This is a genomic window from Kaistella jeonii, assembly GCF_000812865.1.
GTDB classification, from domain to species: domain Bacteria; phylum Bacteroidota; class Bacteroidia; order Flavobacteriales; family Weeksellaceae; genus Kaistella; species Kaistella jeonii.
The window spans coordinates 1-57,671 of record NZ_JSYL01000008.1; the positions used below are offsets into that span (position 1 = coordinate 1).

The following is a 57,671-nucleotide window of genomic DNA, read 5'->3' on the forward strand; positions in this document are numbered from 1 at the left end:
CGATCAATTTAAAATCAGAAATAATTATGCAAAATCTTTTAATGGTTTTAAAACCAGAATATTAAGTAAAATAACAGCATTAACATTTATCCAACTTGTAAACGTATTTGTCTTTAAAAGAAATATGAACAATATTAAAATCTCAATAATTTAATAATGCACTACGGGTTTGAAATATAAAGTTTTACTTTTCCACAATTGGGCTCGAAACATTTTTTTTAAACTAAATTTGTAATTCTCTAAATTTTTTCATGGCGGTTATCACTTTTACATCAGATTACGGGTTAGTAGATCACAGAGTTGCTTCTGTGAAAGGGAAAATTTTGAGCTTAAATGACGAAGTCAAAATCATCGATATTTCTCATCAAATTCAAGCTTATAATTTGCTTCAGACTGCATATATCGTAAGAAATTCGTATTCATTTTTTCCAAAAGGAACGGTTCATATTATTTCAGTAGACAGTTTTTTCACCAAAGACCGAAAGTGTATTCTTTACCAAAATGACGGACATTATTTTATTGCTGCAGACAATGGCCTGCTCAGTTTGATTTTTTATGATATTAAACCCGAAGCAGTTTATGAAATCACTTTAAACAATCGGTTTGATGATGAAGTAAGCTTTACTTCCACCGATATTTTTGCGCCTGTTGCTGTTCATCTTCACAATGGTGGTTTACCAGAAGTGATTGGCAGAAAATTTAAAACACCGAGGCAACTTTCGTTCCCAAGACCAGTTTATAACGAAAGTGAAAAGATGATCATTGGGGAAATTATGTACATTGATAATTTTGGAAACGTGGTTTCAAATATCAGCAAAAAATTTTTTGAAAAGAATAACATTGCCTTGGAAAATTTCATCATTAAATTTAGAAATTTAGCCCTTTCAAAAATTCACAATCAATACACCGATTTTGTAAACGACTGGACAAATGAACATGAATATCACGGCAAATCAGCGGCGATTTTCAATGATGCTGGTTTACTCGAACTCACGATCTACAAAGGCAACGAACACAATGGTGCCAAAAGTTTATTTGGTCTCCAGGTCGGCGAAAATATCTATATCGAATTTCAGTAATTTTAAAAAAGATTTTCTGAATTAAAAAAAATAGCCGACTCCAATAAGAGCCGGCTATTTACTATATATTAAGATTTGATTACCTGATAATCTTCTTAGTGATCGTTCCTGTTGACGTATTAACACTCACAACGTAAGTTCCAACTGGATAATTCGACATATCTAATTTTTCCTCTGAACTGTTTAGTTTGCCTATATTCTTAACCAATTTTCCTGAAGCATCAAATACTTTATAAGAAAGAATTTTATCTTTTGAAGTAATTGCAAAAATACCTTTCGTCGAAGTGGTAGAAATATTCAAGTCGTTCGCAAGTGCAGTTTCGCTTGTTGCTAAAGTTAAACATTCAATACTACCTTTCCAACCACCTTTTGTACCACCTGTATTAGAAATAAATCTAACAGTGATCGCGCCTGTTGCTGTTGTAGCCTGAAATGGTCCGGGAATGGCATTTCCTGTTAACTGAGATCCATTTGGAAATCTTTGGGATCCAATTCCTGGCCCATCATAAACAGTCATAAAATCACCCGTATCAACATCAAACTGAGTAAATGTTAGTTTCACCTTATCATTAGCATTGACAGGATAAATAGTTTTAAAATAAGATTGACTGTCGCCATAATTTCCACTAATACCTCCTGAATCTGTAAACAATACTCCACCACACCAATCGGCATCGGTAAAGATCAATTGTTCATAAGCAAAAGCTGCAGAACAATCAGCTCCAACTGCGATGGTGTAATAGCTACCCTGCATTAAATTTGTAAAATTCATAACTTTATTGGTCGTTGTACCAGAAGATATTATGGTACCATCCATTTTGGCAAGTTTGTATTTCCAAGTAGTTCCTGTAGCATCATTGATTGTTGCAGTAACAGAGGTTTTCGTAAGATTGGTAAGTGACAATCCAGCAATTGTTGCTACACAAGATGTAATACAGTCTGTTCCCAAACAACTTTTTGAGTTGATGGTATTTCTAATTAATGCGCCTGGTTGTGGTCCGAAACCTTTTGTAAAATTAATACCAACACTTGATACAAGGTGACAGTAACTCATGATCGTTCCACCACCAGTTGGTAATGGTCCTGCTGGACAAGTTCCATTTCCTGCATTTCCGGAAGCTGGTCCGCAACCGTCTATTCTTGTATTATCGCCATTCCAGAAACAGTCGTGTGTATGTGGAGAACCTAAATTATGCCCAATTTCGTGAGTCATCGCCTCAATATTCCAGGAATAGGTGGGTACATTACTATAAGCGAAATTTACGCCCGAGTATGAATATTTAGAAGTAGTACACAATGAATTAACATAGGCAATACTTGTTGTTGCAGGATTTCGTAAAAGCTGAGCTACATCTCCATTAAATGATGTTCGCGTCGTTCTGAACTGATTTAAGATATCAGAAGGAGTTCCTGAAAAAGGATCATTGGTTGTCCAGACAAAAACTTCGCTCAACGCAACGGTAATTCCGTCATTAGCATAAAGGGTAGAAATATTATTATGCATTGCAGATACCCAATTGGTTGTCGTAGTTACATTAGAACCATTTTGAGTGTAAGGTCCGTAACCGGCTTCGTAATAAATTCTTACGCAATTATCGGTTTTCTTCGCAGTCATGGTTTTCGGATTGTAGGAAGGTATTGCAGTATTTTGATTTTCAAGCAATTCATCGCTACCGCACGAAAAAGGATTTACCCCTTTCAGATTTACGTCGTTATAAGAAACGAAATCCTGAGAATTTTTCGCTTTACCAATAACAATATTACCAACATCTTTAATTGAAGTTACACCAACAACGTCATCTTTGAAAAAGCTGATTGCTACGATCGATTCGTCATCACCTTTTACAATTCCCTGGTAATAAACTCCTGGAGTATAATTAACGTATCCTTTATCGGTGTTCACCTTGAAATCTTGGGTAAAAAAATTATTTTTAATCAGTTCCAGCGTAATTGTTTTTCCTTCAAAAGGAAAATTCATTTCTAAAGCTTCCGGTCTTTCAGTCGTAATTCTCTGAATTTCACTCGTATTTAATTTCATTACGGTAATTCCTTCAGCAGCGGCATCGTAAATGCGTTGTTTCTGTGTAGAAGGATCTACAGTGAAGAAATTATACTTTGCAAACGTTTTATTTGCAGTATGAGACTTGCTCACTTTTTCAGCAACCAGCCTTAAACTCTGCGAAAATCCGAGAGCAAAAAATGCCAATGTGAAACATAATTGGAAAATTCTTTTCATAATCATTAAACTAAATTTTATTATTTTACAAAATAAGTAAAAATAAACTGAAAACGCCAACAAAAGACGAGATTCGGAAAAATTAGAGAACAGAAGCTAAAACAATCTCCCTTTGTAAAGGTTAAATTTTTATCTTTGTCGTTAAATTTTTCAGATGCTTTACACCATTCTCAAAGCCGTTCATATTATTTTTATGGTCAGTTATTTTGCAGGGATTTTTTACCTTGTTCGGCTGTTCGTCTATTATAAGGACACCGATGAATTTGAGGAAACAAAACGAAAAATTCTTCGCGAACAATATGTTTTTATGGCAAGAAGATTATGGAATATCATTACCGTTCCTGCCGGAATCATCATGCTGTTAACAGGTTTAACTATGATCTTCCTGAATTTTGGTTTAATGAGAACTCCTTGGTTTCATCTGAAACTCACTTTCCTGATCGGACTTACAGCTTATCATTACTGGTGCTGGAAAAAAGTTTTACAGATCAAAAATCTGGAGGGAAATATTCTGCCCATTGAAAACATCAAACTTCGTCAGGCAAATGAAATTGCGACTTTTATATTATTTTTAGTTGTCTTCACGGTGATTTTAAAATCGATGGTGATTGAATACTGGTGGCAATTAATCGTAGGGTTTATCGTTTTGGTAGGACTTATTATGGCAACTGTGAAACTTGTAAATAAAAATAAGAAAAAGTAATTGTCTATCAGAAATTAGTAATGGTAATATTTGATGACTATAAACCGCACAACCTGAACCCGTAACTTGAACCCAGTATATATATGATCGCAATATTTAAAAAAGAACTTTGGAGCTATTTCGGAAATTGGAGCGCATGGCTAATTATCGCTGCATTTAGTTTAATTGGGTCTTTATTTCTATTTTTCTTTGAAAATGATTCTAATATTTTCGATATTGGAACTTCAAGTTTGCAAAGCTATTTCGTTTTAGCACCTTGGTTTTTAATGTTTATCATTCCGGCAGTTTCTATGAAATCTTTAGCGGAAGAAGAGCAATCTGGAACTTTGAACTGGCTTTTTTCTCAACCTGTGAAAATTTCTGAAATTATTGGCGGTAAATTTCTCTCCGTTTGGCTCGTGGGAATTTTGTGCATCATTCCTTCCCTCGTTTATCTTTATACGATTTATATTTTAGGCGTTCCAGAAGGAAATATAGATTTGGGCGCAACTTTCGGAAGTTATTTTGGTTTAATCCTTTTAATCGCAGCTTTTTCTTCAGTCGGAATTTTAGCCTCTGCGCTTTCTCAGAATCAGATCATGGCTTATTTGCTTGGCGTTTTCCTGTGTTTCATTTTCTATTTCGGAATTGAACAATTAGCGAGTTACAAATTATTGGGTGGCGCAGATTATATTCTTGGCAATCTCGGATTTTACCAACATTTCATCGCATTTACAAGAGGATTGATCGATACCAAAGATGTCTTCTACTTTCTTCTGGTTATTGGTATTTGCCTTTTTCTGGCTAAAATTTTCGTAGAAAAGAAAAAATAACAGCTTATTAGATTTCATCAAATGAACAAAAAACAGATTATTTATATTATTGTTGGAATTCTCTTCCTACTTGGTGTTTTCGGAATTTTTTCGAAGCGCTTCGATCTTACGCAGGAAAAAAGATATACGCTTTCACCATCCACTTTAAAAATTTTAGAATCCGTTGATAAACATTTAACAGTCGATGTTTATCTGGAAGGTGATTTCCCCGCAAGTTTTCGCCAGTTGCAAAACGAAACGCGATTTATGTTGGAGGAATTTCGCAAGGTAAATCCGAAAATCGATTTCAAATTTATCGATCCGATTAAAAGCAAAATATCCAAAGAAACTTTGGCTGCGATGGGATTGCAACCCTCGATTCTTCCCGATATGAAAGACGGAAAAATTTCTGAGATCGTGATGTTTCCTTATGCGATATTGAAATATAGTTCTAACAGTTTTCCCATTCCTTTAATCATCAATCAAAGCGGAATCGACGCTTCTGAACAACTTAATCGTTCCATTGAAAATCTGGAATATAATTTTGCTTCCAACATTAAATTACTGACTGAAGATCGCAAAAAAAATGTGGGAATTCTCATTAATCAGGATGAATTAGGACCGACGCAATTTAAAGGTTTTATGGATATGGCGCTGGAAAATTACAACGCAGGTCCCATTATTCCAGCAAATCAAAAAGAACTTTCTCTAGCTGATGTTCCGAAACTGAAAAATATGGACGCAATCGTTATTGCAAAACCTAGAAAAGCTTTTACCGAAAACGAAAAGTTGATCTTAGATCAATACATCATGAACGGCGGAAAAACTTTGTGGATGATCGATGCAGTAAATGCTGAAATGGACACGCTTTTTCAGTCCAAAAAAATCATGGCTTATCCGATGGATATCAACTTGACCGATTTCTTCTTCAATTATGGAATTAGAATTAATCCAGGTTTGGTGAAAGACATGAAAAAATCTGCGCTGATTAGAATTGTTTCGGGGGAAGTCGCTGGAAACCCCCAATTCAGCAGCTTTCTATGGCCTTACTTTCCTTTGGGAATCGCAGGAAATAAAAATCCAATTACCAAAAATATTAATCCCGTTAAATTTGAATTTCCAACATCTATCGATACTTTAGGAAGGAAAAACATTAAAACTAATGTTCTTTTTGAATCCAGCGAACGAACGAGTATCAAACAAGTTCCGAATTACGTTTCTTTGGCAGAAATTGTGCGAACAGATTCCTTAAGTGAATTCGATAAACCTACAGCGGCGAAAATTTTCGCAGTCAGTTTAGAGGGAAAATTTAGTTCTGCTTACGCAACCAGAAGTGAGCGAAATTCTTACCCTGATTTTAAAGCTCAGAGTAAAAACAATAAAATGATAATTATTGCAGATGGTGATGTCGGCAGAAATCAAATTTATAAAGGAAAAGCGCTTCCTCTCGGCGAAGATCTACTGACGAAACAAACCTACGGCAACGAACAGTTTTTGAGAAATTCCCTCGATTTTCTTTTGGATGATTCCAATTTAATGGAATTAAGAAACCGAAATATTGAAGCCAGATTACTCGACAGACAAAGAATCGACGAAGAAAAAACGTACTGGCAATGGATCAATTTATTATTTCCTTTGGCAATTATCGCAATTTTAGGAGGATTTTTCTATTGGTGGCGAAAAAGAAAATTTCATTAAATAAGAGAACTTCAAGTATAAATCTTAAAGGTTTTTTTTTGGTTAAAATTCAGAAAGAGAAATGACTTTAAACATCTTTGATAAAATCCTCATATTCATAGAAAACTCTTTCAAATCCTTCCATTTTTTCTATAAAAAATTCAAATATTTCTTGCCAAGTATTTTTATTATAGATCGAAACATTTTCTTTAGTGATCCAAAAACGTGAAATTACTTTTCCGTTTTCTAAAGTGTAAAATTCATCTTTTTGAACAGCACCAACTTCTTCTTCTAAAATAGATTCCAAGGACCACATTTTTTCAAAGTAGGCATTCCTAAAGAGTTCATCACTCATTTCTATATCCAAAGATACCTCTGCTTTCTTCGGATCTGCATTAAATTTAAAGGAGAAATCTTTAATTTTAGTATTATAAAGAATCCACTTTCGAGGAAAACTTTTCCCGAAAGCGATCCAAAATTCTTGTCTATAATGTTGTGCTTCTTGTTTGCTAAACATTCAAATAAAATTAACCAACCGCTAAATTAATCAAATTATCGTGCTTTTTCCAGCTTCTAAAAACTTTTACTTAATTTTGCTTTATGCTATCGAAAAAATCCCAATATGCTTTTAGAGCCCTTTCCTATCTTGTAGGGAAAAAAAATGAAGGTCCGATTTTGATTTCAGATATTGCCACAGAGAAAAAAATACCTATAAAATTTTTAGAAAATATTCTTCTTGAACTTAAGAAAGCCGAAATTCTTGACAGTAAAAAAGGAAAAGGTGGTGGCTATTTTTTCAATGCAGACCCGTCTAAAGTTTCGCTTGCTACCATAATTCGTTTGGTGAATGGTCCCATTGCGATGATTCCGTGTGTAAGTATTAATTTTCATGAGCAATGTCTCAATTGCAACCAGGAACACTGCGGTTTACACGATATCCTCATCGAAGTTCGAGATGCGACTTTAGCGATTTTAGAGAAGAAAACTTTGCTGGATATCGCACATTAATTCATTATCTTTTTATTTGACTTATTAGTCCACTAATTTGGTAGAATAGTAAATTTATCGCAAATTTGTTGACATTAAATTAATAAATAATGTTCTCAACAGAAGAAATTCAACAGATAGAAAAACTTTCTCTTGAGCAAAGTCTTTTTAAATTGTGCGAGATGATTCCAGATGGAATTGTCTTTTCAACTTCTTTAGGTCAAGAAGACCAAATTATCACCGATGTTATTTTTAAAAATAAATTACCCATTAAAGTTTTTACGCTTGATACAGGGAGATTATTTTACGAACATTACGACCTTCTTGCCAACAATAATTCAAAATACAAAATCAAAACAGAAGTTTATTTTCCTGATGCTGATGATGTGGAAAAATTTGTAAACGAAAAAGGAATTAATGGTTTTTTTCATTCCATAGAAAACAGAAAAGAATGTTGCAATATCCGAAAAGTAAAACCACTCAATCGCGCTTTGGCAGGTGCAAAAATCTGGATTACCGGACTCAGAAGTGAGCAATCAGAAAATCGACATTCCTTAAAAATGTTAGACTGGGACGAAATCAGACAACTCTACAAATTCAATCCATTAATACACTGGAGTTACGACGATGTTTTAAAATATATTAAGGAACATCAAATTATGGATTTACCTCTTCATAAAAAAGGGTTCATCAGCGTTGGTTGCAAACCGTGCACAAGAGCAATTGAACCCGGTGAAAATCCTCGCGCCGGAAGATGGTGGTGGGAAGAATCTCAGAAAGAATGCGGTCTGCATTCAGAAAAATAAAAATTCTAAAACTCAATTATGTCAAAATATCATCTAAATGATCTGGAGCAATTAGAAGCAGAAAGCATTTATATTATGCGGGAAGTTGCAGCGCAATTTGAAAAACCTGCACTTTTATTTAGCGGTGGAAAAGATTCAATTACGCTGGTTCATTTAGCGATGAAAGCATTTGCTCCGATGAAAATCCCTTTCCCTTTAGTTCATATCGACACGGGTCATAATTTCCCGGAAGCCTTGGCTTACCGGGATTTTTTAGCCAAAGAAATCGGTGCAGAATTAATTGTCAGAAAAGTCGAAGACACGATTCACAAACAAAAACTGACAGAACCAAAAGGAAAATTCGCTTCCAGAAATTGGCTACAAACTCATACTCTATTAGAAACGATTGAAGAATTTCAATTTGATGCGTGTATTGGTGGAGCGCGCCGTGACGAAGAAAAAGCCAGAGCAAAAGAACGATTTTTCTCCGTACGAGACGATTTCGGACAATGGGATCCAAAACTTCAAAGACCTGAATTATGGAAAATCTACAACGGAAGAATTCACAAAGGTGAAAATGTTCGCGTTTTCCCAATTTCAAACTGGACTGAACTTGATGTCTGGAATTATATTAAAAAAGAAGATATTCAATTGCCATCTATTTATTTTTCACATGAAAGAGAAGTTTTAGAATATGAAGGCCAATTAATTGCAGTTTCAAATTTCATTCAAATTGATAAAGAAGATGTAATTTCTACGAAGACTGTTCGTTACAGAACCGTTGGTGATATGACTTGCACGGCAGCAGTGGAAAGCAATGCAGCAACTTTAGATGAAGTAGTTCAGGAAATTACGGCTTCCAGAATTTCGGAAAGAGGTGAAACCAGAATCGATGATAAAGTTACCGAAGCCGCGATGGAAGACCGAAAAAAGGGAGGATACTTTTAATGAGCAATAAGAAATAGGTAATGAGTAATTGTTAACAAGAAATGCAATTATTACTCATTACCAATTACTCATTACTAAAAATAAAAAGAAAAAGAAAAAGAAAAAGAAATATGGATATATTAAGATTAATGACCGCTGGAAGTGTTGATGATGGCAAAAGTACCTTAATTGGTCGGCTTTTATACGACAGCAAAAGTATTCTGGTGGATCAACTGGAAGCCTTGGAAAAACAATCTAAAAATAAAAATTCCGACGGAATAGATCTAGCTATTCTTACCGATGGTTTGCGAGCTGAACGGGAACAGGGAATTACCATCGATGTGGCGTACCGATATTTCTCAACACCGAATCGGAAATTCATTATTGCGGATGCTCCAGGACACGTTCAGTACACAAGAAACATGATCACGGGTGCGTCTAATTCTGACTTGATGATCATCCTCATCGATGCGCGACAAGGCGTGATTGAGCAAACCAGAAGGCACAGTATTATCGCTTCTCTTTTGAAAATTAAGCACGTGGTAATCACTGTGAATAAAATGGATTTAGTCAATTATTCTGAAGAAATTTTTGAAAATATTAAAACCGATTATCTGGAAATTGCTAAAAAATTAGACCTCAACAATATTCAGTTCTTCCCAATTTCTGCTTTAGATGGAGATAATATTGTGGATCGATCTACCAAAATGCTTTGGTTTAAAGAAAGTTCATTATTAGAATATTTGGAGCAAGTTGAAATTAATAAAGAAATTAACTTGGATGAAACTCGGTTTCAAGTGCAGTTTGTAATCCGTCCTCAAACCGAAGAATTCCATGATTACAGAGGTTACGCTGGAGAAATCGTGAGCGGAATTTATAAAAAAGGAGATCGAATAAAAGTACTGCCACAAAATATTGAAACCACAATTTCTAAAGTTGAAACTGGTGGAAAAGAAGTCGATGAAGTTTTTGCGCCACAACCCGCCGTAATTCATATTGAAGATGATATTGATATTTCGCGTGGGGATTATTTTGTTCATGCAGATCAAATTCCGACCGTGGCAAATGAATTTCAAGCGTTGGTTTGCTGGATGGATCATAAGGAATTAGTTCCGGGAAATAAATATTTCCTTCAACACAGAAGCAAATTGATTAAAGCCATCGTAAAAGAAATTGATTATAAAATTGATGTTAATTCGCTAAAAGAAACCTCGACAGATTCTGTAAAACTCAATGAAATTGTACGAGTCACTATAAAAACTGCGAGTCCGTTAGTTTTCGATTCGTTTGAAAAAAACAAAGGAACAGGAAGTGCAATTTTGATCGATGAAACCAGCAATTCAACTGTTGGTGGCGTAATGATTTTATAAGAGATGAGCGAAGTTCAACCCAATAATATGCATCCGGTATTCCTCAATCTGGAACGGATTTCTGTAATGTTAGTTGGACATGATGATTTGATTTTCAGAGCAGTAAAACAAATAGGTCGCAATTCTATCAACTGTAAAATTAAAATCTTTGATGAAAACATTTCTGATGAATTAATCGAATTGTCATCAGCCAAATCCAACATCACTCTTTTTGCTCGAAAAATGGAAGAAGATGATCTACAGGATTTTGCATTATTAATTATTTCTATCGAAGATCACGAATATGAAGAACATCTTCTTCAAATTTCCCAAAATAAAAATATTCTCATCAACGTTATTGGTAAGCCACAAATCAGTGACTTTTCTTTGGTTTCGGTCATTAAAAAAGAAAATATAAAACTGGGAATTTCTTCTAATGATTATTCGCCAGAAGTTCAGAAAAGAATCAACCGAATCATCGAACACAGTATTCCTTCTGACCTTGAGGAGTTTATCGACAAATTAAAGCTTACGTATAAAAATCCTTTAATGAACCGGGATGATGAACTAAAAACGCTCGATAATATTACCGCAGAATATCTTGACCAGAAACAAAAACATCTACTCGCAGATTCTGAATTCGAAAATTTAGAGAAAATAACTAAAGCAGTTCGTCGTCATTCTAATATTTATCTAGGTATTATCGGTGTTTTGGTTTTAATTGCCGTTCTCTCTTATATTCTTTTTGAATTTCAATTATTTCCAAATATCAATGAATTTCTAAATGCTGACAACCATATTTTCTATAAAATGTTGGCGGTCGGTTTCGTTGCAGAATTGGTTGTGGGAAGTACCGGAATGGGTTACGGAATCATTTGCACTACGATTCTTTTGATGCTGAATATTGCTCCACCGATTATTAGTGCAAGTATTCACTCTGCGGAAACATTTACGTCTGCAGCGGGAAGTATCAGTCATTTTCGATTAAAGAATGTGAATATTAAATTGGTAAAAGCATTGTCATTTCCCGCAATTATCGGTGCGATTGTCGGTGCATTATCACTGACTTATTTTGGGGAACATTACGCTCATATTTTGAAACCATTGATTTCCTGCTATACTTTATATCTAGGAATTAATATTTTACGAAACGCATTCAAAAAAAATAAAAAAAAGAATTCTACCCAGAAATCTGGACGAAACATCAGAGTTTTAGGATTATTCGGTGGTTTTATCGATTCTTTTACCGGCGGTGGATGGGGTCCGATTGTTACAGGAACTTTATTAAAAGATGGACGAACTCCAAGATATGTCATCGGAAGTTCTACCTTCGCGAAATTTATTTTGACAATTACGAGTGCAATCACTTTTGTAATGACCATCGGAATTCAGCACTGGAACATTGTTCTCGGAATTTTGATCGGTGGAATTATTACCGCGCCTTTTGCAGCAATGCTTACGAGCAGATTACCTATTAAGAAAATGTTTGTTGTGATTGGAGTTCTAATTATTACTTTAAGTTTAATTTCAATTGTAAAATCATTGACTTAAAAAATCTGAAACAGAATTTTTATCAATAAAAAAACCTTCTATTACAGAAGGTTTCAAATATATTTTACGAGAAATTTTTAAATAACTCCCAAATCCTTTCCTACTTTTTCGAAAGCTGCAATCGCTTTGTCTAACTGATCTTTGGTATGTGCCGCAGAAAGCTGAACTCTGATTCTTGCCTTTCCTTTCGCCACAACCGGAAAGAAAAATCCGATGACGTAAATTCCTTCATCCATTAAATGTTCTGCCATTTTTTGAGCTAAAGGTGCATCGTACAACATTACTGGGACAATCGCAGCATCACCATCTGGAATATCAAAACCTTTGGCTTTCATTTCTTTTCTAAAATATTCTGCATTTTCCATGACCTGATCTCTCAAAGTAGTATCATCGGAAATCATATCCAACACTTTAATTGCAGCACCAACAATTCCTGGAGCGAGAGAATTTGAGAATAGATAAGGTCTTGAACGCTGTCTTAACATATCGATGATCTCTTTTTTACCGGAAGTAAATCCACCGAGTGCTCCACCTAAAGCTTTTCCTAAAGTAGAAGTGATAATATCTACTCTTCCCATTACCTCATTAGCTTCATGCGTTCCACGACCAGTTTTACCGATAAATCCTGTTGCGTGAGAATCATCGACCATCACTAAACAATCATATTTATCTGCTAAATCGCAAACTCCTTTTAAATCGGCAACAATTCCATCCATGGAGAAAACTCCGTCGGTTACGATGATTTTGAAACGGTGGTCTTTTTTTGAAGCCTCAATTAACTGCTCTTCCAAATCTGCCATATTATTATTCTTGTAACGGTATCTCGCTGCTTTACACAAACGAACGCCGTCAATAATGGAAGCGTGGTTTAATTCATCAGAAATAATCGCATCCTGATCTGTAAACAAAGGTTCGAAAACGCCGCCATTTGCATCGAAACATGCCGCATATAAAATCGTGTCTTCTAAACCTAGAAATTTAGAAATTTTCGCTTCCAGTTCTTTATGAATATCCTGAGTTCCGCAAATAAAACGCACCGAAGACATTCCGTAGCCGTGACTTTCGATCATCTCTTGGGATGCTTTCATCACTTCTTTATTATTCGATAATCCCAAATAGTTATTTGCACAGAAATTCAAAAGCGTTTTTCCGTTGGCTTCAATTACCGCAGATTGCTGTGAGGTAATTATTCGTTCGGTTTTGAACAAGCCGTCATTCTTAATATTTTGAAGTTCGCTCTGAAGAGTTTCCAGATAATTTTTAGAAATCATAATTAATTATTTTGAAATGCTAATTTAAGAAAAAAGCCCTCATTACTGAGAGCTTTTAGTTTTATTCTTTTATAAACTTAAGATTTTGATCATCTATTTTTAAGAGATAAACTCCTTTTGGAAGGATATTTACATCGATTGTTTTATCAGAAGAATATTTACCAGCTTTTATCAGTTTACCTTCCATGCTGTAGATTTCAAAAGATTGCGCTTTTGAAATTCCTGTAATGGTAATTTGATTTCGTACGGGATTAGGGTAGATTTTAACCGCTTCTTTTTCTGAATTTCCTACGGCTAGAATTCCAGTGTCTTTGGTAACGGTTGAATTTTTCTGAACAATTTGATATTCATAATTAAACTGAACGGATGCAACCGGGAAGCCAACCGTTTTTGCAAAATTCTGATTATTGATGGTATTATCTAAAACAAGATAGGCGACTTGTCCACCGGTTCCGTTCACTTTGATTGGTAAAGGCAATTCGAAAAAGCTTACAGAAGCGTTACTTTGAATCTGGCTCACCTTAAATCTTAATATTTGATCTGCATTTTGGTTCCATTTGATTGTATAAGTTGGATATCCTTGTCCGTAAATCCAGTCATTAAAAAATTTTGTAAAATCCTTTCCAGTCGAAAGTAAAAGCGAATTTTTGAAATCTGCAGTTTTTACATACTTGTAAGCAAGATTTGGACGTGAATGATAATCCCGAAGTGCGGAGTAAAATACTTCATCTCCCAGGATCCATTTCAACATTTTCAATGCATAACCACCTTTAGAATAACTTAATCTGCTGCTAAAAAGTACATTATTATTGTTCAAGTTACTATCTGCAACATATACACTTCCACCAGTAGAACTGGTTATATTGGTGATCTCATTCGAAAGATAGGTCATAAACTGAGCATTCGTCATCAATAATTTTTCGTTGGCAAGAGTGGCGCCATAAGTGGCAAAACCCTCATTTAACCAGACATCATTCCACGCGCCACAAGTAACTTTATCACCAAACCATTGATGGGCTAATTCGTGTGCAATAATCGATCTGCTCCATGCTCCCATAGATGACATTGTCGCATGTTCCATTCCGCCGCCCCAACCGAATTCCATGTGACCATACTTTTCATTTCTGTAAGGATATGGTCCTAAATAAATTTCGAACATTTCCATAATATTTTTAGTATAGGCAATGTTTGACATGATTGTCGTGTTGGCAGTCGTAGCAGGATATAAATAATTTACAAACGGAAACGGCGGCGTTCCCATCGTATCATTAATTTTGGTATAATTCGTAATTCCCAATGCAATTAAATAGGCAGGGATCGGATAATTGGTTTGCCAAAAAGTTAGTTTATTGCTTCCTGTGATTGTTTCTGAAAATAATTTTCCGTTCGAAGCAACATTATACTGAGAAGGAGTCGTAATTTTCATATCGACTTTTTCAATTTTATCATTCATACTCTGTTTTGTAGGGAACCATTCCTGCGCACCGTAAGGTTCAGAAAGGGTAAATAAAACTGGAGTTCCGCCCTGTGTAGAAACGGTGAACGCGTCACCCGCACTTCCGGCCGTATCTGGAGCACCAGAATATTTCACCGACAAAGAATCTAAGGTTGAAGCTGGAATATTAACAGGAAAATCTATTTTAAGTTCCTTCGAAGATAATTGAGTGAAGGTAAGATTTGCGCCATGGTATTTAACTTCTGAAACGGTCAAGACATTTGAAAGATCAAAATAAATACTCGACATATTTTGTTTCGCCTGAAAATGACTCGTAACCGTACCACTTACAAATTGTGCTGCAGGATCTAAGCTCAATTCCAAACGCTGATATTTTAAATCATAATTCAAAGTATTCGGATTTTCATTATAACCGATCATTTTTGAATATCTGCTGAGCTCACTTTTTATCATGCTTTTTCGTTCAGCTTCCTCATTTTTTTGGGAATAAATTTGAACACAAATCATAGCAAGAATTAAGACGTATAATTTTTTCATTTAAAAATTTAATTTGCGATAAAGATAAAAAAAACCTTCCAATTATTATTGAAAGGTTAATGATTTTAGGAAAATATTGTTATAAACTCAACGCAGGTTGTAAAAGCTGTTCCATTTTGCTTTTCACCTGATCGACAGAACCTGCATAATTATTGATCAATAAGGAAAATACCAGTGTTTTTCCGGTGTTGGTTTTCATGTAACCTGCTAAAGTTTTTACTTTATTTAATGTTCCGGTTTTTGCAAAAATTTGTCCGTTCCCATTTCCATTAAACATTCTTTTCAACGTTCCCGTTTGCCCACCGATTGGTAAAGAATCGAAATAGGTTTTATAAAATTTTTCATTCATTAAACCTGTTAGAAATTTAACCTGGGCAATTGGAGTTACCAGATTACTTCTTGATAATCCACTTCCATCGATATAATTTAAGCCGCTCGTATCAAAACCGATCGAATTCAAATGAGCAACCACTGCATTTCTACCCGACTCTAAAGTCTGATCGCCGTTTTTTTGAAAACCAACTGTTCTCAAAAAAGCTTCAGCCAAACCATTGTCACTATGCTGATTGGTGTAGGTCATAATATCGGTCAATGTTGGAGACTGGTAAGCTGTTATCAATTCTCTTTTTTCAGGATTTGGATCCGTCATTCTTGGAGTTACTTTTCCACTTACGTGAATACCACTTTTTAAAAGGGTTGCTCTTAAAGTATTTGCCAAATAAGCAGGAGCATCGGGAACTTTTGTCGTTAAACCGATCCCTTCAAACTTGTCGGCATAAACCATCTGTTTGATATAGGGAGAAATGTAATAGAAATTTTTATTTTCAGCGAATGGATTAGATTGTTTGGCGATCAACTTTTCATTAGAAGGACTGATTTCTAAAGTAGAACCAACCGGTAAATAATAATTGCCATTTTCTAACCAAACGATATTTTCGGGTAAAGTCTGCGATTTATTGGCTTTGAAAACTGCGGTCTGAATAATGATATCACCGCTTACTTTTTTAATTCCTTTTCCAGCCATTGCCAAAACAAAATCAGAAACAATATCTCTGTAAGAAGAAGCGCCAGCTTTATTCGTTCCTAAAGAAGGATCACCGCTTCCAACAACATACAAATTTCCCTGCAGATTTCCATCTACATCGATCGTTCCAGAATATTCGAGTTGCGTGATCCAACGAAATTTTTCACCCATCAAACTCATTGCAGTTTCGGTAGTCAACAATTTTGTAGTTGAAGCCGGAACTAAAGGCGTATTTTCATTATAAGAACTTACCACTTTTTTGGTCTTTGGATCATAAATTACAAAACCCCAGCTCGCATTTCGAAGAACAGGATCACTCATCATCGAATTAATGTTAATGTCAACCAATTCTTTGGCGGTCATTAATTTCTCTGTAGAAGCGAAGTCTTTCGGTGAATTTGAGGATTGATTATCGTAAGATTGAGGATAAGTCGAATTTGTAAAAGTTCCTTGAGAGAATGCAAAAGCTGAAACAGCAAGTGCGGAAGAAACAAAAATATTTTTAAGTCTAATCATTTAATATAAATTTATTTGATTATCGCTGATTGATCATGTTAACCTTATATAAAGAAAGCAACATATTTCCAACGGTCAAAAGTATCAATTATTATCGAAGTACCGTGTTTTCACCCTAATAAAAACATCTTAATTATGTTAAATACTGTTAAAAATCCACAAAAATCAGCTTTTTAATACTTTGATATGCAGTGATTTCCTCAAATTCTTCAAAACTTTTCAAAATTAAATTCTTGTACTCATTGTAAGTTTTACCTCTCGGGAGCTTTAACAAAATCTGATATTGGTACATTAAATTCAATTTCCCAATGGGTGATTTTTCAGGACCCAAAATACATTCTGGTGGTAAATATTTATGCAGAATAGAACCCAAAAACTGGGAAGCACGATTGACCTTGTCTTCTTTTCGATGTTTCAATTCAATCATTATTAATTTTACGAAAGGAGGATACAAAAATTTCTTTCGCTCTTCCAGAAAATGCTCATAGATTTTTGAAGGGTCATTTTCTTTGATCAACTGGAAAACAGAATGTTCTGGATTGTAAGTTTGAATTAAAACTTTTCCTTCGCCCGAAATTCTTCCTGCTCTACCAGAAACCTGCGTGATCAACTGAAAAGCTCTCTCCTCCGCACGAAAATCCTGAACATACAACATCGAATCAGCTCGTGGAATGGCGACCAATTCTATATTTTCGAAGTCCAGACCTTTTGATATCATTTGCGTTCCGACCAAAATATCGGTTTCGCCATCTTCCAATTTCTCGTACAATTTTTCATAGGCGAACTTTTTGCGCATTGAATCTACGTCCATTCGATCGACTTCTGCTTCAGGAAAAATCTTGACCATTTCCTCGTGAATCTGCTCTACCCCGACTCCTCTAACATTCAAATTTTCTGAATTGCATTTCGGACAAGCATTTGGTTTTGAAGCTTTCTGACCACAGTAATGGCATTTCATTTCGTTCGAAAATTTATGATAAGTCATCACAACATCACAGTTTGAACAGTAATTAACGTAACCACAGCTTTCACATTCCACCACATTGGCGTAACCACGGCGGTTGTGTAGGATCATGGTTTGCTTTTTCCGGTCGAGTTCTTTTTTTATTTCGTCAATTAATTTTAAAGAGAAATTTCCTATGATTTTTTTTGAATCCTGTTCTTCTTTAAAGTTGATCAGCTCAAATTCGGGCAACTTCACCTTTCCAAACCTTTCTCCTAAAAAAACATAAGCCAGTTTCTCTTTTTTAGCTAAATAATAAGATTCCACAGAAGGCGTTGCAGAACCTAAAATTACATTCGCCCCATACATTTTTGCTAAAACCTGTGACGCATCTTTTGCATTGAAAAAGGGAGAAACTTCTCTCGGTTTATAAGCAGAATCGTGTTCTTCATCGACGACTATTAAACCTAAATTTTGGTAAGGAAGAAACAACGCATTTCGTGTTCCGATCAAAATTCTTAAGTCGTTATTTCTGACTCTTCGCCAAACTTCAACTCTTTCAAAATCAGTCAATTTTTGATGATAGAAACCGAGTTGTTTACCATATTTCTTTTCTAAACGCTGTACAATTTGTTTCGTAATGGCAATTTCTGGAAGCAAGAACAATACATTTTTCCCAGCTTCAATTGTTTCTTCAATCTTGTCTAAATAAAGATGCGTTTTCCCGGAAGAAGTAACGCCGTGAAGCAACACATTTTTTCCTTCTTCTAAAGCTTTATCAATTTCTGTTTTGGCTTCAAGTTGTGCATCTGTCAAAGAATCTAAATCTTCAATTTCGCCTTCATAGGTTTGCAAACGGTCTTTCTGAAGATAATATTCCAGCACCAAATTTTTCTCTATTAAGGATTTTAACTGGGAATGTGCAAAATTTCCGTCTTCTAAAATATCTGATTTTTTGATTGTTTTTTCAGGATCTTCAGTATGTTGTTCTAACAATAAAAGAAATAATTCCTGCTGTTTTGGTGCTTTCTTTAATAACAAAAGTATTTGAGCCAGACTTTTACTAGAAATTTCCTCTTCATTAATTTTTAAAAAAGCAATTTCTTTGGCTTTGTACTTTTCAGCAATTTTTTCGTCAACTTCAATATATTGTAAATCGATCAAAGATTTTATTGTTTTCACAATTTCCTTTTTAGGAATAAAAGCTTCAATCTCCGTTAAATTAATGAGTTGCCGCACTTCCAAAGCTTGAATGAGATACATTTCATTTACATCTAAATTCTGAAAATCGATGGTAATACCAGATTTCAGTTTTAAATAAGTTTCACTTTCCAGCTTCAAAGAAGAAGGAAAAGCAAAGCGGTAAATCTCGCCAATATTGCAGAGGTAATATTTGGAAAGCCAGTCCCAGAAAGAGATCTGCTCTTTCGGTAAAATAGGAAAATCATCTAAGAGATTGATGATCTCTTTTGGCGCAAAAGCCTCCGGTTCTTGATCATGAAGATCGAAAACAATTCCGGTATAAATCTTTTTTCCACCAAAAGGTACCAAAACCCGCATTCCGTTTTCTATTTTTTCTGCAAGTTCAGCGGGAACTTTGTAGGTAAAAGTTCCTTTTAAATTGAGCGGAAGAATGATTTGGGCAAAAGTTGGTTTGATGATAAGATGATTTGGTGATGTTCGAAAGTTTGATTTACAAATTTAGAAATAAATTTCGGCTAAAGCCAATTGCATTTCTTCCATTAAAAAACGGGCTAAAGCCCGTTTCTATTTATATCTACAATTTAAAAAATTCAAAATAAAGAATTTAATCTTAAAATTATTTACCTTTTCTTCTGTCTAATTCTTTTTGAATTAAACCTAATTCTCGTCCTGTTTGTCCTGCAACAGAAGTATTTTCCTGCGCTCTCCTCGTCAAATAAGGAACGACATCTTTTACCGGACCGTACGGAAGGTATTTGCAAACGTTGTATTTTTCTGCTCCTAAATAGTAGGTAATATTATCGCTCATTCCGTACAATTGACCAAAATGAACTTGCGCGTGATCGTGTGGCAATCCCATCGCTTTCATTTTATCCATCACGAGTTCGGTAGATTTTTCGTTGTGTGTTCCGAAAAATCCGGAAACTTTATCTAAATTCTTTAAGACAAAATCCACGGCAGCGTTATAATTATCGTCGGAAGCTTGTTTGGTTGGCTGAATCGGATCAGGATATTTCATCGCAGAAGCACGCGCTCTTTCCTTTTCCATGTAAGCGCCACGAACGAATTTGTAACCGAGGAAATAATTTTTCTCCTTGGCTCTTGCTAAATCCTTCGCAAGATATTCTAATCTCCCGGTTCTGTACATTTGAATGGTATTCCAAACGATGGCTTTTTGCTTGTTGAATTTTTCCATCATCTCATTCACCAAATTATCGGTGGAATCCTGCATCCAGGTTTCTTCGGCATCGATCATCAATACAACATTTCTGTCGAAAGCCATTTGACAAACTTCTTCAAATCTTCGTACAACTCTCGCCCATTCTTCTTTTTGAGAAGTGGTTAATTCTACATTTTTACCAAGTTCTTCGTAAATTTCAATTCTTCCGAAACCTGTTGGTTTAAACACTACAAAAGGAATCGCCGGATTTCCTTCTGCAAATTTGATATTTTGCTTAATTTCTGTGCACGTATCATCAAAAACCTTTTCTTCTGCTTTTCCTTCGATGGCGTAATCAAAAATACTTCCGACATGATGCTTAAACATTTGTTTCACCACTTTCATGCTTTCTTCATGAGTTTCGCCCCCGCAAAACTGCTCGAACAAAGTTTTCTTCACAATATCGGTAACGAAAGGGAAATTATTTTTCACTGTAAAATTGAGTGCAGAAATTCCAACATTCGTAATAAGCGGTTGCTCAATGGCTTTGAACATCCAAAATGCTTTTTTGAGTTGAGAATCAGTTTTGTCTGCAAAGGCAATTTGCGTGTTATTGAAAATACTCATGATAATTATTAAAGTGCAACAAATTTAATGTAACTCTATGAATTGATAAAACTAAATTAAAGTTTAATTTTGTGATAAATTTCAGTTTAATGATATCAATTTTAGATCAGGATTTCTCCCAACTCAACGATTTTCTTACGCAGTTAAAACCGACTCAACTTTTAATTCTGGTTGATGAAAACACTCATGAATATTGCCTTCCAACACTTCTGGAAAATTTAGAAACCGAGATTCCATTTGAAATTATTGAAATTGAAGCCGGCGAAGAATTGAAAACTTTGGAAACAGCGACTCAACTGTGGGAAATTTTGACCGAATTTGAAACGGACCGGAAAGCTTTAATGATTAATTTAGGAGGTGGCGTAATTACCGATATGGGCGGATTTATCGCTTCAACGTACAAAAGAGGAATTCCTTTTATCAATATTCCGACGACTCTTTTGGGAATGTGCGATGCTTCTATTGGCGGGAAAACCGGAATTGACCATCAATTTTTAAAAAATATTATTGGAACATTTGCACATCCGGAAGCAATTTTTGTTTTTCCGGAATTTTTGAATACGCTACCATTTGAGGAACTTCGCAGTGGTTTTGCTGAAATGCTGAAACATGGTTTAATTACCGATGAAAAGCATTGGAATGATTTAATTTCAATTCAAAATTTAACTCCAGAAAATGTTTTTCCTTTCATTGAAACGTCGATGAAGATTAAACAAAACGTGGTTGAACAGGATTTTGCAGAACAAAATATTCGTAAAACTCTAAACTTTGGTCACACAATTGGTCACGCTTTAGAAAGTTTATTCTTATTAAAAGGAAAACCGATCATGCATGGTGAAGCGGTTGCTTTAGGAATGATTTGTGAAACGAGAATTTCGATGTTGCAGGATTTGATTTCAGAAGAAACATCAGATACCATTATTTCTAACCTTCGAAAATTCTTCCCTCACATCAATGTAAGCGCATTTTCAGGAGAAGAAATTTTAAATCTAATGAAAAATGATAAAAAGAACTCTCACGGAAATATTAATTTTTCTTTATTAACCGAGATAGGAAATTCAATTTTTAATTGTTCTGTCCCTGCTGAAAACATAAAAAACTCATTGCTTTATTATCAAAATATGCCATAAAAAGTAATTAAACTGCTAAACTTCATTCCCATACAAATATTGTGTGGGAATTTTTATTTTATCATAAATAACTGATTTAAAGGTAATTAAAATGTGTATTATTTAAACCATTGTTTAATTTTTTTTTATTATGTATTGTTTTGGCACAGCATTTGAAAGTACTCCACTCGTAAAACAAAAATAAAACGCAATAGTAACGAGGATTTTATCAATTTAGAAATTAAATAATTTCAATTATTAATGAGGAAAAAATCAAATTATTAGAAACGTAAAATTAATTAGAAAAATTTAAGATTATGAAAAAGTTATTTTTAGGTGCAGCAGTAGCAATAAGTTCTTTGACCTTTGCACAACAATTCGGTATCAAAGCAGGAATGAATGTATCCTCTTTGTCTAAAGACGCTTCATTAAGCGATCAAAAATCTAAAATCGGTTTCAATGCAGGAGTTTTTATGAACGCTCCATTGGGATCTAACTTTAGCATCCAGCCTGAGTTACTTTATACTCAATATGGTGCGAAAGGAAATTTCACGGCTCCAGTTATAACAAGTGGTGGAATCGTAAACCAAGAATTTTCGTCTTCTACCCATTTCGATTATATCGCATTGCCTGTAATGTTTCAATATAATGCAACTCCAGCATTCTATTTAGAAGCAGGTCCGGAATTCGGTTTATCTGTAAGTGCAAAAGACAAAGTGAAAAATGAAACTACAGGGGAAACCGTTGCAGAATCAGATAACTACAAAGACAATATCAACGGATTTAACTTAGGTTTAGGTATTGGTGCAGGTTATTATTTCACACCAAAAGTAGGCTTAACAGCAAGATATGTTGCAGGTTTAACTGATGTTGCGAAAAACAGACCAAGTGGTTCTGATGCGATTAGAAACAATACATTCCAAGTAGGATTGGCTTACAAATTCTAAGTAAAAACACTTCATATATATTATTAAAAAAGGTTGGGAAATTATTCCCAACCTTTTGTTTTTTATTCATCTGTGTAATCAGGACTAGGTCCTGCCGGAACAGGATATTTTTCGGTAAAACAACCAAAACAATGATTGGAGCTTCCTAAAATTAGTTTCAAATTATCCATACTTAAAAATTCCAAAGAGTCAACACCCAAATATTGTCGAAGTTCTTCAACATTCATATTGGCAGAAATCAGATCATCTTTTGATGGTGTATCGATTCCTAAATAACATGGCGCAATAATGGGCGGCGAAACACTTCTGAAGTGAATTTCCTTCACTCCTGCATCTTTTAAAATTTTTACCAAACGTTTTGAAGTAGTGCCACGAACAATAGAATCATCGATGATCACAACTCTTTTTCCTTTGATTTCAGAAACAATAGGATTCAGTTTCAAGTTGACAATTCTTTCCCGCATTTCTTGGGAAGGAACGATGAAACTTCTGCCAATATATCTGTTCTTAATTAAAACCGGACGAAATGGAATACCAGAAGCAATTGAAAAACCGATTGCAGCAGGAACACCAGAATCTGGAACTCCAATTACAATATCTGCTTCTACAGGAGCTTGTTCCCAAATCTTCATGCCGGATTTCTCACGAATTTCGTGAACATTGATATTTTCTAAGATAGAATCCGGACGTGCAAAATAAATATATTCGAAGGCACAAATCCTTTTTTCACAGTCTTCTCTCACAAGAAAACTTTTTAAACCTGTTTCATTTTCACTCGTGTAAACAATTTCTCCCGGTAAAATATCTCTCACATATTGCGCTCCAACAGCATCTAAAGCAACAGATTCGGAGGCAGCAACGAATGTTTTCTCATCAATTGCTCCTAAAACCAAAGGACGAATTCCGTGAAAATCTCGAAAGGCAAAAAATTTATTGCGCGTCATTCCAACAACGGAATAGGCACCTTTTATTTTTTCCATAGTTGCTTTGATGGCGCCTCTTAAACCCAGATCAAGATTTTTTTGAATCAATCGCAAAATAACTTCTGAATCTGAAGTTGCTTTAAAGACAACACCTTCTGCTTCCAATTCTTTTTTGAGTTGGTCTGCGTTGGTTAAATTACCGTTGTGTGCGATGGAAAGGATGATCTGATCATATTCATTTTTAGCAAAGAAGGGCTGAAAATTATATTTTTTCTTATCTCCCGCAGTCGTATATCTTGTATGACCGATGGCAGAATTCCCCATAAAGGTTTCTGGATTTCGAATTTCTTTAAAAACATCGAGAACCAAACCTTCATCTTTAATATTAAAAATTTTTCCGTTTTTCATAACAGAAATTCCGCACGCTTCCTGACCTCTGTGTTGAAGGGCAAAAAGACCAAATTGCGAAAGGGAAAATGTATCTAAATCATTCTCAGAATACAAACCAAAAATCCCACATTCCTCGGAAGGAGCATCAAAAGGATCTTCGGTTTTGAGCAAATTTCTGCCGTACTGTCGTTCTTTGAACTGGTTTAAATAATCTTCTCTGTGTTGGCGTAAATCTTTCATTTTTTACTTTTCCTAACAAAAATTTATTTATGTAATACTTTTTTTAATCTTTCGTAGATCTCAACATAAGCTTCGGTGACTTCGCCCAAATCTCTTCTAAAACGGTCTTTGTCGAGTTTCTTCATGGTATCTTTATCCCAAAGTCTGCATGTATCGGGGGAGATTTCATCTGCTAAAATTATTTTACCGTTAGAATCTTTACCAAGTTCAATCTTAAAATCGATAAGTATGATATTCATTTGATCAAAAAGTTCAATTAGAATATCATTAATATCTGAAGACAATTCATACATCTCATCGAGTTCGTCGTAAGTTGCTGCACCTAAGAAAACGGCGTGATGATCATTAATAAGAGGATCTCCAAGATCATCTCTTTTATAACAAAGATCAAAAATAGTGACGGGAGATTTTATTCCTTCCTCCACTCCTAGTCTCTGTGCCATACTTCCGGCGGAATAGTTACGAACTACCATTTCCAAAGGAATAATGTTTACTTTTTTGACAAGTTGTTCTCTTTCGTCTAATTTCTTGATGAAATGCGTCGCGATTCCTTTCGTGTTTAAATACTCGAAAATCAGCGTGGTAATCGCGTTGTTCATTTCTCCTTTGAGATCTACACTTCCTTTTTTTTGTGCGTTGAAAGCGGTTGCATCATCTTTGAAACGGACAATCACCTCATTCGGATTATCGGTTTCGAAAACCTGCTTTGCCTTTCCTTCATAAAGCATTGCTCCTTTTGTCATTTTTACTTTTTATTAAATTTTATTTCTATTAGATTTTTACTAAAATTCCTGTAAGAACTGCAATACCAAAACTTAGCAAAGTTCCTATCAGTACATACTCTGTGAGTTTTCTCTGTTTCGCTTCGGCTAGATCACTAAATCTGAAAACCGATTTTGCGGCAATCATAAATCCAACTCCTTCCCAATGATTTACTAAAATAAATACAAATACCAAAAGTCGCTCTAAGATACCGATATATTTGCCGGCATTTACGAGAGATTCAGTTTGTAGTTTACTGTGTTCTATAGTGATGGGCGTCCAAATTGAAATAATGGTCTTGATCAATATCGAAGATGGAACCGATAAAAAGACAAATGCGGTGAACAATTTTAAATTCTCCGGATTAAAGAAATCTTCCCATTTAAAATAGGGAAAATAGAAAATAGATATTGCTACAATGACCAATATATGTGCGATTTGATCGATAAAAAACCAGGTCCTTTTCGTTTTCGGCGCTTGAAACTTTAATTTTGCCCAATCGATTAAAAAGTGAGTGACTCCGATAATTAAAGCAATCCACCATAAGTTAAAATTCCATAAAAATAAGAAGGCAAGTACGGTATGCAATAGAATATGAATGTATAAATAGATGCTTCCCCCTCTTTTTTGCTCTTTATCAGCTACCCAAGAATTAGGCTGAAGAATAAAATCTCCTAATAAATGTGCCAATATGAGAGGGATGAAAATCATTTATAATTCTGCTATTTTCTTTCTAAAAAATTGATCGGTTTCTTGTAACAATTCAAAATTAGCTCTTTTAATTCTCTGACTTACTGAAGATTGCGTGATATTGAGTTCTTTTGCGAGTTCTTCCTGTGTTAAAGCTGGATTTCGCAATAACTGATGAATAATCTCAGCAGTTGCGGCGGTCCAGTTATCAAAGTCGATTGAAGCCCATTTGAAAAGAATGTTCAAATCCCGCTTCACCTTTTCATTTTCTGTTTGTATCGCTAATGTTCTTCCCTGAGATTTAATTTCAGTCAACAACCGCCCGGAATTCACATAAGCAGACCCATTGGATTCAGTAATTTTCTCCGATTGAAAAACTTCATTTCCGATTCCGATTGCAAGACGAACATCTAAATTCTCAAAACTACGGATGAGCGATTTTAATAACAATGCTTTGTGAAATACTTCATCAACACTGCATTTTAGCTGAAATTCGTCACCGCGATATACTTCCCAGTTTTGTGGTGTAGCAGACCATGATCCCAATAAATCCTTTAGCTTTGGAAGCCATAATTCTGTTTGGGAATTTTGAGAATTAATAATATCTCCTGTAATAATCGCGATCATGTTACAAATATAAGCAATAATCCTTATAAATTCAAAATATAAGGTAAACACCTAATAAAATTCCGTTGTCGATAAGTATAAAATATAATCAAATCTACTAATAATATTCGATTATAAGCAAATTAACTTATATTATAGTTTATGTTTTGAGTAAATATTACTTAAAATATTCAACACCGTTTTTAAAAATATTATGATAATTAGCAGTTGGAATATTTTTCATTAAACCTTCAGAATACCGTTCCGCATGACCCATTCTGCCAAATATTTTTCCAGATTTAGAAGTAATTCCTTCAATTCCGAATAAGGAGTTGTTAGGATTGAACGGCATTCCGTGTGCGATGTTTCCATCGTGGTCAATATATTGTGAAGCAATCTGTCCATTCTCATACAATTCCTGAATCACTTTTTCTGAAGCCATAAACCGTCCTTCACCATGTGAGATCGGAATTGTATAAACCTGATCTCTCATCCCTTTTAACCAAGGAGAATCATCGTTGACTACTTTCACATCCACCATTTGCGAAATATGACGACCGATTGCATTGTGTGCTAAAGTCGGCGAATCTGCATCTAAATCCCGAATCTCACCATAAGGCAACAAACCAGATTTTACCAAAGCCTGAAAACCATTACAGATTCCGAGAATCATTCCGTCGCGTTCTAATAATTGATGAACTGCATTTTTCATCTTTTCATTTTTTAAAACATTGACGATGAATTTTGCAGACCCGTCGGGTTCATCTCCAGCAGAAAATCCACCCGATAAAACCAAGATTTGAGACTGATTAATTTCCGAAATCCAGGCATCCAAACTTTCATTTAAAAGTTGATGATTCAAATTAATTAATGGCAATCCTGAAACTTCAGCACCTTCTTTTCTAAAGGCATTTTGTGTTTCATATTCACAATTCGTTCCCGGAAAAATCGGTGCAAAAACTTTTGGTTTCGCTAATTGATGCTTTAAGATATGAATCGTTCTTGGCTGAATTGAATTCAATTTTGAATCTATTTCAACAACTATTTTTGATTTTTCTTTGGTTGGAAAAAGTTCCTCAAAAGTCGACTCCCACACTTCAAGTAATTTTTCGATTTTAAACTCGAAACTACTGATTTTCAGTTTATTCAAATTTGATACTTCACCAATAACTTGAAGTAAATCATTTTCTAAATCCTCTGAACTTTCTATGATTAAACCTCCAATATTCTTTGTTAAAAGTAAATTTTCATCTATATTAATTTCTGCTCCAAGATAATTACCAAAACTCATTTTTGCTAAAGCAACCGCAACTCCACCCTCTTTAATGATCTTCACCGAAACAATCTTTTTGGACTTAATATTTTTAAATATAAAATCAAATATCTTTTTCAAATCTTGGTAATTCGGCATTCCATTTTCTTGTGAAATATGGTTGAATAAGTATAATTTATTTCCGGCTTTTTTAAACTCCGGTGAAATGATATTTTTCTTTTCTCCGTTCGCACAAGCAAAAGAAATCAACGTGGGAGGAACGTGAATATCCTGGAAACTTCCACTCATTGAATCTTTACCACCAATCGCGGCCAGTTCGAAATTCATTTGCGCATCATACGCTCCAAGCAAAGAAGCCAACGGTTTCCCCCACTTCTCCGGCAGATTTCCTAACTTCTCAAAATATTCCTGGAAACTCAAACGGATGTTTTTATAATCACCGCCCATCGCAACAATCTTAGCAACACTTTCAACTACAGCATTCGCAGCGCCAACCAACGAGTTTTGAGACGATATATCGGCATCAAATCCCCAACTTGCCAAAGACACTGTTTCGATGTTTTTAGCGTTTAAAATAGGCAGCGTTTGCACACTTCCTTCCATTTCGGTCAACTGATGTTTTCCACCAAATGGCATGGCAACAGAAGTTCCGCCTACAGAAGCATCGAACATTTCAGCCAATCCTTTTTGGGAAGCGACATTTTTACTGGAAAGTATCTTTAAGAAATTTTCTTCACTGAACTTTATAATTTGATTTTCAACAGGTTGCAAGTGAGAAACTTCAGCATGCTGAGTTTTCGCACAACCGTTTGTATCTAAAAATGCTCGGCTTAAATCAACGATTTTATTTCCTTGCCAAAACATTTGCATTCTACCAGAATCGGTTACTTTCGCAACTTCAACAGCTTTTATATTTTCTTTTTCACAGAATCTGATAAACTTTTCTTTGTCTTTCGCTTCAATAACAACGGCCATTCTTTCTTGAGATTCAGAAATCGCAAGTTCAGTACCATTTAAACCTTCGTATTTTAAAGGCAAGATATCGAGGTTAATTTCCAGTGAATCAGCGATTTCGCCAATCGCTACAGAGACTCCACCTGCTCCAAAATCATTCGATTTTTTAATTAAAGTCGTCACTTCAGGATTTCTAAAGAGTCTTTGAATTTTACGCTCTTCAACTGCATTTCCTTTCTGAACTTCGGTTGACAAAGTATGAATCGATGTTTCATCCTGAACTTTAGAACTTCCACTTGCACCACCAACACCGTCTCTTCCGGTTGCGCCACCTAATAAAATAACAAGATCACCATTTTGTGGTTGCTCTCTTTTAACCCAATCTTTTTTAACGGCACCAACGACGAAACCAACTTCCATACGTTTTGCTTTGTAGCCATCGTGGTAAATTTCATTCACAGAAGTCGTGGCTAAACCAATCTGATTTCCGTAGGAAGAATAACCGTTTGCTGCTTGCTTCGTAATGGTTCGTTGTGGGAGTTTTCCCGCTAAAGTTTCAGAAATTGGTTCTAAAACATCGGCTGCTCCAGACAAGCGCATCGCTTGATACACAAAAGCACGTCCGGACAAAGGATCACGAATTGCGCCACCCAAACAAGTCGAGGCACCACCAAAAGGTTCAATTTCAGTTGGGTGATTATGGGTTTCGTTTTTAAATAATAAATACCACGGTTCTTTTTTACCATCGAATTCGGCTTCGATCTCAATCGTACAGGCATTTATTTCATCAGAAACAACAAGGTTTTCCAATTTCCCTGTTTTGTGGAAATATCTCGCACAAACTGTGGCTAAATCCATCAAAGAGATAGGTTTTAATTCCCGACCTAAAAACTTTCTCTTTTCTAAATAGTCATTAAAAATCGTTTGCAAAGTCGATTTGAAAGAATCATTAAATTGAATATCAGTCAACTCAGTTTCAAAAGTCGTATGTCGGCAATGGTCGCTCCAATAAGTATCCAAAACTTTAAGTTCTGTTTCTGTGGGATTTCTATTTTCTGATTTAAAGTATGTTTGAATAAAGCCTAAATCATCAATATCTAAAGCAAAACCATGATTTTCATAAAGTACTTTTAATTCTTCCGCAGAGAAATCATTGAAACCTTCATGTATAATAACCGGATCAGGAGTTTCTTCCGCTGGAATTTCAAGTTTCGATAAATCTTTAACCTGCGATTCAACTTTATTAATCAAATGATTTTTAATTGCTTCTACTTCAGATTCAGAAACTCCAAATAGTTCAATGAGTTTACCACTTCTTACTTTACCGTTCTCATTTTCAGTCAGTAAGGCAATACATTGTTGCGCTGAATCTGCGCGTTGATCATATTGTCCAGGCAAATATTCGGTCGCGAAATGAATGCTTTTTGCAGGATTCTCTTCATGCAAAGTATCGGTCACAGGATCTACAAAAGTACTGTTGATGATTTTTGAAAATTCTTTGTCATTAACACCGAAAACATCATACACATTATAGACTTTAACATCTTTAATTGTTGGAACGATATTTTTTATTTCATTAAAAACTTTGGGACTTTCAACATCGAAAATTCCTTTTTTTTCTACGAAGATTCTTTTTTTCATTTTCAATTTTATTAATAAACTTTGTCAAAGATTTAAAACTTTGACAAAGTAAAAAATGCAGCCAAAATAGACTGCATTATTAATTTATACTTTAAGGTCGGCTTTTAACCCGATTAAATCGGCGTACTTCTCTAAGATTGGATTGACTTCATTTTCAATAAACTCCTCGGTTTGTATGGGCGCAAAACCTATGAAGTTTTTCGGGTCGAGCACTTCCATCAATTTCGATTTATCAAGTTTTAAGGAATGATCATTTAAAATTCTTTCGAGCAAGTCGTTTTCTTTCCCTTCTTCCTTCACCTTTTTTGAGGCTTCCATAGAATGAACGCGAATAGTTTCATGAATTTCCTGACGATCACCGCCGGCTTTCACTTCTTCCATAATAATATATTCGGTCGCCATAAATGGAAGCTCTTCCATAATATGTTTCTGAATTCTATTTTCGTAAACCACGATTCCGTTCATGATATTATTCCAAATCATCAGAATCGCATCAATTGAAAGAAACGCTTGTGGAATTGTCAATCGCTTATTGGCAGAATCATCCAAAGTTCTTTCAAACCATTGTGTAGAAGCGACCATTGCTGAACTTGTAGAAAGTGACATCACAAATTTCGCCAACGCTCCGATTCTTTCCGAACGCATTGGATTTCGTTTGTAAGCCATCGCAGAAGAACCAATTTGATTCTTTTCGAAAGGTTCTTCAATTTCTTTTAAATTCTGAAGAAGTCTTAAATCATTGGTAAATTTATGAGCAGATTGGGCAATGTTAGAAAGCAATGCCACAACTTTTGCATCAATTTTTCGATCGTAAGTTTGTCCGGAAACTCCGAATACTTTATCAAAACCAAAACGCTTTGAAAGTTCTTTATCTAAATGTTTTACTTTGGAATAATCGCCATCAAATAACTCTAAAAAACTTGCGGCAGTTCCGGTGGTTCCTTTTACCCCTCTAAATCTTAAAGTTTCAAGGAAAAATTCTAATTCTTCAAAGTCTAAAACCAATGACTGCAACCACAAAGTAGCCCGTTTTCCAACCGTTGTTAATTGTGCCGGTTGATAATGGGTAAATCCTAAGGTTGGTAAATCTTTGTATTGAAGAGCGAAATCAGCCAAATTTTTCATCACATTGACCAATTGTTTTCTGATGAGTAATAATCCATCGCGCATTTGAATGAGATCTGTATTATCTCCAACAAAAGCCGAAGTTGCACCGAGATGAATAATTCCTTTTGCTAAAGGAGCAGCGTCGCCATACGTGTGAACATGCGCCATTACGTCATGACGAAATTTCTTTTCATATTCCGCAGCTTTGACATAGTCAATATCTTCTGCGTTTTCTTTAAGTTGAGCGATTTGTTCGTCGGAAATGTCAAGTCCTAAATCTTTCTCGATTTCAGCGAGTGATATCCACAGTTTTCGCCAATTTCTGAACTTATTATTAGGGGAGAAATTGTAGAGCATTTCTTCACTAGAATAGCGTTCTTCAAGAGGATTTTTGTAGGAATTCATTTTCAATCTTTAAGGACACAAAAGTAATATTTTAAGAGGAGAAATAAAAGTTAATCAATCTTAAATAAAATTTATTTGTTATTATCTTATTTAAAGCATTATTAAATATCATTGATTTTTTGAAAAATGGTCAATTAAATGATTAAATTTAAAAATTAGACTCTAAAGAAATGAATGTAGATTTTATAATTATTGGCGCAGGTTCCTCTGGTTGTGTCTTGGCTAATCGGTTGAGTAAGAATCCAGAAAATGCTGTTTTATTAATAGAAGCCGGTGGAAAACCGAGTTTTTTATCGAAAATTCCGGGTTGGTATAGTTTATTGAATCGCAGTAAAATGGACTGGGCTTTTTCAACTGAACCCCAAAAATTCGTCAATAATCGAAAAATTTATATTCCACGAGGAAAATCTTTAGGGGGTTCGAGTGCCACAAATGCGATGGCTTACGTTCGCGGAAACCCGAATGATTATGATGATTGGCAAGCGCAGGGAAATGAAAACTGGAATTACGAATCGGTTCTGCCCTATTTTAAAAAATCTGAAAATAATCATTCCTTTAATAATGATTTTCACGGGAAGGATGGAGAATTGAATGTTTCATTGAGAAAAGAATATAACAAATCGACTTATCAATTTATTGAAGCCTGTAAAGAAAACGGCTTAAATTTTAATGAAGATTATAACGGTGAGAAACAGGAAGGTTCTTCATTTTTACAATACACGATTGACAAAAATATTCGTCAAAGCACGTATGAAGCATTTCTAAAACCCATATATGATCGAACAAATCTAACGATCAAAACAAAAACTTTCGTAAAAAAAATATTGATTGAAAATGGAAAAGCGATCGGCGTAGAAATTTACACAGGCAAAAACACCTCTCAAAAAATATTTTGCAATAAAGAAGTGATTCTTTGTGCGGGTGCAATTCAATCCCCACAACTATTAAAAGTGTCCGGAATTGGTCCAAAAGAGGAACTTGAAAAATTTAATATCGATTTAATTAAAGATCTACCTGCAGTTGGCGAAAATTTAAAAGACCACGTCTGGACTGGAACCAGCGATTTCAGTAATATAAATGGATTAAATAATATCATTAAAAAAACGGGTTTCGTCAACAATTTATTTCAATATTTTCGAAAAAAGGAATCTTTGCTCAACCACTCTATTATTGAAACTACTTCCTTCTTTAAATCTTCAGAAGATAAAGAAATTCCAGATCTACAGTTTCATTTTTCACCGTTGCACATGGGAAATGATTATAAAGCTAACCTTTACAATCCGTTTTCACTTCCGCTAACCAATGGATATACGATTTTAGCAATTTTACTTCATCCTGAAAGTTCAGGTTTTGTAGGCTTGCAATCTAGTGACAGCAGAGTTGCACCAATAATTCAACCTAATTTTTTATCGAAAGAAAACGACGTCAAACGATTATTAATCGGCTTAAAAAAAGCCATGGCGATTTTGGATTCGCCGAGTTTTGATGGCGTCCGAATGAGCAAAATGAATTGGCCCGCAAGAAATTCATCTGATGAAGTTTTGATCGAGCACCTTAAAAAAACATTAGAAACGCTTTATCATCCAGTTGGAACCTGCAGAATGGGAAATGGTGAAAATTCTGTGGTGAATGATCACTTGCAAGTACACGGCATTCAAAATCTCAGAGTTGCAGATGCTTCGATAATGCCTGATATTATTTCTGGAAACACGAATGCGGTATGTATTATGATTGGGGAAAAGGCAGCAGATTTAATATTAAAAAACTAATTGATTTTCAGAAATTTACAAATAATATTAGACTAAATTTACTTCAAATTATAAATAAAAAATAATGGATTTTCAAAATATTTTAGCAGAACAGCGGGATTTCTTTAACACTCAGAAAACTAAAAATCTGAAATTCAGAAAAATGTACTTAGAAAAACTGAAAGAAGTTCTTCTAAAAAATGAGGAATTATTATGTGACTCGATCTATAAAGATTTTGGAAAATCTAAATTTGACACGTACACGACAGAAATTTCCTTTGTCATTAAGGATATCGATTATTTTTTGAATAATTTAAAATCCTTAGCGAAACGTAAAAGCGTCCGAACTAATTTAGCCAATCAATTTGGCTCCAGTAAGATTTATTCAGAACCACTTGGTTGTACTTTGGTGATCGGGGCGTGGAATTATCCTTTACAACTCTCACTTTCACCAATGGTTGCAGCTCTTGCAGCGGGCAACACGTGTATTGTAAAGCCAAGCGAGATTGCAGAAAATTGCATGAAAGCAATGGCGAAAATCATCAATGAAAATTTTCCGAAAGAATATTTGTTCGTTGCAGAAGGCGGCGTAGAAGAAACCACTGAAATTCTAAAATTAAAATTCGACAAAATATTTTTTACAGGAAGTCCGAAAGTCGGAAAGATCATTTATGAAGCTGCGGCAAAACATTTAACGCCCGTGGTCTTAGAACTGGGCGGAAAAAGTCCGGCAATCGTAACTTCTTCTGCTAACTTTGAAGTTGCTGCGAAAAGAATTGTATGGGGGAAATTTCTGAACGCGGGTCAAACCTGTGTCGCACCGGATTATATTTTAGTTGATGAAAAAGTAAAGGACAGTTTTCTGGATTCCTTAAAATCTTACATTCAGAAATTTAATTATCAAGCAGATTCTAAGGAATACACGCAAATTATTAATGATAGAAATTTTGAAAGACTTACTAAATTAATCGATCAGGATAAAGTATTCTTTGGTGGAGAAACAGATGCCGCAAAAAGATTTATCGAACCAACGATCCTTCAAAATGTTACCTGGAATGATGCAGTGATGCAGGAGGAAATCTTTGGACCCATCTTACCGGTTTTGACTTTTAAAAATTTCAATGAAGCTTTAATTCAGATCGCTGCACAGGAAAAACCACTTTCTGCCTATTTATTTACGGCCAGTTCTGAAGAAAAAGAAAATTTCGTTTCGAAAATCTCTTTTGGTGGCGGTTGTATTAACGATGTAGTGATGCATTTAAGCAATGATTATCTGCCATTTGGCGGCGTCGGAAATTCGGGAATTGGAAATTATCACGGGAAATTTGGCTTCGACGCATTTTCACATCAGAAATCAATTTTGGATCGTGCAACCTGGGCAGAACCGGATTTTAAATATCCACCTTACACAGACAAAAAATTAAACTGGATCAAAAAACTATTATAAAAAAAAAGTCTCGTCATTTATTTGACGAGACTTTTTTATAATTATGATTTCGGCGACCATTCCTTGAAGAATGCTTTGGTCTTTTCTAAACTGTATCCTTTTCCATCTTCTAAAACTGAGCTGTCCTGTGTATGAATAAGTTTTCCGTTTTGATCTAAAACCAGGAAAACAGGATAGCCGAATTTTGCTCCGGGATTATCATATTTTGCAAAAACTTTTACATTTTTATTTTCCGGCGAATAATTCAAATGATAGTAAATATAATTTTGATCAACTACTTCCTTTAATTCCGGCGTAGTTTGAACGTAATTATTGAATCGTAAACACCAGATACACCAGTTTCCACCAGCTTGAATCATGACGTTCTTATTTTCTTTCTTTGCCTGTTTAACCAATTCTGCGATTTTAGCTTCTGCATTTTCTTTGTCGTTGTAAGGTTTCGGAAGCTTTGCGATCTCGGCTGCAGCAGCTTTTTTCTTTGCTTCTAAAATAGCGGTGCTGTCAACTTTTACAATTAGCGATTTATCTTTAACACTGTTTTGAGTTTTTAATTGATCAGTTTTTTGCGAACATGCCAAACTAGTGATCAGCAATGACGAAAAAGCGAGAACCTTGAAATTCATATCAATCATTCTTTTTATATTATTTATTCGTCGCAAATTAACAAAAATAGAGCCAACGATAAACTTTATTATCGTTAAATTTGTAAATTATCTATGAAATTTTTATTTAAAATAATCCTGCTGTTATCACAAATTCCATTGCGGATCTTGTACCTGATTTCGGACTTTATGTTTTTTGTGATCTATTATCTGATCGGTTACAGAAGAAAAGTGGTCCTTGAAAATTTACAGCATTCTTTTCCGGAAAAGTCGCCTTTAGAATTAAAAAAAATTGAGAAAAAATTTTACGTCAATTTTTGCGATTACATTGTAGAAACTTTCAAATCCTTTACCATTTCTTCTACGGAATTGCGAGTTCGGGTGCAGCACTTGAATCAGGACATTTTTCAGGAGGCAAAAGCAGAAAATAAAAATGTGATTTTGCTTGCAGGTCATATCTTTAACTGGGAATGGTACAACGCTTTAGCGACGATTATTCCGCAAGAAAATAGTTTTCCTGTCTATAGAAAAGTGCAGAACAGTTTCTGGGAAGAAAAGATAAAATCCCTTAGAAACAGATTTGGGAATCAAGCTTTAGAAGCAAAAGAGGTGATCCGTCATATCTTCCGCAATCCCAATGATGGAAATTCTGTTTATATGTTTGTCGCAGATCAAACTCCACATTATTCGGAGGTTACTTATGGTTTAAACTTTTTGAATCAAAAAACCCCGGCTTTTGTTGGATATGATAAACTTTCGACGAGGATCGATCTTGCGTTTGTTTTTTGTGAGATGAAGAAAGTAAAAAGGGGATATTATCAAATCAATTATTACAGAATATATCCTGACGGAGAAAAGTTTGTGGAACATGAAGTGGTGCAAAAATTTCACCGTCTGCTGGAAAACACCATTAACAAACGACCCGATAATTATCTTTGGTCTCACAGAAGATGGAAATATCAAAATGCGATTAAATTCATGGGTTCTTAGTTTTGAAGTCTGTATTAATTTTTATATCTTGAATTTAGCAATCGTCATATTAAACTGGAATGGAAAAAGTTGGTTAGAAAAGTTTCTTCCCAATGTTATTTCAAACTCTGTAAACACTGCTGTTTTTGTGATTGACAATGCTTCAACAGATGATTCTGTTTCTTTTTTAAAAGAGAATTTTCCGAGCGTAAAAATTGTTCAAAACGAAAAGAATTACGGATTTGCAGGCGGTTACAATGAAGGTTTAAAAGAAATTGACAGCGAAATTTATTGTCTTTTAAATTCTGATGTTGAAGTCACTGATAACTGGATCTCGCCCGTTTTAAAATTATTTCAAAGTGATTCAACTATTGCGGCCATTCAACCTAAAATCTTAGATTACAACCGACGAAATTATTTCGAATTCGCGGGAGCTGCAGGTGGTTTTATCGATAATTTAGGATTTCCCTATTGCCGTGGAAGAATTTTTGAAAACATTGAAAAGGACGAAGGACAATATGACGATGAAACCGAAATTTTCTGGGCTTCAGGTTGCTGTTTCTTTATTCGATCGAAAGATTTTTGGGCTCAAAATGGTTTTGATGAAAGATTTTTTGCGCATCAGGAGGAAATCGATCTTTGCTGGCGTTTAAAAAATTCGGGAAAGAAAATATTTTATACTGGAAAATCTACAATTTATCACGTTGGAGGCGGAACTTTAAATAAACAGAGTCCACAGAAAACTTTTTTAAATTTTAGGAATAACCTTTCAATGCTGTTGAAAAATCTTCCACTTGCAACTTTAATTTGGTTGATCCCATTTCGTATGATCTTAGACGGATTTGCAGGAATTTATTTAGGTTTGACGAATGGTTTAGCTCATTTCTGGGCAGTTATCAGAGCACACGGAAGTTGGTACAGACAATTTTATGGAACGATAAAGCGTCGGGGTAAAAATCAAATTAAAACTTACTACGGTTTAAAATGGTTAATATTTAAACATTTTCTTTAATCATTTCGTAAAAATTCAACTTATATCCTGTTCTTCTGATAAATTTATCTAAATTTATATCATTGATATGAAAATAGATATTTACTTTATTTTGACCATCGCTGTCACTGTTATCCTGATTTTGGGTTTACTCATTTATTTCTTTCAACATAAATTCTTCTTCCAACCGGAGAAATTGGCGCCAGATTTCAAGTTTGCTTACGATAATTTAAAAGCCGAGGAAAAGACTGTAGAAACTGAACCTGGTGCAAAAATTAATTATCTCCATTTTCTCGTAGATCATCCCAAAGGAGTCGTCATTTATTTGAAAGGAAATACCAAAAGCATCAAAGGCTGGGGAAAATTTGCGATCGACTTTACAAGATTGGGTTACGAAGTGATCATGATGGATTATCGTGGCTTTGGGAAAAGTACCGGGAAAAGAACGGTTGAAGCGATGAAACGCGATTCCCAGTTTATTTATGACATTGCTAAAAAAGAATATTCCGAGGATAAAATTATAGTGTATGGTCGATCGCTCGGTTCGGGATTTGCGGCAAGACTGGCTGCAAAAAATAATCCGCGAATGTTGATTCTCACTTCTCCGCTCTACTCACTTTTGCGGACTATTCACCGTTATCTTCCTTTTATGCCTGCAAAACCTTTTCTTCGTTATAATATTCCGACTTTTCATTATCTAAAAAATGTTCTTTGCCCTATTAAAATTATTCACGGAAGCGACGATAATTTAGTTCCTATAAAAACCGCGATAGACCTGTCGGAAATTAATCCCAAACTGACGAGACTTTATGTAATTTTAGGAGCAGGCCATATTAATATTCATCAGTTTGAAGAATACCATCGCGTGATGGAAGAAATTTTTGAGGAGCGAAAAGTTTTTATCGATATGGATAAAACAAGTATGAATGAAAGCCACAGGAAAAATTAGTTTTCATAAATTTGCATCATGTCGGAAATCCTAAAATACTTTCAGGAAAAAGTAGTTTTTTTACCAGTCATTTTACCGAATCAACACCAATTCGACTTTGAAAAAGATTTCGAGGAATATTTCTGGGAAACACCGTTTGAGGGAACGATCAATGTTCTTCATTTCAAAATTAAAAATCCAAAAGGTGTTCTTCTCTATTTTCACGGAAACTCGGCTAACCTTCATCGATGGGGGAAAATTGCCGGTGAATTTACAGAATTTGGGTATGATGTGTTGGTAATGGATTATCGCGGTTATGGGAAAAGTTCGGGTCCCAGAAATGAAGATCTACTCTATTCTGACGCTCAGTTTTTCTATAACTTTGCAAAGAAGATTTATGGAGAGGAAAAGATGGTCGTTTACGGACGAAGTCTGGGTGGTGTTTTTGCCTTAAAAGTTGCTGCTGATAATCAGCCAAAAGCTTTGATTTTAGAAGCTACATTTTTTAATTTGCAGGATATTGTAAACCGTTGGTTACCAAAAAAAGTGACCGATCGCGTTTCTCCGACGATGACTTATCATTTTATGTCCAACGAAATTATACCTCGAGTGAAAGTTCCGCTGTATCATTTCCATGGAACAAAAGATAAGGTAATTCCACTAAAATCCGGCAAAAAATTATTTGAGGTTTTTGAGAAATCGCAACCAAAAATAGAAAAAAAATTCATCGAAATTTCTGGTGCTAATCATGATGACTTAGCTTCATTTGAAGAATTCATTAATGAAATAAAAAATATTCTCTACTGAAAAATACCTTCACAAATTTAAATAACATCTAAAAAAATGATAAAAAATTGATTGATTTCTGCGCCATTGATTTTGAAACTGCGACTCACGAAAGAAATTCTGCATGCGAGATGGGAATTTGCGTCGTTGAAAATGGGGTGATTGTTAAAACACAAACCTGGCTTATTAAACCTCCAAGTTTCCCTTATTTTCACCCAAGAAATATTGATGTTCATGGGATCACTCCCAAAGAAGTTCAGAACGCACCCACTTTTGAAGAGATCTGGCATGAAGCAGAAAACCTGATGTACGGAAATTTGATGATCGCTCACAACGCTGGTTTCGATGCGGGAGTTTTGCGAAGCTGTCTGGATTATTATGGTTTTTTTAAACCGAAAATTAATTATTTATGCAGTATCTCTTTAGCGAAAAAATCCTGGAAAGATCTACCAAAATATGGACTTAAATCTTTGGCTGAACAGCATAATATTCAGTTTAACCACCACAGAGCCGGAGCTGATGCAGAAGTTTGTGCGAAAATATCGCTCCTCGCCTTTGAGAGATTAATGCTGACGAGAAATGAAGAGGTAAGTGAGGTAATGAAAAAAAATCTAAAAATTCTATGATCGGAAATTAGGAAACTTAATTACTCAAAACCTGGGCAACTAAATTAAATTTCGGAATTTCTATTTCTAAATTATCATTGGTCAGAAGATGGCTGCAAAAGTAGGTTCCAGACATGTTTCCAACTCCGGATCTGAGATTGACATTCGAAAAATATTTAAAAGATTCACCCGGATGAATTTCGGGAGTTAAACCGATCACTCCATCTCCCATCACTTCAGTAAAACCGAAACCAACATCATAGATCAACCATTTTCTTCGCAGTAGTTTGATGGGAAAGTCGCTTAGGTTTTCGATTGTAATGTGATAACGAAAAATAAAACGGTTTTCTGAGGGAAAACTGTTTTTAATGTCGTATTCTGGAACAACGGAAACCTTAATATCGAATGTAGTTGCAGAAAACATATTAGTTATTTTTTTTATTGAATACAAAAATCCCGCCTTTAATTAGCGGGATTATGAATATTTTAGAAATATTTTAAATAACTTTTACAATTCAAGCGCTTTTCTTTCGTCACCATCCATTAAGAATTGTACGGGGTTATCGATCGCTTCTTTCACGGCTACTAAAAATCCTACAGATTCTTTACCATCAATGATTCGGTGATCATAAGATACCGCCAAATACATCATTGGGCGAATTACAACTTGTCCGTCAATCGCCATCGGTCTCTGAAGAATATTGTGCATTCCCAAAATTGCAGATTGCGGCGGATTAATAATTGGCGTAGACATCATCGATCCGAAAGTACCACCATTCGTTAATGTAAAAGTACCCCCTGTCATTTCATCAATGGTAATTTTACCATCTCTTACTTTTTCAGCAAGGGATTTGATGTTTGCTTCAACAGCTCTGAAAGTCATATTCTCAGCATTTCTGAGAACCGGTACCATCAAACCTTTTGGTCCAGAAACTGCAATCGAAATATCACAAAAATCGTAATTTATTTTGTAATCTCCGTCGATAGAAGCATTTACATCAGGATACATTTGTAATGCTCTTGTAACTGCTTTGGTGAAGAAAGACATAAATCCTAAACCGATGCCGTGTTTTTGAGAAAATTCTTCTTTATATTGTTTTCTAATTCTGAAAATTTCAGACATATCAACTTCGTTAAAAGTAGTCAACATTGCAGTTTCGTTTTTCACTGAAACCAATCTTGCTGCTATTTTTCTTCTTAAAACTGAAAGTTTTGTAGTGCTTGAACCTCTGGATCCGGTTGTAGAAGAAGCAGATCCCATCGCTGCAACAGAGGCAGTTTCAGCATCATTTTTCGTAATTCTACCATCTTTTCCAGAACCTGAAACTTGAGCAGTTTCAATTCCTTTTTCGTCCAAAATTTTCTTAGCTGCTGGAGAAGGAGTTCCCGATGCATAACTTGTAGCAGCTGGTTTTTCTTCTTTTTTAGCTTCCTGAACGATCGCTGGTTTTTCAACAACCTTTATTTCTGCTTGTGGAGCTTCAGCATTTTCCGTTTTTGGAGCAGCTGAACTTTCTGGTTTTGCAGCCGTAGTATCGATCAAACAAACAACTTGTCCCACCTGTACCACTTCACCTTCTTCCGCTTTTAAAGTGATGACACCGCTTTGTTCTGCAGGAAGTTCCAGCGTTGCTTTGTCGGAATCAACTTCAGCGATCGGTTGATCTTTTTCTACAAAATCGCCGTCTTTTACCAACCAAGATGCGATTTCAACTTCTGTGATGGATTCTCCCGGCGACGGGACTTTCATTTCTAATATTGACATCGTTAATATTTTTGTTTATTATTTTAAATCTTTTAAAAATTGCTCTGGAATAAATCCTATTAATACTGGAATTTGCTTTTTTTCCAAAACGGTAAATTTCCAGTTTTTTAAATCAGTGGAATTTGCGACCGCTGTTTTGTCCGTATCTATTAAGAAATAACCCGTTTTATCGTTATATTTAACATGTTCATTACCGAAAGATTTTTGCAAAGCAGACAACAAATCATCTTTATTCAGATCAGCTTCATTAAATTTCATTTCAAGTTTTTGCTTAAAATCGATTTTTACAAATTTCTTTTCTTTCTGATCAATAATTTTATCACTTACCACGATATTTTCAGGAGTTACGAAATGAAAATCAATTTCCGGTGAATTGAACATGGCGTTCATCTTTTCAACCAACTGCTCTTTCGAAAAGAGTTTCAAGAAATCTTCATTACCATAAAGCTGAAGTGCTTTTTCAAAATTCTTTTCAATAATTAAGTTATTGTAATTCCGAAACTGATTTTCAATTTCGGCTTTCATGTTCTGCGCAAAAAACGGAACACAAAGAATTAAACTTAAAAATAAAAAGATTTTTTTCATCTAAAATTAAGCAGTTACAGGTCTTTTTACAGGTGCATCGTCTCGGTCAAAAACTCTGTTGATCACATTGTTCTGATTCTTCTCAAACATTTTGTGACTTCCAGGAGCTGGCGTTCCACTTGCAACTGCTGCAATAACCTGAATTCCCGTATCTCTAAAATTTCTTAAGATAAAAGTCCAGGCTCCCATATTTTCTGGCTCTTCCTGAACCCAAAGAAGTTCTTTCCTATTTTTATATTTTGCGAAAATTTCTTCAATTTTATCATTCTGAAGTGGATAAAGTTGCTCGAATCTTACCAAAGCAATTGTATCGCAATTCAACTCTTCTTTTTTAGCTAAAAGTTCGTAGTAAATTTTACCTGAACAGAAAACCAGTTTTTCAATTTTATCTGCATTCGCAGCAGCATCATCGATGATCGGTTGGAACTGTCCGTTTGCAAAATCTTCCAGCGGAGAAACAACTTTAGGATGACGAAGCAAAGATTTCGGAGTCATTACTATTAATGGCTTTCTGAAATTCCATTTTAACTGTCTTCTCAGCAAGTGGAAATAATTTGCAGGAGTTGTTGCATTGGCAACCGTCATATTTTCGTTTGCAGCAAGCGTTAAAAATCTTTCTAATCTTGCGGAAGAATGTTCTGCACCTTGACCTTCAAAACCATGCGGAAGAAGCATTACCAATCCATTCTGAATTTTCCATTTCTCTTCTGCGGCTACCAAATACTGGTCGATAATAATTTGCGCTCCATTGACAAAATCTCCAAATTGCGCTTCCCAAACCGTTAAAGTTTGTGGAGAAGCCATGGCATAACCATAATCAAAACCAAGCACTCCATATTCGGAAAGGTGTGAATTGTAAATATCAAAACGGCTCTCGGAAATATGTCTCAACGGAATATATTCTTCTTCTGTATCTTCTGTTTTAACAACTGCATGACGGTGAGAGAAAGTTCCTCTCTCTACATCTTCACCAGAAATTCTGATATCATTTCCTTCTACCAGCAAAGTGGCGTAAGCCAACCATTCGCCAAGTGCCCAATCCAAAGAATTGGCTTCGATCATTTTCAAACGGTTATCAAAAAGTCTTGTGATCTTGGAAATGAATTTTTTGTCTGCAGGCAACGTCGTCATTTTAATGGCGAGTTTTTTTAATTCATCTAAATTAAAACCTGTGTTGACAGGAATCTGCATCGCGTCTTTCGGACTCAACGGAAAATCAATCCAGTCATCAGACATGAAAATATTCATTGTATTTTTTTCAATTTCCTTTGAAGCATCATAATCCTCATCTAAAAGTTTTTTGAATTTAGATTCCATTTCTTTTAGAACCTCATCAGAAACTACACCTTCTTTGATTAATTCTGCTTTATAAATCTCTCTTGGATTTGGGTGTTTTGAAATCGATTTGTATAAATTTGGTTGGGTAAACCGAGGTTCATCACCTTCATTATGACCGTATTTTCTATAACCCAATAAGTCGATATAAACATCTTTACCAAACTCCGAACGGAAATCTGCAGCAAATCTTATCGCGTGAACAACTGCTTCTACATCATCTGCATTTACATGCATCACAGGAGATTCGGTCACTTTTGCGATATCTGTACAATAAACAGATGAACGTGCATCAATATAATTGGTGGTAAATGAAACCTGATTATTCACAACAATATGAATCGTTCCACCCGTTTTATAACCTTCCAACGTCATCATTTGTGCGATCTCATAGACAATTCCCTGTCCGGCAAGAGCACCATCACCATGAATAACGATTGGTAAAACTTTTTTGTAATCTTTGTATTTATGATCAACTTTAGCGCGACAGATTCCTTCTACCAAAGCTGCTACAGTTTCTAAGTGTGATGGATTTGGAGTTAAATTAATGATAACTTCTTCACCAGATTCTGCTTTAATAATTTTGGATGATCCTAAATGGTATTTCACGTCACCGGAAAATACATCTTCTTCAAATTCTTTACCTTCAAACTCAGAAAATATCTGCTTGTAGGATTTTCCGAAAATATTAGTCAAAACACTTAATCTCCCGCGGTGAGCCATTCCTAACACAACCTCATCAACTCCCAATTGAGAAGAACGGGTGATCAACTGGTCTAAAGCTGGAATAAGAGATTCGCCACCTTCTAAAGAAAATCTTTTTTGACCAACAAATTTGGTATGAAGATAATTCTCAAAAGCAACTGCCTGATTCAATTTTTCTAAAATCTCCGTTTTTTCCGGAACTGATAGTTTAGGATGATTTTCATTAACGGTGATCCATTCTCTGATGAATTTTTTTTCTGCAACATTGTTAATGTGCATATATTCGGTCCCGATCGATTCGCAATAAATCTTTTCAAGATGGATGATCAATTCTTGCAGCGTAGCAGCAGCACCCATTCCTGTTTCGGTTGCAGAATTAAATTTAGTATTTAGATCGCTTGATGAAAGTCCAAAATTTTCGATATCCAAAGTTGGTTCGTAGTGACGTCTTTCTCTTACAGGATTGGTATTAGTAAACAAATGACCTCGTTGTCTGTAAGCTTCAATCAAATTAAGAACTTTGAATTCTTTTTGAATGTCATCAGGAATTTGTGCTTTAGAAATAATTTGATTCGAAACTGGTGCCGAATTTTGCATTGATGGTGCTGAAATATTTTCCGAATCATCCTCGCTATAATTTTCGAGCGCAAAATCAAATCCCTGAAAAAATGCTTTCCAGGAAGGCTCTACAGAATCGGGATATTTTAAATATTGCTGATATAAGTCTTCTATTAACTGCGAATGTGCAGCATTCAGGAATGAAAATTTGTCCATTTTTTACAGATTAACTCTTTATTTTATTCAAAAGACAAATTTAGCAAAAAAAAGTGAGGTAATAAAGCTGAAAGACCTTTAAAAAACTTAAAAAAATTATCTAAAAACGGGCAATGACAATTTAATTACCGTATTCCCCTCGTCTCGAGGTTCCTCCAAAAAGGTCTGCTGTAATTCTCCACTGCGAAGGGTATCTTTTTTTGCTTTGAGAAGTAATTCCTGGATTGATTTTATTCTTCCGGCATAATTTCCGCGGTAATAAATGACGTAATTTTTTGAAGCATTAAGCGTTCTGAAACTAAAATTATTATCTGAAACTCCAATTCTTTTTGAAAGTGGAATGCCGTAGAAATAAGAAACTTCTTTGTCTTTGAAATTATCTGCATCTGTGATTAGTATTGGCTCTCCGTATTCATCGCTTTTCTTCGCCAAATCCATTTTCACATAATTCAGCACTTTGTTGTGATTGATAGTAATATTTTTGAACAGGGCATTTTTATCATTTTTGGAATTCACATTAAGTCCTAAGAGTAACTGACCTTCTTGATTCTCCACCATCAAGCTATCGAATTTTATACTTTCACGTTTTTTATCTTTATCCACTTTATTACCCAACATACTATACAAATTTTTCATGCTTGTATCAATCTGATCTGCAATATAATCCTCGGTCAGTAAATTCAGAGAACGCTTTAAAAATGGTTGTTTCGGAGTTTGGATGTACCAAACAATTTTTGTTTTTTCATGATTGGCTATGAATTTCACATCAATCAGATAAGGATTGCTTTGCTTGCCTTCGAATAAGCGGTATCGCAATGTTTTATTCGGATTTGCATAACGTATAAACAAATCACCGAAAATATTTTCATTTTTTTTATCGTGAAAAGTCATGGAACTTCCCTGCCCTTCGTATGGCATGAAATATTCAAAAGTCAGTTGATCATTTTGACTAAAGAAAGAATTCCAACTGCTGAAATTCTGTAGATTATTAAATTGCGGAAAGACTTTTTCCACAGGATAATTAATTTCTTTTTCGATGGTGAAATTTTTATTTTCTTCCACAAAATACATAGAAACAGCATAAACTGCAAAGAAAAAAATGATAAGAAGAGTTCCGTATTTTAACCAACGCATGGCGCAAAAATACAAAAACTAGCACAAAAAAACACGGCGATAAAAATATTGCCGTGTTTCGTGATCGAATTATTTTATTTAAGGAATTATGGTTCCTGCACCAATCACTGCATTTTTTTTCACTACCACAATTCCGTCTTTGATTGAATGGTTCTCGTAATCGCCGTCGGGAAGATGTTTCCCACCGATAATGCGAACATTATCACCAATACTACAATTTTTATCGAGAATTGCATTTTCTATATAGCAATATTTTCCTACACCGAGATTTGGGATTCCATTTTGATCATTGGAAACGATATCTTCGGTATTTTGATAAGAATCTGCTCCCATCATGTAAGTACACATCAAAGTGCTTCCTTTGTCGACTCTACTACGGTTTCCCACAATAGAATTTTCAATTTTATCTGCCATTACAATACAGCCATCGCCAAAAATAGCTTTGCTTACATATGATCCTAAAATTTTTGAAGGAGGAAGCATTCTTGCTCTGGTATAAATTGGTGCATTACTGAAAAGATTAAATTTGGGGAAATCTCTCGTTAGATCAATATTAGCATCAAAAAAAGATTCAATGGTTCCGATATCTGTCCAATAACCATCATATTGGAAACTTAATGTTTTATAGGTTCCTATGCCGTTCGGAATTAATTCGCCTCCAAAATCGTCGCCAGGATCTTCTGAAAACATTTTCTTCAATACTGCTTTGCTGAAAACATAAATTCCCATGGAAGCCAGATATTCTTTGCCTTCATTTCTGCTTTTCTCGGACACTTCTGATTTCCAGTCATTCAGTAAATCATGACTTGGTTTTTCAATAAATGAGGTAATATTTCCGTCATCATCTGATTTTAAAATACCAAAACCAGGCGCATCTTTTGCATTTACAGGAATTGTGGCAATGGTAATATCTGCTTCATTTTTGCAATGGTAATCAATCAGTTCCCGAAAATCCATCTGATAAAGCTGATCACCGGATAAAATTAAAATATATTCATAGTCATATTTATCAACATGCTTCATAGATTGGCGCACTGCATCTGCTGTTCCTTGATACCACTTATCGTTCTCTACGTTCTGTTCTGCGGCTAAAATATCCACGAATCCTCTGCTGAATATATCAAAGTGGTAAGAATTCTTGATGTGAGAATTTAAAGAGGCTGAATTAAACTGGGTTAAAACTAAAATTTTATTGTAGCCCGAATTTAAACAGTTAGAAATTGGAATATCAACTAATCTGTATTTTCCTGCAATAGGAACAGCAGGTTTTGACCGGGAATAGGTTAACGGAAACAGCCGACTTCCTCTTCCACCACCGAGTACGATTGAGATGACATTGGGTTTCATACTTAATATATTTTGTTGTTTGGGAGATGTTTGATTTATAACAATATTAGTGTTTTTTACGCACTAAACAAAATTTTATTAAGGGAGAATTATTGATTTAATAGGATTTAAATAATGATTGTGAAAGGGAATTGAGAATTAAAAATTATTTGAATTTTGCAATTTTAATTGAAAATAAGGGAAAAAAAAGTCTCCCAAATAAATTTGAGAGACTTGCGATCCGGACGGGATTCGAACCCGCGACCTCCGCCGTGACAGGGCGGCATTCTAACCAGCTGAACTACCGGATCAATTTTTTGAAAAGTAATTGATAAACTTTTTGCGATCCGGACGGGATTCGAACCCGCGACCTCCGCCGTGACAGGGCGGCATTCTAACCAGCTGAACTACCGGATCATTAGAATAAGAAGTTATGCTTCTTTTTGGTGAGTGCAAAAATACAACTTTATCCCTATCTACAAAACATTTTCACAAAAAAAATGCTTCCTTTTATAGAAAGCATTCATTATCACTTGATTATTTTTTATAAATGTGCAGATAATTTTTCAGCAATCACTTCTTTCGATGCAACTCCTACGATTTTATCAACTACTTGTCCGCCTTTGAAGATCAAAATTGTCGGTATATTTCGGATTCCATAGTCTACAGAAACTTGTTGATTATTATCAACATCTACTTTTCCTACGACTGCTTTACCATCAAAATCGGTAGCAATTTCTTCCACAATTGGTCCCAACATTCTACAAGGTCCACACCAAACTGCCCAAAAATCTACCAATACAGGTTTATCTGAATTCAAAACCATTTCTTGAAATGATTGATCTGTAATTTCTAATGCCATTTTATAATATTTTTAAATTAATTTTAAAGTACAAATTTACAATTTTCCCGCTAAGTCAAAAAGTAAATTATCTATGCTGAACATTTGTTTTTTCTATATTAAAGGAAGCTGCGATCTCCTTTAAAGCATCAATTAATGAATCAATTTCCTCTTTAGTCGTCAAATGACTAAAGGAAACACGCAAAGGAGTACAATCTTCCATTTCCTCTTCATCTAAAATCATCATCATCACCATCGAAGGTTTTGAAGCACCCGATGAACAAGCACTTCCCTGAGAAATTGCGATTCCTTTCATATCAAGCTTAAGACCGATCATTGGATCTTTGAAAGGCAATAAAACGCTCAAAACCGTATATAAACTTGTATTCTCTTCGGCACTTCTACCGTTGAATTTCACGCCATCAATTTCAGCTAAAAGACGATCTCTCGTGTAATTTTTAATCTCCTTCATGTGAGAAGCATATTGCTCCATATGATCCAGAGAAAGTTCTAATGCTTTACCTAAACCTACGATACCGCAAACATTTTCAGTTCCGGCTCTTAAGGATCTTTCCTGCGGTCCACCGGTAATAATTCCCTTTAAGCCAGAAGCTTTTCTAACGAACGCAAAACCACTTCCTTTTGGTCCATGAAATTTATGTGCACTGCAAGAGGCGAAGTCTACAGGAATTTGAGAGAAATCCATTTCCATGTGCGCCATCGACTGTACCGTGTCTGAATGAAAAAGCACATCATTTAATTTGCACATTTCTGCAACTTTCTTAATATCTAAAAGGTTCCCGATCTCGTTATTTGCGTGGATTAAAGTGACTAAAGTTTTCTTGTCGGAACTCTTTATCAATTCTTCTAATTTTACTAAATCAAAATCCCCTTTTTTATCAGGACGAAGATATACTACTTCTACTCCTCGGCGTTTCTTCATATCCAAAACCGTTTCTGCAACGCATTTGTGTTCCATCGGAGATGTGATAATTCTTTCAACTCCCAAATGATCTACGCAAGATTTGATAATCATGTTGTTCGATTCGGTTCCGCAAGAAGTGAAAATAATTTCAGCCGGACTTACGTGAAGATAATCTGCAACCTGTCTTCTTACGTTTTCAATCAAAACTTTAGCATCCTGCCCTAAACTATGCGTTGACGAGGGATTACCGTAATTTGTTTTCATAACCTCAACCATCGCATCGATTACTTCTTCAGAAAGTGGCGTTGTAGCCGCATTATCCAAGTAAATTCTTTCCATTTTTCCTTTCTTTTTTTTAGATTTTTCTGGCGATAAAATTAGTGAAAAAATTCAAACTGACCTTCATTTGCCCAAGCTAACATTTCTTTATCGCCGGAAGTGTCGCCGAAAGCAATTGTTTTATCGTATTTTTTATCACCAATTTCCTCTTTAATTCGATTTACTTTTTCAGCGCCATTGCAGTTTCTACCGATAAAATTTCCGGTGAAAATATCATCTTCAAATTCAGCTCTAGTCGATAAAAGTTTTATATTAAGTTTCTCAGCAAACGGTTTTACCCAAATATCCAAAGAAGCAGAAACAATATAACTGTCAGTATTTTTCCGGTCTATATTTTTAATAAATTCTAAGGCATTTTCTCTGAAAAGTTCAGGATCATATTTTTCAAAAAACGCCTGCGATTTCCTCTCAATCTTAGCTTTTCGTTCTCCTTTTAAGATGGATGAAATAAAACTCTTCTTCACTTTTTCAGCATCTGCAAGTTTTAATTTTAAGAGGACAAAAAGCGGAATATGTTTAATGAACTGAATATTAAATTTAGAAGGATTATAGAATTTAAGATACATAAACATAGTGTCTTTGTAGGTCAGAGTTCCGTCGAAATCAAATAAATACAGCTTCTTCATACTTTCTAAATGATCATTAATAATCCACTTGAGGAGTAATTAAAGTTTTAATTTTTTAAAAATAAATTCTGGAATATTTCTGATAATTAACATGATAACACTCCAAATCGGTAAAACATAAGCTACGTTTTTTCCAGATTTATATGCTTTGTAAATTCCTTCTGCGGCTTGTTTTGGTGTCGCAGTTAATTTTGGATTCAAGGGCAATCCTTCGGTCATTTTGGTATCCATAAAACCTGGTTTCACGGTGAGAACATGTACTTTTTTATCGTACAAATAATTTCTTAGACCACTTAAATAAGCTGTCAAACCAGCTTTTGCGCTTCCATATATAAAGTTACTCTGTCTTCCGCGTTCACCTGCAACTGATGAAAGTACGATCATTGTTCCAGCGCGTTGTCTTTCCATCTTTGAGGCAAAAAAATTGAGAACAGGAACTAATTTCGCATAATTGATGTCGATAATCAATTCTGTGTTCTTCTGATCATAAAGCCCTTCTTCTGTTCCTTCTCCTAAATAACCAGTTGCACAGAAAAGTAAATCAGAGTTGATATGATCAAATTTGGTATAATCAATTTCCTTTCTCAAATCCATTTCTATCACTTCCGTTTGCTGCAAAAATTTCACATCGATATGTTTCGCGAATTTCTCCGTAGTTTCTGTATTAGATGTAAAAAGATAAATGGTTGAATATTTTTCATGAGCTTCTAGCGCTTTTTCAACAAAAGCCTGAGAAATTTCTGAATTGCTGCCGAGAATGATCATAGGTGATGGATGATGGATGATTAATTATTATTGATGATCCTTTTGTGCTGCATCGAAACAAACTTGGGATTCTGCACATTTTGAAGATAATTGGTCAAAGAAGATTTGCTCATGCTGTCTTTCGTCAGATAAATTCTGCCGCCGTAATCTTCGACAATTTTGTCTAATTTTTCGACTAAATTTTTCAATTTTGAATTAACCTTAAAATCTAAAGCCAAAGTATAACCTTCCACAGGAAATGAATTATAAGCTTCCGGATTATTTTTTCCAAAAAGTTTCAAAACTGCCAGGAAAGATCCGTTTCCACTTTTAGCGATTGTTTCGAGAATTTTTCGCATTCCTTCCTTTCCTTTCTCTTTCGGAATCACCATTTGATATTGTATAAAACCACTTTTACCGTAAATTTTATTCCAGTCGTTTACGACATCTAAAGGGTAGAAAAAGGTTTCATAATCGATATAGCTTTTGACTTCTTTATTGCGCTGCTTATTAAAATAGAGAAGATTGAACAACTTTACCGTTAAATTATTAAGCACAAAATTTGGGAAATAAAAAGGAACCGTCGGATTGAATTTTTTCTTTAATCTTAAAGGATTTTCCTGCAAATTATTAGGAAGCTGATGTTTAAAAGCATGTTCACCTCTCATCAAAATACTTCTGCCAATTTTATTGCCAGTCTGCAAACAATCGATCCACGCGACATTGTAAGTCCAGTTTTCGCTTTCATCAAATAGTTTGAAAATCTCCTCTAAATTTTCTGCTTTAATGCTTTCCTGACGAATATAAGCAGTTTCGATATTTTTTAATTTAAATTTTGCAGACAGAATAATTCCTGTTAATCCCATTCCACCGATGGTTGACCAAAATTTCTCAGCGTTTTCGGTTTTAGAACAATTTAGAACCTCTCCATTTTCATTCAATAGAGAAAAAGACAAAACATACTCAGAAAAACAACCTTCAGCATGATGATTTTTTCCATGAACATCGGATGCAATCGCTCCACCAACAGAAATAAATTTGGTTCCGGGCGTTACGTAAAGAAAATAACCTTGAGGCACGATGACTTCTAAAATGTCCGAAAGCAAAACGCCTGATTCACATTCCAGAATTCCATTAAGACGATCAAAACTGATGAGTTTATTTAATCTTTTTGTTGAAAAGATATGTTCGGAAAGAGAAGCATCGCCATAACATCTACCGTTTCCGCGAGCAATAATTTCGTTATTATTTTTTACGTAATCTTTAATTTTCTGAAGCGTATCTTCTGATTTTATTTCTTTTTCTACGACGGGAAAATTTCCCCAATTCGCTACTTTCTGTATAAAATTCGGCTTCATTATTTGAAATAAATTTGAAGTAAAAAGGCAGCAACCCAAAGCACCAAAGTGATCTGAATATACCGGTCTCTATAAATTATTTTGGTAGGAGATTCAGTTTTATTGTAAACCAAAGTTTGCTGTAAATATCTCAGAATTGCGAAAACGACAAAAATTACGGTGTAAAAAACCCTTGGATGGAAACGGTGCTGAACTTCAGGAGAAAGTGTAAACATTAAATAACATACAATTGCTAAAGTACAACTTATTGAAAGTGCGATGTCTGCAAACTGAACATTGTAGCCATCTAAAGACTTTCTCGTTTTACCGGAAATTTGTGCATTGATTAACTCTCCTCTCCTTTTTCCGATGGCTAGAACGAGTGCAAGAACAAAGGTGAGCAAGATTGCCCATTGAGAAATAAAAATTCCCGTAGCATAACCACCTGCTAAAACCCTTAAGACAAAACCAAGAGAAATGATACTAACGTCGATGATCGCAACATGTTTAAGTTTGAACGTATAAGCCAAATTCATGACAAAATAAAATCCAATAATCGTGGCAAATTTCCAAAAATTATGATGAAAATATTGTGCACCACAAAATACGAGGACAATACACGAAATGATGAGAGCGACCAGAATTATAAGCGCCGTTTTTTTTGAAATTACACCGCTTGCAAGAGGACGTCTTCTTTTTTCAGGATGTTTCCGATCTGATTCTATATCAGAATAATCATTAATAATATAAATAGAACTTGCAGCCAGAGAAAAAATGATGAAAGCAAAAATGCTTTTGGCCAGTAAATCGAAATTGGTAATATTGCCGGAGAAAAACAAAGGAACAAACACGAAAAGGTTTTTTATCCATTGTTCTACGCGAAGCAGTTTTAAATATTTAATCATCCGTGTAAAAAATCAAATGCGAAATTAGTGATTTTAAAATAAAAAAATCCGCCGAAGCGGATTTTAAATAAATGTTTGATCAATCGATTATTGCGCTGTTTTCGCGTCTTTTATCATATTTTCGTTTGCTGTAATTGCAAATTCTACTCTTCTGTTCTGAGCTCTACCTGCATCGGTATCATTACTCGCAACTGGATCTGCTTCACCCATTCCCATTGTATTCATTCTCATTGAAGAAACTCCTTTGGATGAAAGGTAACTTTTTACAGCTGCAGCTCTTCTGTCAGAAAGGGAAAGATTGTAAGAATCTGCACCTTTGCTGTCAGTATAACCGTAGATATTAATGTTAGTATCTGGATTATTAGATAAAACAGTGGCCAACTTATCTAGATTTGTTTTACCTAGCGCAGTTAAGTTAGAGGAGTCAAAAGCAAAATTTACCATATTTTCTTTCAAGGTAATTTTTATTCCTTCACCTACTCTTTCCACTTCAGCTCCAGGTAAAGTTTCTTTGATTTCCTTAGCTTGCTTATCCATTTTGTTACCGATTACATTTCCGGCAACTCCACCTACGATTCCGCCAAGAACTGCACCTAATGCCGAGTTTCCGCCTTTTCCGATGTTATTTCCTAAAATTCCACCAAGAACTGCTCCTCCTGTTGCACCAATAACAGTACCTCTTTGTTGATTATTTGAATTTTTCACTGCTTCACAACTTGTCATTATCAATGAAGAAGAGATGAAAAGTGCTGCGATGTTTGTTTTGTTAAAAATTTTCATAATTTTATTTTTTAATATTATTATTATTTCATTCCTGTTCTAGCGAAATTGTAAACAATTCTTACGTTATCGCTGCCTGAAGGAACATTTTGTTCTAAAGAAAAAGAATCTGTTGTTTGACTTATAAGATTTAAAGAATATCCTACAGTAACTGCTTTCGCTTTTGATCCTTCCATTAATTTCTTGAATTTAAATTCAGTACCATTAACTACTTCAAATTTGATGGGTTGAATGACACTTGGGCAAGCTCCACCACCGCTTAAAGTATAAGAACCGCTGTAATTATTTGGGATCAATCTCCAGTGACTTCCTACGAAACATTTTGCGTCAGCACCTTCGTCAAAAGGTTTTACTTTGAAATTTTTGTCGTAATCAATGCTTGTTACTTCCCAATCTCCTTTTAGTTTAAGAAATTCTACGCGGTCAGTTTGTGCTGTTTTCGCTGTTTTCACGGTGGAACAAGAAACGCTCATTACAACGCCTAAAATTCCTACTAGTAATAAATTTTTCATAGTGATATAATTATTTAAGTACAAGTTACAAAAAACCGTGCCAATATAGTAATTAGATTAAAAAAAGTCCGTTAAAAACGGACTTTATCATTTATTTAAAATAAAATTATTTATTTTACTTTTTGAGCTTTCCTTTTATTTACTGCTTTTACTTTAACAGTAGGAGTAGAAGCACCTGCTTTGTAAAAATTAGTATAAGCATATTCTGCGGCTTTTTTCAAGTCGATAACACCACCTGCCTCAGAAATCAGATCAAATCTATTGTTTGTGTTTGAACTGATCATTGCATTTACAGTAGATTTATTTGCTGTTTTTACTAATGATTCTATTAATTGTGCCGGAGTTAAATTTGGCATGTAAGCTAACAATACTGCAGCAGCGCCTGCAACAACCGGAGAAGCCATAGAAGTTCCCTGCAGATACGCATATTTCCCACCAGGAACGGTAGAATAAATTTTCTCACCCGGAGCAAAAACATTCACCATCTTTTGGTTATAATTAGAGAAATCTGCTCTCAAAAATTCATTATTATTGGTAGAAGCTCCTACTACGATCATATTATTGATATAAGGTTTCGCGTCGTCAACATTTTTGAAGTTGGTCGGATAATATACATTTTCAGCAACGTTCTCATTGTCATTACCTGCTGCTTTTACCAAAAGAACTCCTTTGTCCTGAGCATATTTAAATGCATCCCAAACAACATTTTTCCCTGGAGAAACCGGTTTCCCGAAACTCATATTCAATATTTTCGCACCATTGTCAACTGCATATCTCACTGCATTTGCAACATCTTTATCTCTTTCATCACCATTTGGAACAGCTCTCACCACCATTATTTTCGCAACTTTGTAACCAACTCCATATTGTACTTCTTTTCCTTGAGGAAGACCCGCAATAATTCCGGCAACGTGAGTTCCGTGTTCTCCTTTTGGATCTGCATAATGATTATTCCCGTAATTTTTCTGTGCATAATCATCATAATTATCTCCTACGATTGCGGCGCGAGGATCAAAATCTAAATTATATTGTTTTGTCGCCTGAACTTCATAATAATCAACTGCTTCTTTCATTTGATCATTTAAGAATTTTTGAACTTCTGCGGGAGATTTTCCCTGTACTGCTGGATCGTTTACAACCTGTCCCAAAACTGAAGCTGCCATTGCCTGATCCTGAGTAGTTGGTTTTATCGCTGCAATTACTTCAGGAGTTAAATTTTGTCCGTTGAGCATTGCAATCATGGTCGGAATCATGTCCTGGATTTTCTTATAAGTTTCGTAGCCTTGCTTTGCTTCAACACCTTTCTTCGTATAAATTTCTTTCGACTTCATGTACATTGCAAAATCTTCGGACATTTTTGCCTGATTTACTTTGTTTTTAGCTGAATCTGTACCTTCAAAAATCGGCTGATATTTTTTTACAACTCTGGTAACTTCTAAATTATCATCGTAGACATCGCCATTTTTTCCACCCAGAAAGTTCCAGCCGTGAACATCATCAACGTAACCGTTTCCGTCGTCATCTTTTCCATTGTTTGGAATTTCATTTACGTTGGTCCACAAATTTTTGATCAAACCTGGATGATTAACATCTACTCCGCTGTCTAAAACACCAACAATTACTGGAGTCGGTTTCAAACCTTTGGATTCTAAATATTTGTAAGCATTTTGTGTATTTACACCGTATATATTTGTTGAAGCGAAATCTTTGTGATACCAAGTCATCAGATCTTTGTCCTGCATCGGATCCAAAGGTGCAACTACAGTCTGTGCAAAAGAAGCAAAACCTGTCATAAAACAAGCTGCAATGAATATTTTTTTCATAAAGTAACTATTTATTTGTTTTGAATATTTTTTATATAAGTCAAAGATTCGGGTCCTTTGTTACAAAGCAGATCGATAATTGAAAGGTCTTCCTGAAAGCCAAATTTGTCGGTAAAGGTTTGATAGTATTCTGGGAGAAGAAATTCCTGCTCTTTTTTGGGCGAGAATTTTTCTCTGTAATTTTCTTCGGTTGGATTTCTAAAATACTCTTCGCTCAAAGAATAAGTCTTAGTGGTTTTCAGAATTTTTTGAATTATTTTTAAAGCATTCAGGTTGAAAGCAAACAAAGAATTCGTTTTAAAATTAAAAATCTCTTCAAGCTGATCTTCGTAATATTCAAAATAAGGCGATCTTTGATAAGCGGTCTTAATGGATTTCCAGTGGATTTTTTCCCAGGGATCACGGTGAGAAACATCAATTTCGTTGATGGTTCTTGTACCGTTGTGTTTCACGGGAATTATTAACAACAATCTCCCATTTGCACCATAAACTGCAGTTCTGTTTCTGTAGGTCTGTTTGGGAAAGCTCTCGAACTGTTCGAAAACAATTTCAGAATCTTCTCGCAGAAAAACCGAAAACCAGGAAATAGGCGGTAAATAAAAGAGGGGCAATAAAATTTTCATACTTAAAAAACCTATCGATAAAATTTAATAAAAAACGTAACTTGGAGATTCAAAATAATCTCCTAGCCCCGATCGCAACGACATCCTTTTATGGAGCTTCAGCGGAATAAAAGATATAGTGGAGAGCGGGAAATAGCTCCCAATAAAAAATAATAAATTGCTATTCGAGCACGTCGAACAGCTCCTAATACTACTCTTCTGATTCTTTTTTCTTGAATAATTTTGAAATATAATCCCAACCGAAGAATACCAGTAAAATAATCGCTGCAACCCACCAATAAGAGGTTTTGTTGGCTTCACCAGTATTTGTGGCTTTGAACATACGGTCCCAACGGATTTTTTTACCATCGGGTTGATAAGAGGAACTTTTGTCCGGGAAAAGACCTTCGACACTTAACCACGTAAACATCGGCGAACCAACAATATTTTCTTCAGGAACGAAACCGAAAAATCTCGCATCTAAGGAAGCGTCGCGATTGTCACCAATCATCATGTAATAATCCTGCTTGATGGTGTATTGCGTAGCTTCTTGCCCGTTGACAAAGATTTTGCCGTCTTTATTTTCGAGTTTGTTGTGTTCGTATTCTGAAATGATCCAGCGGTATTCGGGTAAAGTTTCCTGATTTAAAGTGACAACATCGCCTTTTT

General features: G+C 35.0%; 49 protein-coding genes, 2 tRNA genes and 1 pseudogene (1 of these 52 running past the window's edge). 19 read left to right on the forward strand and 33 right to left on the reverse strand.

Annotated elements, in window-relative coordinates:
- Positions 1 to 154 (forward strand): annotated as a pseudogene (locus OA86_RS16030) (IS982 family transposase); the annotation flags it as partial.
- Between the two features lie 97 nt (positions 155 to 251).
- Positions 252 to 1,079, forward strand: coding sequence for an SAM hydrolase/SAM-dependent halogenase family protein (locus tag OA86_RS11250; RefSeq protein ID WP_039353166.1), 828 nt, complete (start codon positions 252 to 254; stop codon positions 1,077 to 1,079).
- A gap of 79 nt (positions 1,080 to 1,158) precedes the next feature.
- Here OA86_RS11250 and OA86_RS11255 read toward each other — a convergent pair whose 3' ends face one another.
- Positions 1,159 to 3,315, reverse strand: a complete 2,157-nt coding sequence (locus OA86_RS11255; RefSeq protein WP_246008058.1) for a M12 family metallo-peptidase — start codon at positions 3,313 to 3,315, stop codon at positions 1,159 to 1,161.
- 154 nt (positions 3,316 to 3,469) lie between these two features.
- Between OA86_RS11255 and OA86_RS11260 the strand changes: the two genes are divergently transcribed.
- From OA86_RS11260 to gldG, 3 genes are all read left to right on the forward strand, one after another.
- Positions 3,470 to 4,018: a CopD family protein gene (locus OA86_RS11260; RefSeq protein WP_039353169.1), complete on the forward strand. Its 549-nt coding sequence runs from the start codon at positions 3,470 to 3,472 to the stop codon at positions 4,016 to 4,018.
- Between the two features lie 83 nt (positions 4,019 to 4,101).
- Positions 4,102 to 4,830: an ABC transporter permease subunit gene (locus OA86_RS11265; RefSeq protein ID WP_039353172.1), complete on the forward strand. Its 729-nt coding sequence runs from the start codon at positions 4,102 to 4,104 to the stop codon at positions 4,828 to 4,830.
- 21 nt (positions 4,831 to 4,851) lie between these two features.
- Positions 4,852 to 6,507, forward strand: a complete 1,656-nt coding sequence (gldG, locus tag OA86_RS11270; RefSeq protein WP_039353175.1) for a gliding motility-associated ABC transporter substrate-binding protein GldG — start codon at positions 4,852 to 4,854, stop codon at positions 6,505 to 6,507.
- Between the two features lie 67 nt (positions 6,508 to 6,574).
- Here the strand turns inward: gldG and OA86_RS11275 are convergent, their stop codons facing one another.
- Positions 6,575 to 7,003, reverse strand: a complete 429-nt coding sequence (locus OA86_RS11275; RefSeq protein WP_039353178.1) for a DUF4268 domain-containing protein — start codon at positions 7,001 to 7,003, stop codon at positions 6,575 to 6,577.
- Positions 7,004 to 7,086: 83 nt separating this feature from the next.
- Here OA86_RS11275 and OA86_RS11280 point away from each other — a divergent pair, with 83 nt between their 5' ends.
- The 5 genes from OA86_RS11280 (at position 7,087) to OA86_RS11300 (ending at position 12,085) form a co-directional block, all read left to right on the forward strand.
- Positions 7,087 to 7,494 (forward strand): RrF2 family transcriptional regulator, encoded by a 408-nt coding sequence (locus tag OA86_RS11280; protein ID WP_039353181.1) that lies wholly within the window; start codon positions 7,087 to 7,089, stop codon positions 7,492 to 7,494.
- Positions 7,495 to 7,583: 89 nt separating this feature from the next.
- A complete protein-coding gene (locus OA86_RS11285) occupies positions 7,584 to 8,279 on the forward strand; it encodes a phosphoadenylyl-sulfate reductase (protein ID WP_039353184.1) in 696 nt (231 codons plus the stop codon).
- A gap of 18 nt (positions 8,280 to 8,297) precedes the next feature.
- Entirely contained in the window at positions 8,298 to 9,206 is a 909-nt protein-coding gene (cysD, locus tag OA86_RS11290) for a sulfate adenylyltransferase subunit CysD (RefSeq protein ID WP_039353187.1), read from the forward strand.
- 110 nt (positions 9,207 to 9,316) lie between these two features.
- On the forward strand, positions 9,317 to 10,555 hold the full coding sequence (locus OA86_RS11295) for a sulfate adenylyltransferase subunit 1 (RefSeq protein WP_039353399.1): 1,239 nt from the start codon (positions 9,317 to 9,319) through the stop codon (positions 10,553 to 10,555).
- A 3-nt stretch (positions 10,556 to 10,558) separates the two neighbouring features.
- On the forward strand, positions 10,559 to 12,085 hold the full coding sequence (locus OA86_RS11300) for a TSUP family transporter (RefSeq protein WP_039353189.1): 1,527 nt from the start codon (positions 10,559 to 10,561) through the stop codon (positions 12,083 to 12,085).
- A 77-nt stretch (positions 12,086 to 12,162) separates the two neighbouring features.
- On the opposite strand, the gene OA86_RS11305 is transcribed toward OA86_RS11300, so the two are convergent.
- The 5 genes from OA86_RS11305 to OA86_RS11325 all read right to left on the reverse strand — a co-directional run bounded on the left by OA86_RS11305 (position 12,163) and on the right by OA86_RS11325 (position 20,821).
- The gene (locus tag OA86_RS11305) at positions 12,163 to 13,356 is read right to left on the reverse strand and encodes a glycine C-acetyltransferase (protein WP_039353190.1); all 1,194 of its coding nucleotides are present in this window, start codon (positions 13,354 to 13,356) and stop codon (positions 12,163 to 12,165) included.
- A gap of 61 nt (positions 13,357 to 13,417) precedes the next feature.
- Positions 13,418 to 15,349, reverse strand: coding sequence for a M1 family metallopeptidase (locus OA86_RS11310; protein ID WP_039353191.1), 1,932 nt, complete (start codon positions 15,347 to 15,349; stop codon positions 13,418 to 13,420).
- 79 nt (positions 15,350 to 15,428) lie between these two features.
- A complete protein-coding gene (gene dacB / locus OA86_RS11315) occupies positions 15,429 to 16,889 on the reverse strand; it encodes a D-alanyl-D-alanine carboxypeptidase/D-alanyl-D-alanine endopeptidase (protein ID WP_039353193.1) in 1,461 nt (486 codons plus the stop codon).
- A gap of 148 nt (positions 16,890 to 17,037) precedes the next feature.
- Positions 17,038 to 19,491 carry a replication restart helicase PriA gene (gene priA, locus OA86_RS11320; RefSeq protein ID WP_039353195.1) on the reverse strand — a complete coding sequence of 818 codons (2,454 nt, stop codon included), beginning with the start codon at positions 19,489 to 19,491 and terminating at the stop codon, positions 17,038 to 17,040.
- 160 nt (positions 19,492 to 19,651) lie between these two features.
- Positions 19,652 to 20,821, reverse strand: a complete 1,170-nt coding sequence (locus OA86_RS11325; RefSeq protein ID WP_039353197.1) for a proline dehydrogenase family protein — start codon at positions 20,819 to 20,821, stop codon at positions 19,652 to 19,654.
- Positions 20,822 to 20,910: 89 nt separating this feature from the next.
- Between OA86_RS11325 and aroB the strand changes: the two genes are divergently transcribed.
- The gene (gene aroB / locus OA86_RS11330) at positions 20,911 to 21,951 is read left to right on the forward strand and encodes a 3-dehydroquinate synthase (protein ID WP_039353199.1); all 1,041 of its coding nucleotides are present in this window, start codon (positions 20,911 to 20,913) and stop codon (positions 21,949 to 21,951) included.
- A 296-nt stretch (positions 21,952 to 22,247) separates the two neighbouring features.
- On the forward strand, positions 22,248 to 22,877 hold the full coding sequence (locus tag OA86_RS11335) for a porin family protein (protein ID WP_039353201.1): 630 nt from the start codon (positions 22,248 to 22,250) through the stop codon (positions 22,875 to 22,877).
- Positions 22,878 to 22,939: 62 nt separating this feature from the next.
- Here OA86_RS11335 and purF read toward each other — a convergent pair whose 3' ends face one another.
- From purF to purB, 6 genes are all read right to left on the reverse strand, one after another.
- Positions 22,940 to 24,430, reverse strand: a complete 1,491-nt coding sequence (gene purF / locus OA86_RS11340) for an amidophosphoribosyltransferase (RefSeq protein WP_039353204.1) — start codon at positions 24,428 to 24,430, stop codon at positions 22,940 to 22,942.
- A 23-nt stretch (positions 24,431 to 24,453) separates the two neighbouring features.
- Complete coding sequence (gene purC / locus OA86_RS11345) at positions 24,454 to 25,173, reverse strand: phosphoribosylaminoimidazolesuccinocarboxamide synthase (protein WP_039353207.1); 720 nt, start codon at positions 25,171 to 25,173, stop codon at positions 24,454 to 24,456.
- A 28-nt stretch (positions 25,174 to 25,201) separates the two neighbouring features.
- A complete protein-coding gene (locus OA86_RS11350) occupies positions 25,202 to 25,903 on the reverse strand; it encodes a DUF3307 domain-containing protein (protein ID WP_039353209.1) in 702 nt (233 codons plus the stop codon).
- On the reverse strand, positions 25,904 to 26,509 hold the full coding sequence (locus tag OA86_RS11355; RefSeq protein ID WP_039353212.1) for a SatD family protein: 606 nt from the start codon (positions 26,507 to 26,509) through the stop codon (positions 25,904 to 25,906).
- Positions 26,510 to 26,666: 157 nt separating this feature from the next.
- On the reverse strand, positions 26,667 to 30,356 hold the full coding sequence (locus tag OA86_RS11360) for a phosphoribosylformylglycinamidine synthase (RefSeq protein WP_039353215.1): 3,690 nt from the start codon (positions 30,354 to 30,356) through the stop codon (positions 26,667 to 26,669).
- Between the two features lie 84 nt (positions 30,357 to 30,440).
- Positions 30,441 to 31,868: an adenylosuccinate lyase gene (purB, locus tag OA86_RS11365; RefSeq protein WP_039353218.1), complete on the reverse strand. Its 1,428-nt coding sequence runs from the start codon at positions 31,866 to 31,868 to the stop codon at positions 30,441 to 30,443.
- 170 nt (positions 31,869 to 32,038) lie between these two features.
- Between purB and OA86_RS11370 the strand changes: the two genes are divergently transcribed.
- Positions 32,039 to 33,637 (forward strand): GMC family oxidoreductase, encoded by a 1,599-nt coding sequence (locus tag OA86_RS11370; RefSeq protein ID WP_039353220.1) that lies wholly within the window; start codon positions 32,039 to 32,041, stop codon positions 33,635 to 33,637.
- Positions 33,638 to 33,701: 64 nt separating this feature from the next.
- Complete coding sequence (locus OA86_RS11375; RefSeq protein WP_039353223.1) at positions 33,702 to 35,063, forward strand: aldehyde dehydrogenase; 1,362 nt, start codon at positions 33,702 to 33,704, stop codon at positions 35,061 to 35,063.
- A gap of 41 nt (positions 35,064 to 35,104) precedes the next feature.
- Here the strand turns inward: OA86_RS11375 and OA86_RS11380 are convergent, their stop codons facing one another.
- A complete protein-coding gene (locus OA86_RS11380; RefSeq protein WP_039353402.1) occupies positions 35,105 to 35,686 on the reverse strand; it encodes a thioredoxin family protein in 582 nt (193 codons plus the stop codon).
- A 93-nt stretch (positions 35,687 to 35,779) separates the two neighbouring features.
- Here OA86_RS11380 and OA86_RS11385 point away from each other — a divergent pair, with 93 nt between their 5' ends.
- The 5 genes from OA86_RS11385 (at position 35,780) to OA86_RS11405 (ending at position 39,965) form a co-directional block, all read left to right on the forward strand.
- Positions 35,780 to 36,655 (forward strand): lysophospholipid acyltransferase family protein, encoded by an 876-nt coding sequence (locus OA86_RS11385; protein WP_039353225.1) that lies wholly within the window; start codon positions 35,780 to 35,782, stop codon positions 36,653 to 36,655.
- A gap of 28 nt (positions 36,656 to 36,683) precedes the next feature.
- Positions 36,684 to 37,646, forward strand: a complete 963-nt coding sequence (locus OA86_RS11390) for a glycosyltransferase family 2 protein (protein ID WP_039353405.1) — start codon at positions 36,684 to 36,686, stop codon at positions 37,644 to 37,646.
- 67 nt (positions 37,647 to 37,713) lie between these two features.
- Positions 37,714 to 38,574: an alpha/beta hydrolase gene (locus OA86_RS11395; RefSeq protein WP_039353228.1), complete on the forward strand. Its 861-nt coding sequence runs from the start codon at positions 37,714 to 37,716 to the stop codon at positions 38,572 to 38,574.
- A gap of 18 nt (positions 38,575 to 38,592) precedes the next feature.
- Positions 38,593 to 39,360: an alpha/beta hydrolase gene (locus OA86_RS11400; RefSeq protein WP_052257502.1), complete on the forward strand. Its 768-nt coding sequence runs from the start codon at positions 38,593 to 38,595 to the stop codon at positions 39,358 to 39,360.
- Between the two features lie 47 nt (positions 39,361 to 39,407).
- Positions 39,408 to 39,965, forward strand: coding sequence for a 3'-5' exonuclease (locus OA86_RS11405; protein WP_246008057.1), 558 nt, complete (start codon positions 39,408 to 39,410; stop codon positions 39,963 to 39,965).
- 16 nt (positions 39,966 to 39,981) lie between these two features.
- On the opposite strand, the gene apaG is transcribed toward OA86_RS11405, so the two are convergent.
- The 19 genes from apaG to lepB form a co-directional block, all read right to left on the reverse strand.
- Positions 39,982 to 40,368 (reverse strand): Co2+/Mg2+ efflux facilitator ApaG/CorD, encoded by a 387-nt coding sequence (gene apaG / locus OA86_RS11410; protein ID WP_039353234.1) that lies wholly within the window; start codon positions 40,366 to 40,368, stop codon positions 39,982 to 39,984.
- An 84-nt stretch (positions 40,369 to 40,452) separates the two neighbouring features.
- Complete coding sequence (gene odhB, locus OA86_RS11415) at positions 40,453 to 41,709, reverse strand: 2-oxoglutarate dehydrogenase complex dihydrolipoyllysine-residue succinyltransferase (RefSeq protein WP_039353236.1); 1,257 nt, start codon at positions 41,707 to 41,709, stop codon at positions 40,453 to 40,455.
- A gap of 18 nt (positions 41,710 to 41,727) precedes the next feature.
- Positions 41,728 to 42,294, reverse strand: a complete 567-nt coding sequence (locus OA86_RS11420; RefSeq protein WP_039353240.1) for a hypothetical protein — start codon at positions 42,292 to 42,294, stop codon at positions 41,728 to 41,730.
- A gap of 6 nt (positions 42,295 to 42,300) precedes the next feature.
- Positions 42,301 to 45,108 (reverse strand): 2-oxoglutarate dehydrogenase E1 component, encoded by a 2,808-nt coding sequence (locus OA86_RS11425; RefSeq protein WP_039353244.1) that lies wholly within the window; start codon positions 45,106 to 45,108, stop codon positions 42,301 to 42,303.
- Between the two features lie 96 nt (positions 45,109 to 45,204).
- Positions 45,205 to 46,242 (reverse strand): SRPBCC family protein, encoded by a 1,038-nt coding sequence (locus OA86_RS11430; RefSeq protein ID WP_039353247.1) that lies wholly within the window; start codon positions 46,240 to 46,242, stop codon positions 45,205 to 45,207.
- A gap of 78 nt (positions 46,243 to 46,320) precedes the next feature.
- Entirely contained in the window at positions 46,321 to 47,589 is a 1,269-nt protein-coding gene (locus OA86_RS11435; protein WP_039353250.1) for a glucose-1-phosphate adenylyltransferase, read from the reverse strand.
- A 216-nt stretch (positions 47,590 to 47,805) separates the two neighbouring features.
- Positions 47,806 to 47,879 (reverse strand) — tRNA-Asp (locus tag OA86_RS11440).
- 32 nt (positions 47,880 to 47,911) lie between these two features.
- Positions 47,912 to 47,985: transfer RNA gene (locus OA86_RS11445), tRNA-Asp, on the reverse strand.
- A gap of 127 nt (positions 47,986 to 48,112) precedes the next feature.
- Positions 48,113 to 48,430, reverse strand: a complete 318-nt coding sequence (gene trxA / locus OA86_RS11450; protein ID WP_039353252.1) for a thioredoxin — start codon at positions 48,428 to 48,430, stop codon at positions 48,113 to 48,115.
- Positions 48,431 to 48,497: 67 nt separating this feature from the next.
- A complete protein-coding gene (locus OA86_RS11455) occupies positions 48,498 to 49,673 on the reverse strand; it encodes a cysteine desulfurase family protein (RefSeq protein WP_039353255.1) in 1,176 nt (391 codons plus the stop codon).
- A 38-nt stretch (positions 49,674 to 49,711) separates the two neighbouring features.
- Complete coding sequence (locus tag OA86_RS11460; protein ID WP_039353258.1) at positions 49,712 to 50,299, reverse strand: HAD family hydrolase; 588 nt, start codon at positions 50,297 to 50,299, stop codon at positions 49,712 to 49,714.
- Positions 50,300 to 50,338: 39 nt separating this feature from the next.
- On the reverse strand, positions 50,339 to 51,064 hold the full coding sequence (locus OA86_RS11465; RefSeq protein WP_039353261.1) for an SDR family NAD(P)-dependent oxidoreductase: 726 nt from the start codon (positions 51,062 to 51,064) through the stop codon (positions 50,339 to 50,341).
- Between the two features lie 20 nt (positions 51,065 to 51,084).
- Positions 51,085 to 52,401, reverse strand: a complete 1,317-nt coding sequence (locus OA86_RS11470) for an FAD-binding oxidoreductase (RefSeq protein ID WP_039353264.1) — start codon at positions 52,399 to 52,401, stop codon at positions 51,085 to 51,087.
- A complete protein-coding gene (locus OA86_RS11475; protein WP_039353267.1) occupies positions 52,401 to 53,285 on the reverse strand; it encodes a decaprenyl-phosphate phosphoribosyltransferase in 885 nt (294 codons plus the stop codon). Before OA86_RS11475 ends, OA86_RS11470 begins: the two co-directional genes overlap by 1 nt.
- Before the next feature lie 87 nt (positions 53,286 to 53,372).
- Positions 53,373 to 54,065 (reverse strand): YiaD family glycine zipper/OmpA-like lipoprotein, encoded by a 693-nt coding sequence (locus tag OA86_RS11480; protein WP_039353270.1) that lies wholly within the window; start codon positions 54,063 to 54,065, stop codon positions 53,373 to 53,375.
- Positions 54,066 to 54,088: 23 nt separating this feature from the next.
- Complete coding sequence (locus OA86_RS11485) at positions 54,089 to 54,577, reverse strand: lipocalin family protein (RefSeq protein WP_039353271.1); 489 nt, start codon at positions 54,575 to 54,577, stop codon at positions 54,089 to 54,091.
- A 110-nt stretch (positions 54,578 to 54,687) separates the two neighbouring features.
- The gene (locus tag OA86_RS11490; protein WP_039353275.1) at positions 54,688 to 56,400 is read right to left on the reverse strand and encodes a S8 family serine peptidase; all 1,713 of its coding nucleotides are present in this window, start codon (positions 56,398 to 56,400) and stop codon (positions 54,688 to 54,690) included.
- 11 nt (positions 56,401 to 56,411) lie between these two features.
- The gene (locus OA86_RS11495; RefSeq protein ID WP_039353278.1) at positions 56,412 to 57,023 is read right to left on the reverse strand and encodes a WbqC family protein; all 612 of its coding nucleotides are present in this window, start codon (positions 57,021 to 57,023) and stop codon (positions 56,412 to 56,414) included.
- A gap of 190 nt (positions 57,024 to 57,213) precedes the next feature.
- Positions 57,214 to 57,671, reverse strand: partial view of a signal peptidase I gene (gene lepB, locus OA86_RS11500; RefSeq protein ID WP_039353282.1) — the 3' portion only. The gene runs 1,195 nt beyond the window's last position; only the last 458 of its 1,653 coding nucleotides appear in the window; the start codon falls outside the window, past its right edge; its stop codon occupies positions 57,214 to 57,216.

What these genes read in the sequence shown, in the direction of transcription:
- OA86_RS11295 (WP_039353399.1), top strand. Translation starts at nt 9,317, where the DNA reads ATGGATATATTAAGATTAATGACCGCTGGAAGTGTTGATGATGGCAAA.
- OA86_RS11480 (WP_039353270.1), bottom strand. Translation starts at nt 54,065, where the DNA reads ATGAAAATTTTTAACAAAACAAACATCGCAGCACTTTTCATCTCTTCT.
- OA86_RS11280 (WP_039353181.1), top strand. Translation starts at nt 7,087, where the DNA reads ATGCTATCGAAAAAATCCCAATATGCTTTTAGAGCCCTTTCCTATCTT.
- OA86_RS11385 (WP_039353225.1), top strand. Translation starts at nt 35,780, where the DNA reads ATGAAATTTTTATTTAAAATAATCCTGCTGTTATCACAAATTCCATTG.
- OA86_RS11380 (WP_039353402.1), bottom strand. Translation starts at nt 35,686, where the DNA reads ATGAATTTCAAGGTTCTCGCTTTTTCGTCATTGCTGATCACTAGTTTG.
- gldG (WP_039353175.1), top strand. Translation starts at nt 4,852, where the DNA reads ATGAACAAAAAACAGATTATTTATATTATTGTTGGAATTCTCTTCCTA.
- OA86_RS11465 (WP_039353261.1), bottom strand. Translation starts at nt 51,064, where the DNA reads ATGATCATTCTCGGCAGCAATTCAGAAATTTCTCAGGCTTTTGTTGAA.
- OA86_RS11300 (WP_039353189.1), top strand. Translation starts at nt 10,559, where the DNA reads ATGAGCGAAGTTCAACCCAATAATATGCATCCGGTATTCCTCAATCTG.
- OA86_RS11420 (WP_039353240.1), bottom strand. Translation starts at nt 42,294, where the DNA reads ATGAAAAAAATCTTTTTATTTTTAAGTTTAATTCTTTGTGTTCCGTTT.
- OA86_RS11475 (WP_039353267.1), bottom strand. Translation starts at nt 53,285, where the DNA reads ATGATTAAATATTTAAAACTGCTTCGCGTAGAACAATGGATAAAAAAC.
- OA86_RS11285 (WP_039353184.1), top strand. Translation starts at nt 7,584, where the DNA reads ATGTTCTCAACAGAAGAAATTCAACAGATAGAAAAACTTTCTCTTGAG.
- purC (WP_039353207.1), bottom strand. Translation starts at nt 25,173, where the DNA reads ATGACAAAAGGAGCAATGCTTTATGAAGGAAAGGCAAAGCAGGTTTTC.
- OA86_RS11250 (WP_039353166.1), top strand. Translation starts at nt 252, where the DNA reads ATGGCGGTTATCACTTTTACATCAGATTACGGGTTAGTAGATCACAGA.
- OA86_RS11260 (WP_039353169.1), top strand. Translation starts at nt 3,470, where the DNA reads ATGCTTTACACCATTCTCAAAGCCGTTCATATTATTTTTATGGTCAGT.
- dacB (WP_039353193.1), bottom strand. Translation starts at nt 16,889, where the DNA reads ATGATTAGACTTAAAAATATTTTTGTTTCTTCCGCACTTGCTGTTTCA.
- OA86_RS11395 (WP_039353228.1), top strand. Translation starts at nt 37,714, where the DNA reads ATGAAAATAGATATTTACTTTATTTTGACCATCGCTGTCACTGTTATC.
- cysD (WP_039353187.1), top strand. Translation starts at nt 8,298, where the DNA reads ATGTCAAAATATCATCTAAATGATCTGGAGCAATTAGAAGCAGAAAGC.
- OA86_RS11265 (WP_039353172.1), top strand. Translation starts at nt 4,102, where the DNA reads ATGATCGCAATATTTAAAAAAGAACTTTGGAGCTATTTCGGAAATTGG.
- apaG (WP_039353234.1), bottom strand. Translation starts at nt 40,368, where the DNA reads ATGTTTTCTGCAACTACATTCGATATTAAGGTTTCCGTTGTTCCAGAA.
- OA86_RS11460 (WP_039353258.1), bottom strand. Translation starts at nt 50,299, where the DNA reads ATGAAGAAGCTGTATTTATTTGATTTCGACGGAACTCTGACCTACAAA.
- OA86_RS11435 (WP_039353250.1), bottom strand. Translation starts at nt 47,589, where the DNA reads ATGAAACCCAATGTCATCTCAATCGTACTCGGTGGTGGAAGAGGAAGT.
- OA86_RS11375 (WP_039353223.1), top strand. Translation starts at nt 33,702, where the DNA reads ATGGATTTTCAAAATATTTTAGCAGAACAGCGGGATTTCTTTAACACT.
- OA86_RS11495 (WP_039353278.1), bottom strand. Translation starts at nt 57,023, where the DNA reads ATGAAAATTTTATTGCCCCTCTTTTATTTACCGCCTATTTCCTGGTTT.
- OA86_RS11470 (WP_039353264.1), bottom strand. Translation starts at nt 52,401, where the DNA reads ATGAAGCCGAATTTTATACAGAAAGTAGCGAATTGGGGAAATTTTCCC.
- OA86_RS11255 (WP_246008058.1), bottom strand. Translation starts at nt 3,315, where the DNA reads ATGAAAAGAATTTTCCAATTATGTTTCACATTGGCATTTTTTGCTCTC.
- OA86_RS11370 (WP_039353220.1), top strand. Translation starts at nt 32,039, where the DNA reads ATGAATGTAGATTTTATAATTATTGGCGCAGGTTCCTCTGGTTGTGTC.
- purF (WP_039353204.1), bottom strand. Translation starts at nt 24,430, where the DNA reads ATGAAAGATTTACGCCAACACAGAGAAGATTATTTAAACCAGTTCAAA.
- odhB (WP_039353236.1), bottom strand. Translation starts at nt 41,709, where the DNA reads ATGTCAATATTAGAAATGAAAGTCCCGTCGCCGGGAGAATCCATCACA.
- purB (WP_039353218.1), bottom strand. Translation starts at nt 31,868, where the DNA reads ATGAATTCCTACAAAAATCCTCTTGAAGAACGCTATTCTAGTGAAGAA.
- OA86_RS11350 (WP_039353209.1), bottom strand. Translation starts at nt 25,903, where the DNA reads ATGATTTTCATCCCTCTCATATTGGCACATTTATTAGGAGATTTTATT.
- aroB (WP_039353199.1), top strand. Translation starts at nt 20,911, where the DNA reads ATGATATCAATTTTAGATCAGGATTTCTCCCAACTCAACGATTTTCTT.
- OA86_RS11400 (WP_052257502.1), top strand. Translation starts at nt 38,593, where the DNA reads ATGTCGGAAATCCTAAAATACTTTCAGGAAAAAGTAGTTTTTTTACCA.
- OA86_RS11275 (WP_039353178.1), bottom strand. Translation starts at nt 7,003, where the DNA reads ATGTTTAGCAAACAAGAAGCACAACATTATAGACAAGAATTTTGGATC.
- OA86_RS11325 (WP_039353197.1), bottom strand. Translation starts at nt 20,821, where the DNA reads ATGAGTATTTTCAATAACACGCAAATTGCCTTTGCAGACAAAACTGAT.
- OA86_RS11430 (WP_039353247.1), bottom strand. Translation starts at nt 46,242, where the DNA reads ATGCGTTGGTTAAAATACGGAACTCTTCTTATCATTTTTTTCTTTGCA.
- OA86_RS11490 (WP_039353275.1), bottom strand. Translation starts at nt 56,400, where the DNA reads ATGAAAAAAATATTCATTGCAGCTTGTTTTATGACAGGTTTTGCTTCT.
- trxA (WP_039353252.1), bottom strand. Translation starts at nt 48,430, where the DNA reads ATGGCATTAGAAATTACAGATCAATCATTTCAAGAAATGGTTTTGAAT.
- OA86_RS11310 (WP_039353191.1), bottom strand. Translation starts at nt 15,349, where the DNA reads ATGAAAAAATTATACGTCTTAATTCTTGCTATGATTTGTGTTCAAATT.
- OA86_RS11335 (WP_039353201.1), top strand. Translation starts at nt 22,248, where the DNA reads ATGAAAAAGTTATTTTTAGGTGCAGCAGTAGCAATAAGTTCTTTGACC.
- OA86_RS11455 (WP_039353255.1), bottom strand. Translation starts at nt 49,673, where the DNA reads ATGGAAAGAATTTACTTGGATAATGCGGCTACAACGCCACTTTCTGAA.
- OA86_RS11355 (WP_039353212.1), bottom strand. Translation starts at nt 26,509, where the DNA reads ATGATCGCGATTATTACAGGAGATATTATTAATTCTCAAAATTCCCAA.
- OA86_RS11485 (WP_039353271.1), bottom strand. Translation starts at nt 54,577, where the DNA reads ATGAAAAATTTATTACTAGTAGGAATTTTAGGCGTTGTAATGAGCGTT.
- OA86_RS11360 (WP_039353215.1), bottom strand. Translation starts at nt 30,356, where the DNA reads ATGAAAAAAAGAATCTTCGTAGAAAAAAAAGGAATTTTCGATGTTGAA.
- OA86_RS11305 (WP_039353190.1), bottom strand. Translation starts at nt 13,356, where the DNA reads ATGATTTCTAAAAATTATCTGGAAACTCTTCAGAGCGAACTTCAAAAT.
- OA86_RS11425 (WP_039353244.1), bottom strand. Translation starts at nt 45,108, where the DNA reads ATGGACAAATTTTCATTCCTGAATGCTGCACATTCGCAGTTAATAGAA.